The sequence below is a fragment of the Streptomyces sp. NPDC090088 genome (assembly GCF_044747345.1).
Taxonomy (GTDB): domain Bacteria; phylum Actinomycetota; class Actinomycetes; order Streptomycetales; family Streptomycetaceae; genus Streptomyces.
Genome location: NZ_JBIVDZ010000008.1, coordinates 56016 through 112728 on the forward strand (window position 1 = coordinate 56016; position 56713 = coordinate 112728).

Sequence of the window (56713 nt, forward strand, 5' to 3'; positions counted from 1 at the left end):
CCGTTGCGGCCTGCCGCACACGCGTCTCTCCACGCCGTGACCGCCATGGTGCCCTAGGCGGCTCAGTCCCGCGCGGCTTCCTCCACCACCACACCGGCGCCCTGCCACCGGACCCGCACACCAGGACCCCCGTGCCACCGAACGGTCAACTCCCCTTCTCCTTCGGCACACACCGTCACCGTCTCCCCCAGCGGTACCGCGTCCACCGCACCCGTGAGCCGGCTCAGCGCCACGAACAGGGTCGGCCCCTCTCCCGTGGCGCCGGTGAGCGTGTCGTCGAGGCCCACGGCGGGCAGCAGTTCGGCCCGCAGGCCCTCCCGGGCGGCCCACCCGGTCACCCGTACCGACGTCCCGGGCTCGGCGCCCGCCACGAGGAAGGCCCGCACCTCCACGGCCCCGTGCGCGAGGACGACCGCGGTCACCCGGGCGGCGCCCGCACCGGCCGTGTGCCGCGAGGCCGCCCAGCCCTCCCCCACGCCCAGCGGCTCGATCCCGGTCCGGCCCGGATCACCGCCGACGATCACACTGTTGTCGTACGACGCCGAGGGCCGCGTCACGGTCGAGTAGCCGAGCCGGGTGTAGTACGGGTCGTAACGGACGTCCTCGCTGCCGTGGTTGTGCAGCCGGACCACGCCGTCCGCACGGGTGGACTGGAGCAGCCAGTTGGCGGGGGCGATCGGCGTGACCGCGTCCGTGCGCTCCGCCGGGCCCGGTTCCTCCGTCGCCGTCCACACGTCGTGGTCCGCGGGGAGCAGCAGGCCGAGGAAGCCCTTGCTCGCCCAGTAGGGGGAGGCGGGGCCCGAATAGCCTTGCAGGACCGCGGAGTCGGGGCCGTGCCAGCCGAGGGTCAGCAGGCCGTGTCCGTCGACCGCGCCCCGGTCGAGGAAGTACTTCAGGGCGCCGGATGCCAGCCGCCGGGTCTCGCCGGGGGCGAGGGGGGTGCGGCCGGTGAGCGCGCCGAGCCAGAGGGGGGCCGTGGTCGCGAAGCGGTAGGTCAGGGAGCGGCCCTGGTGCAGCGGAGCGCCGTCGCCGCCGAACAGGCGGGCGTAGTCGGCGAGATGGCGTTCCAGGCGGCCGCCGTAGAGGTCCAGCAGCTCCGTGTCGTCGGCGAGCCAGGCGTGCAGCACCGGGTAGAGGTGCATCGCCCAGCCGTTGTAGTAGTCGAACTTGCGGCCGTCGCCGTCGGTGTACCAGCCGTCGCCGACGTACCAGTCCTCGACGCGGGCCAGGCCGCGGTCGACCGCCTTGTTGGCGGCCTCCGGCTCGTGGCCGATCTCGGCGAGGAAGCCGCCGACCGTGACCGGGAACAACTCCCAGTTGCAGGGCCAGGGTTCGGCGGTGAGCGCGTCGCCGAGCCAGGCCGCGGCGCGCTGGCGTACGGCGTCGTCGAGCCGGTCCCAGAGCAGCGGGCGGGTCAGGCGCAGGGCGAGGGCGATCGAGGCGGCCTCGACGAGCGGCTGGCTTCGGTCCCCGATACGCGGCCAGACGCCCGACACCCCGGCGGCGAGGCCGTCCGCGTAGCGCTGGAGCGCGGTCTCGTCGCGGCGGAAGGCGGCGAGGAGCAGGGTGCGGGCGTAGCCCTCCAGGCCGTCGGAGAGCCGGCCGGACCAGCTCTCGTGGTCGCCGGGGAGGTGGTAGAGGGCGCGGTCCTCGGTGGCGTACGGCTCCACGGCGGCGAGCAGGGAGTCGGCCGCGGCCTCCCAGTGGGCCCGGGTGTAGCCGGTGACCGGGCTGGGACGGCGGTCCTCGGGAGGCAGCTGCATCGGTGCTCTTTCTCGCTCGAACCAGAACTCGAACCGAACCTCGTACCGGTTGAACCTGGGGCGCCCCGGTTCCGGTCGGGACGCCCCAGGGGCTCAGCGCGCCCGCACGGTGCCCCGGGGCACCAGGTGCTGGGCGAGCAGTTCGTCACGCACCAGGCCCGCGTAGACGGTGGCGCCGTACGCGGAGGTGTGCGTGTTGTCCTTCTTCTCGTTGTACAGGTACAGCGCCTTGGAGCCCTCCACGCCGAGGGACTCGACCAGCGCCTTGGTCTTCGCCGTGAGGTCGATCAGCGGAACGTCCTCGGCGGCGGCGACCGAGCGGATCACCTCAGGATGATTGACGCCGAGCCCGTTGACCAGAAGGGCGATGTCATTGTTCAGCGTGCCGTCGGAGTTGAACCAGCGGCGCACGATCGGCGTGACCAGCACCGGCCGCCCGCCCTTCTCTCGTACGCCCGCCACGAGGGTCTCCAGATTCGCCCGGTAGGTGGCCTCGTCCGTGGTCTTGTCGTTGTGCGCCAGCTGGATGAGGACCAGGTCGCCCGGGTGGATCAACGGCTGGACAGTACCCCAGAGCTGGGGGTTCTGGAGGTAGGTCACCGTACTTTCGCCGGAGTCGGCGTAGTTGGCGACGGCGACGCCCTTGCGCAGGAACTGCGGGAGCTGCTGGCCCCAGCCGGAGTAGGGGTCGGCGGGCTGGTCGCAGACGGTGGAGTCGCCGACGAGGAAGAGCCGGCGGGTGTGCCGGGCGGCAGGGGTGACCCTGATGCCGGCGAGGGCGGGGGACGGGCCGCCGACCGCCAGGTCGAGGCCGGGGGTTCCGTCGGGGCCGGTCGGCTCGCCCTCGGGGGTGCGGACGTTCACGGTGAAGGAGCGGGTGATCCGCTGCCCCGCCGCGGTGGCCGTCTCCGCGAGCAGCGAGCGCCGGGTCTCCCCGCCGATGCTCGTGACCGCCGCGCTGTCGCCGCCGAGCCGGACCGTCACGTCGTAGTTCCCCGGCGGGACGTCGAAGTGGCAGGCGGTGGCGGTGCAGTTCTCGATGCCCAGGGGCGGCTGCCGGTCGTGGGCGTGGGCGGCGGGAGCGGCCGTCAGGCAGGTGCCGAGGACGACCGCCGCGAGCGCGGCGACACGTACTGGGTTGAAACGTCTCACCCGGGACTCCTCCGTCGTGGCGACATGGCCTGGCGAGGACCGTACCCGCACCCGCAAGCGCTTTCTAGACCTTGGACCGGTTTCACAAGATTGCCAACTCCATGCGACCGAAAGCCCTTTCGCGAAATCGATTCAACTGTCACCCTCACAGTCACCCGCACCCCCGCCCCACCGAAGGAGGCACCCCCATGTCCGGAATCAACGGGAGACCGCTCGGACGCCGCACCTTCGTCCTCGGCAGCGCGGCCGCAGCCGGTGGCGCGGCCCTCGCCGGACCGCTCGCCGAGAGCGCGTCGGCCGCGAGCTTCGGCTGGTCGGACGACGGCTCCAACTACGTCGTGGACACCGGCGCCAGCCTGGTCTTCAAGGTCAGCAAGACCAATGGCGACCTGACCTCGCTGGTCTACAAGGGCACCGAGTACCAGGGCTACGGCGGCAAGAACTCGCACGTCGAGTCGGGCCTCGGCACCTCCACGGTGACCATCGCCCAGTCCGGCACCACGATCCTGATCTCGGTGACGTACGGCACGCTGAAGCACTACTACGCGGCCCGCAGCGGCGAGAACAACGTCTACCTGTGGACCAACAAGGCCGACTCGTCCGTCACCGCCACCCGGTACATCGTGCGCGTCAAGGCCGGCCTGTTCCTCAACGACGAGCCGGACTCGTACACCTACGCGCCCACCGTCATCGAGTCCGCCGACGTCTTCGAGAAGTCCGACGGCCAGACCCGCGCCAAGCACTACTCGAAGCTGCGGGTGATGGACTACAACTACGTCGGCTGGACGACCGGCAGCGTCGGCCTGTGGGTCGTGCGCAGCAACCACGAGAAGGCCTCCGGCGGCCCGTTCTACCGCTCGCTGCTGCGCCATCAGAGCGCCGACGGCGGCGGCCTGTACGAGATCCTCTACTACGGCGAGAACCAGACCGAGTCCGAGCGCTACGGCCTCCAGGGCCCGTACGTCATCGCCCTCACCGACGGCGGCGCGCCCTCCTCCTCGCTGTACGCGGGCACCCTCACCACCTCCTGGGCGGACTCGCTCGGCATCTCCGGGTACGTCTCCACGAGCGGCCGGGGACGGGTCGCGGGCGTCGGCATCTCCGGGCGGGACACGGCGTACGCGTACACGGTGGGGCTCGCCAACTCGGCCGCCCAGTACTGGGGTTCGGCGCGCTCCTCGGACGGCTACTTCTCGGTCGCGGGGGTGCTGCCGGGCACGTACACCCTCACCGTCTTCAAGGGCGAACTGGCCGTCTACACCGGCTCGGTGACCGTGACGGCGGGTGCCACGACCACCCTCAACACGATCGCGATCGCGTCCTCCAACGACCCGAGCAACGCCTCGGCGATCTGGCGGATCAACAACTGGGACGGCACGCCGAGCGGGTTCAAGAACGCCGACCTGATGACGTACGCGCATCCCTCGGACGTCCGGGCCGCGTCCTGGACCGGGAACGTGGTGATCGGCAGCGGCACCGAGACCTCGGCCTTCCCCTGCTACCTGTGGAAGGACGTGAACAGCGGGATCATCGTGTACTTCAAGCTGACGGCCGCGCAGGCCGCCGCCGCGCACACGCTCAGGATCGGGGTGACGACGGCCTACGCGAACGGCCGGCCGCAGGTCGTCGTCAACGACGCCTGGACCTCCGCCGTGCCCTCGCCGCCCACCCAGCCGAGCACCCGGTCGCTGACCGTGGGCTCCTACCGGGGCAACAACAACACGTTCACCTACAGCGTCCCGGCGTCCGCCTGGCTGACGGACACCAGCGCCTACAACACGCTGAAGATCTACGTGGCGAGCGGTTCGGGGACGACGTCCTTCCTCAGCGCCGGCACCTCGATCGACGCGATCGACCTGCTGGCCTGAGACCCGGCAACCCTCCGGTGCCGGGCGGCGACTTGGAGGCATGACCGCTTCCCACGAGCAGCAGCCCCCCACCCCCGCCCGGCGCCGCACCGCTGCGCTCGCCGCCGGCACCGCGGCGGCCCTCGGGCTCGCCGCGGTGTCCCTGGCCGGGCCCGCCAGCGCCGCGTCCACCCTCACCGTCGCCAAGGACGGCTCAGGGATGTACACCACCGTCCAGGCGGCGGTGAACGCGGCCGCCGCCGGTGACACGGTCTCCATCGCGAAGGGCACGTACCAGGAGATCGTCAACGTCCCGGTGGCCAAGACCGGGCTGACCCTGAAGGGCGCCACCGGCAACGCCGAGGACGTCGTCATCACCTTCGACCGGGCCGCCGGTTACACCGACGCGAGCGGCAACAAGTTCGGCACGCTGGGCAGTTCGGTGGCGACCTTCTCCGCGAACAACCTCACCGTGACCGGGCTGACCGTCCGGAACACGTTCGACAAGGACGCCCACCCGGAGATCACCGACACCCAGGCCGTCGCCGTGACCGCGCAGGGCGACCGGCAGACCTTCCGCAACGACCGGTTCGTCAGCCGCCAGGACACCGTGCTGAACTGGGCGCCGTCCGCCACCGGCCAGTACCGCCAGTACATCTATTCGTCCTTCGTCACCGGGGACGTGGACTTCGTCTTCGGCAACGCGACCGCCGTCTACGACCGCGTGAACATCCAGCTGCGCGACTCGGGTGCGGCCGCGGGCGGCCTGAACGGTTTCCTCTCCGCGCCCAACACCAGCTCCGCGAAGACGTACGGGATCCTGGTCACCGGCAGCACCGTCAGCAGCTCCGCGGCGGCGAACACCTACTACCTGGGCCGCCCCTGGCACCCGACGTCCGACGCGGTCGGCCAGCTGGTGATCCGGCAGACCTCCCTGCCGGCGGCCGTGAAGACCGCCGGACCGTGGACCGACATGAGCGGCTACTCCTGGAAGAACGCCCGGTTCTTCGAGTACCGGAACACCGGGGCCGGTGCCGCCGTGAACTCCGACCGCCCGCAGCTCACCGACTCCCAGGCCGCGAACTACACGGCCCAGAAGTACCTGGCGGGCACGGACGGCTGGAATCCCGTCGGCTGACCGGTGACCGACCGCTCCTCAGCTGCCGCGCGTCCACTGCTGGTTGGTGCCGCTGTTGCAGGTGTACGTGATGATGGCGGCCGAGTTGGCGGTGGACGCCCCGTTCACGTCCAGGCACTCACCGGTCGTCCGGGCCTTGATGTTGACGTAGGAGCCGGAGGTGACCACCGACCACTGCTGGGTGGTGGCGCCGGTGCAGTCCTCCTGGGTGACGTCGGTGGAGTTCTCCTGGAGGCAGAGCGAGCTGCCGCGGCCCATCAGCTCGTAGTAGCCGGTGCCGAGGTCCTTGAACCACCACTTCTGGTTGGTGCCGCTGTTGCAGGTGTACTGACTGATCGCGATGCCTTCCCAGAGGGACTGGTTGGGGACGTCGGCGCACTTGCTGCTGTGCCGGGCGATCAGGGTGTTGTACGTGGCGCTGGTGCCGCTGACCGTGCCGGCGGCGGTGTCGACGGAGACCTCCGGGTACCAGGACATCGACATCGAGGTGTCGGTCGGGAAGGTCAACGGCAGCCACACGTAACGGGAGTCGTTGACGGTGCCGCCGAAGGAGTTGCCCCAACGGTCGCCCATGTAGAGGTACGAGGTGCCCGAAGTGCCGCTGACCGGCAGGACGTAGGCGGTCTGGGAGTTGTACGCCGTGGAGTCGCCGACGTTGCTCCAGGAGGTCCAGGGGCCGGAGAGCGAGGTCGCGGTGGCGTACTCCTGCTGGTTGGCGCTCCAGCCGGTGGCGCCCGAGGTCAGCATGAAGTAGACGCCGTTGCGCTTGAAGAGGGCCGGGGCCTCGCGGTGCCCGCCCGCCCACGGGTTGGCGACCAGGCTGTCGATCGCGGTGTAGTCGGAGGTGAGCTTGTAGATGTGAAGGTCGTAGTTCTCGTTGGCCGCCGAGACCATGTAGGCGGTGCCGTCCGTGTCGACGAAGGTCGTGATGTCCCGGGACATGTACTGGCCGAGCGGCTGGAAGCTGCCCTGGTAGGTGTAGTTCCCGTCGACGGTGTCGGAGACGGCGACGGCGGCCTTGGCCTCGCTGTAGTCGACGCCGTTCTCCTTGTGCATCCACATCACGAACTTGCCGGTGGAGGCGTTGTAGATGACCTTCGGGCGCTCGATGTAGGCGGTGGACAGCTCGGAGGCGGAGGACTGGGTGAGGACGTGGTTGCGGAACTCCCAGGTCTTCAGGTCGGTGGAGCGGTAGGCGTCCACGTACTTGAAGGTGTTGTCGGAGTTGCGGTCCTCGCCGAACCAGTAGTAGTAGGAGCCGACCTTGATGACCCCGCCGCCGTGGGCGTGCACGATGTTCCCCGAGGTGTCGGTGAACTGGGTGCCGTTGGTGACGGTCTGGGAGGCGGCCGCGGCGGGCCCCGCGGTGGCCAGGGCGCCGACCACCGCCAGACAGAGGGCCAGCAGGACCGCGTACGCACGTCTCATCTCACACGCTCCTTGGGGGGAAAGGACTGTCGTTCGGGATTCCGAACGACAGGTGGTATGACGAACGTTGTGATCGCCGAAAAGGTAAGGGTGTGTTACCCGTGGGTCAACGGGTCTGACGAGACATGAGGGAAAGCGATTTCCAGGAGATCGCCGCCGGGGCCTGTTTTTCTGTTATCGAGGACCACCCGTCCCCGTCTCCCCTCACGTGCGCACCCCTCTCCACACCACCGCAGCGGTCGCCGGCGCCCTCGCCGCGCTGCTGGCCTCCGCTCCCCCGGCCCTCGCCGCCGGTCCCCGGGACATCACCGCAGACGTGCTGGCCGGCCGGGACGTCACCCTCACCGGCGACACCGTCGTCGTCGTACCGTCCGGCATCACGACCTACGACGGCGTCCTGCGCGGCGAGGGCACGCTCACCGTGCGGGGCGGCGGCACCCTGATCCTCACCAAGGACGGCGACTTCACCCTGCCGAAGGCACGGCAACGGCAGATCGTCCGCACCCAGGGCGGCAACCACCCGTATACGACCGTCACCCGCCCCGACCCGCCCGCGATCACCGTCGAGCGCGGTACGACCCTCCAGTACGGCACCGGCGGCGGCACCGGACTGCTCGGCCACTTCCCGTACGACACGCCCGGCTACCAGCTGAACCAGCTCAACATCCGCGTCGACGGCACGCTGCGGCTCTCCCTGACCCGCACCTTCAACATCGGCACGATCAGCGGCTCCGGCCTGGTCACCCAGCCCCGCGGCATGTGGGGCACCCTGGACCTGGCGGGCACCCACCCCTTCTCCGGGGTCATCGACAACGGCACCGGGATGGCGGTCGGCCGCCCCGAGTACCCGGTCGCGCTGCCCGCCGCCCGCGCGATCCTCAACCAGGGCTCCTGGATCATCGACACCCCGCTGTACCAGACGGTCACCCTGCGCCAGAACTTCTACCAGCGGGAGTACGGCAGCGACGTCAACGTCCACTCGCGGCCCGGCAGCAAGGTGGTCCTCACCGGGCAGTACAGCTACAGCGACCGGGGCGGCGACACCGACCCGTCGCTCAGCGACCCCTCGCTCAACTGGAAGGCGATTCCCCACCAGTTGAACAAGCGCGGCACCAACATCGAGGGCGCCGACGTGCACTGGGGCGACGGCACCACCCACCGCGTCTTCATGCCGGGCACGAAGGACACCGTCTACATCAACCTGCACGCCGCGAGCGGCCGGCGGTCCCGGCTCACCTTCGACTACGACGGCCCGGTGACGCTGGGCGCCCCGATCGGCGGCGGCCGCTACCACGACACGCTCGCCGCGCCCGGCGCCGGGGACATCGTCGTCGCGGGGACCCGCGGGAACGACGTGACCTTCGCGGCCGCCCAGGACTACGACGGCTCGACGACGGTCGAGAAGGGCGCCGTGCTCCGGCTGGGCTCGGGCGCGCGGGGCGGCGACGGCTCCCTGCTGACCGGCACGCCGGCCCGCCGGATCGTGAACGACGGCACGCTGTACGTCCGCAACACGTCGACCCCCGTGACCCTGTCCCACCTCGGCGGCTCCGGGGCACTGGTCCAGTCGGGCCCGGCGCGGACCACGCTCACCGGAAGCTCGGTCGCGTACACGGGAACGACGACCGTCACCGGCGGCACCCTGGCCCTGCGCTCCGGAGCGACGCTCGCCCACAGCAAGGCGATCCGGCTCGCCTCGGCGGGCGCGAGGCTGGACGTGGGCACGGCGGGCCTCCGGGTCGCCACCAGCCTCTCGGGCAAGGGCACGGTGCGGGGCGCGGTGACCAACGACAGCCTGGTGGCGAGCGGGTTGACCGTGCGGGGGGACTACACCCAGCACCGGCGCGGCGAACTGGTGCTGCGGAAGGCGCCGTTGAAGGTGACCGGCCGCCTCGCCCTGGCCGGCGCCCTCGACCTGTCCGACGCCGGCACGGCCCCGGCCCGCCGCATCACGGTGATCGACCACACCGGCTCGGCCCGCACCACCGGCGCCTTCGACGGCCTGCCCGAGGGCACCGAGGTGAAACTGGCCGACACCGTCTACCGGATCACCTACCGGGGCGGCGACGGCAACGACGTCGTCCTGAACGCGCGGCCGGCCAAGGCCACCACGAAGAGCGACGACCTCGCCGGCTCCCCCGCCACCGCTCCGCCGACCGTGACCACCCGCTCCGCCGCCGACTCCTCCGCGGCCTTCGGCTGGTGGCCGTACGCCCTCGCCCTCGGCCTCCTCGGCGGCCTGATGGTCCCGGCGGGCCTGCGCACCCAGAAGAAGGGGCGGCGCAGGGGCGGACGGCACGCGGGATGATGACGCCGGACCCGGCGCACACCTCCGAGGAAGGCGGCTCGACATGGCCTACGGATATATCGGCTCGATGAGGACCCGGCCCGGCAGACGCGACGACGTGGTCGCGATCCTGCTCTCCGCGGCCGGGAACCTCCGCGCACTCGGCTGCCGCAGCTACGTGGTGGGCCTGGCCGCCGACAATCCGGACACGATCGTGGTCACCGAGGTCTGGGAGTCGAAGGAACACCACGACGCGTCGCTGCGGCTGCCCGACGCCAAGGAGGCGATCGCGGCCGCCATGCCCCTGCTGACCGGCGAGTTCACGAGCCGCGAACTGACCGTCGCGGGTGGCTTGGGCGCCGACGGCTGACGGATCACGGCGGCAGTCGGCGGGTGGTTGAGCGGGGGATTCAGCGGGTGGGGCGGTGCGGGGTTCCGGGCGTGTCCTGGGCCGGTTCGTCGGTGATCTTCGCCGTGCCGCCCACGCTGATCTCCGGGCCGTCCGATCCGGAACGTACGACCGCCGTGATCGTCGCCGGGATGCCGAGCGCGTCGCCCATGTCGGCGGTGACTCCGGGGAGTCCCTCGCGGGCCAGGTGGGCGGCGAGGCAGGCCGTGCTGTTGGCGTTGGCGATGTCCTCGGGGACGCCGATCGACGGGGCGAACATCCGGGCCGCGACGCGGCCGTCCGGTGCGGGGGCGGAGTAGAGGTAGCAGCCGAGCAGGGCCCGCCGGTCGCAGGCGGCACGCAGGCGGTCCGGGTCCGGGGTCAGCGCGGCGAGGGCGGACCGGGTAGGCAGCGGGAGCAGCAGGCGGTGGCGTCCGAGCGAGGCGATGACGGCCCCGGGGGTGTCGGCGGCGAGGCCCAGCGCGGCCAGGACGTCCTCGTGTTCGCCGTCGCGGGGCGCGCGCAGGGCGACCGGTCCCGGGACGAACCAGGCCTCCAGCCCGCCGTTCGGGTGGCGGACCGCCCGGCCCCGGAGTGCGCCCGCCCGGGTCCGCAGGGTGACCTCGCGGGTGCCGGTGCGGTCGGCCAGGACGGCCAGCGCGGCGACCGTCCCGTGGCCGCAGCCGGGGAGTTCGCCCTCGCCGGTGAAGAAGCGCAGGGAGATCTCGGCGGTGCCCGCGTCGGCCGAGGCCGGGCGGGTCGAGAGGAACACGGCGTGCGAGGTGCCGGCCCGGACGGGTACCTCGCGGCGCTGTTCGTCGGTGAGGGGGCCGTCGTCCAGGACCGCGGTGGGGCTGCCACCGCGGCCGTCGCGCAGACAGGCCCGGACGAGGGTGACGTTCACGGCGGCGAGCGTAGTCGACTAGCGTCATGTCATGACCAGCAACAGCTTCCCCAGCCTCGCCGACGCCCTCGCGGCCGGGACGGTCGTCCTCGACGGCGGCATGTCCAACCAGCTGGCGTCCGCCGGGCACGACCTGAGCGACGAGCTGTGGTCGGCACGGCTGCTGGCCGACCGGCCCGACGCGGTCGCCGACGCGCATCTCGCGTACTTCAGGGCGGGCGCGGACGTCGCGATCACCGCGAGCTACCAGGCCACGTTCGAGGGCTTCGCCCAGCGCGGGATCGGACCCGGGGAGGCGGCCCGGCTGCTCGCGGTGAGCGTGGAGCTGGGGCGGGACGCGGTGCGGCGGGCGCGGGACGAGGGGATCGTACGGCCGTTGTGGGTGGCCGCGTCGGTCGGGCCGTACGGGGCGATGCTCGCGGACGGCTCCGAGTACCGGGGGCGGTACGGGGTGAGCGTCGACGCGCTGGAGCGGTTCCACCGGCCGCGGATCGAGGTGCTGGCCGGGGCGGGTCCCGACGTGCTCGCGCTGGAGACCGTGCCCGACGCGGACGAGGCGGCGGCGCTGCTGCGGGCGGTGCGGGGGCTGGGGGTGCCGGCCTGGCTGTCGTACAGCGTGGCGGGCGGGCGGACCCGGGCGGGGCAGCCCCTGGAGGAGGCGTTCGCCCTGGCCGCCGACGTGGACGAGGTGATCGCCGTGGGCGTGAACTGCTGTGCGCCGCAGGACGTGGAGTCCGCGGTGGAGACGGCGGCGCGGGTGACCGGGAAGCCGGTGGTCGTCTATCCCAACAGCGGTGAGGTGTGGGACGCGGAGGTCCGGGCGTGGACGGGGCGGTCGACGTTCACGGCGGAGCAGGTCGCCGGGTGGCGGAAGGCGGGGGCCCGGTTGATCGGGGGGTGCTGTCGGGTGGGGCCGGAGGGGATTGCCGGGATCGCGCGGGTGGTGTGAGGTCGCCTGTTCGCCGTGGGGGTTCTGTGCGTGGGCGACTGACTGTCGTCTTGGGTTGCTCGCGCAGTTCCCCGCGCCCCTTTCGGGGCGCTAGTGTCCCGTTGGGAACCGGTTGGCGGGGGTGGGGTTGACCAGGAAGAGCGGCGAAGCCGGGCGGAGCACCATCCGTGATGTCGCCGCCCGTGCCGGGGTGTCCGCGTCCACCGTGTCGCGGGTGCTGGCCGGTGACTACCCCGTCAGTGCCGCCACGCGGACGCGCGTCCTGCGGGCCGTGCGGGAGCTGGACTACGTGGCCGACGCGCGGGCGAAGGCGGTGGCCGGGGCCGGGACGCCGACGCTCGCCTTCGTGCTGGAGGACATCACCGGCCCCTCGTTCGCGCACATGGCGCACGGGGTGGAGCGGGAGGCGGCTCGGCTGGGGCATCTGAGTCTGGTGTGCAGCACGGACGGTGATGTGCGGCGTGAGCTGGAGTTCATCGAGATGATGCGGGCGCAGCGGGCCGCGGCCGTGATCCTGGTCGGCGGGGCGGCGGACACGCCCGAGTACCGGGAGCGGACCCGGCGCATCGCGGACTCGCTGGCCTCGGCGGGGTCCCGGCTGGTGCTGTGCGGGCGGCCGCCGCTCGGGCCCGGCGCGCCGGTGACGGTCATCGAGTACGACAACGAGGGCGGGGCCTACGCCCTGGTCTCCCATGTGCTCGCGCAGGGCCATCGGCGGGTGCTGTTCCTGGGCGGGAAGCCGGACCACACGACGGCGCTGGGGCGGGAGCGGGGATACGCGGCCGCACACCGGGCCAGGGGGCTGGAGCCCGACCCCGCGCTGCTGCTGCACGGGGACTTCACCCGGGACTCGGGGCACCGCCTGATGCGGCAGGCGCTCGCTCGGGAGCTGGAGTTCAGCGCCGTGGTCGCCGCCACCGACATGGTCGCGGCGGGGGCGCTGACCGCGCTGCACGAGGCCGGGCTGGCGGTGCCGGGGGACGTGTCGCTGGCCGGGTACGACGACATTCCGTTCGCCCGTGATCTGCACCCGGCCCTGACCACCGTGCACGTGCCCTACGAGGAGCTGGGGCGGCTCGCCGTGCGCACCGCGCTCGGGCACGGCGGGGAGTCGGCCGACGAGCACCTGCTGCTAGGGACGCATGTCGTCGTACGGGACTCGGTGGCGGCGCACGGCGGCCATTGAACGGCGCAACCGGCGTACGGCGAGGGCGAGTTCGGCCGACCGGTCGGGGTGGGGCGGCCGGGGCTCCGCGGCCGTCCAGAGCGCGAGGTCGGTGTCCCGGAGGCCGGGTACCGTGCGGGGCTCGCCGTCGCCGATGACACGGACCGGGTGGGTGTCGTCCCAGGGCCGCCAGCCGGGGTCGCCGGTCGTCGCGAAGCGGACCCACGCGCCGTGCATGGCGTCGGCCAGGTCCTGCGGGGCGTCCTCGCCGGCCAGCCGGGCGGAGTCGGGCCGGTCCCCGGTGTCGAAGACGAAGCCCAGCTCCAGGGCGTGGCAGGCGCCGAGACCGGGCCGGCCGGAGGGCCAGGCGAACTCGTAGAGGTACGACGAGCCGGGGCGGGCCTCGGCCAGGCGGCGCAGCGGCAGGCGGAGCAGGTGGTCGGTGACCATCTGGCCGACGATCTCGGCGGGTCCCGCCTCCGGGTACCGGGCGCGGTAGCCGCGCGGCACCTCGTGGCCGACGTGGCAGCGGGCCATGGCACCGGCGAAGGCGACCGGGCCGAGCCGGTCGACGTGGTCGTGGAGACCGCCGGGGACCAGCCAGAGCCGGTACTCGTCGCGGGTCCAGCCCATGAGGAGGTCGACACCCCTGGCCGCCTCGCCGTCGAGGAGGGCTGCCATCGGGTCGCGCGGGACGAGGTCGCCGTCGACGACGATGCCGAAGGCGGGGCCGCCGAGCACCGGGCTGCTCAGCCGGCCCACCTCGGCCTGGGTGCGCAGCAGCAGTTCACGGTCGGCCTCGGCGAACGCCTGGGCGGTCGCGGGGATCTTCAGCCGGTTCGCCATCCGGCGGACCATGCGCCGTACCTTGTCCCGCTCCGCGGCCTCGGGCGGGCCGCTCTGCAGCACGGCCCGGCGGATCAGGCCCTGGGCCTGGGGTGCGGCGAGCAGCGCGCCGGCGCTGATGGCGCCGGCGGACTGGCCGCAGAGGGTGACCCGGTCCGGGTCGCCGCCGAACGCGGCGATCGCCTCGTGGACCCAGCGCAGGGCGGCGAGTTGGTCGCGCAGGCCGGGGTTGGCCGGGGTGTCCGGGAACAGTCCGTAGCCCTCCACCCCCAGCCGGTAGTTCACCGAGACGAGGACCACCCCGTCACGCGCGAACGCGTGTCCGTCGTACACCGGTACGGCCGAGGATCCCCTGGTCAGGGCTCCGCCGTGCAGCCAGACCAGGACCGGGAGCCGGGCACCGGGGCCCGGCTCCGGGGTCCACACGTTGAGGTTGAGGCAGTCGTCACCGGGGATCACCGGGTCGGACAGGTACTGCGCGAACGCCTCCGAGTACGGCGGTTTGGGCGCCGTCGGCCCGAAGGCGCCCGCGTCCCGGACGCCGTCCCAGGGTTCGGGCGGCACGGGCGGGCGGAACCGGTGTTCCCCGAAGGGCGGGGCGGCGTACGGAATGCCGCGGAACACGGCGACGCCGTCCTCCCACCTGCCGCGCACCGCCCCGTACGGGGTGTCGGCCACAGGGTCCGTCGGGTCTGTCCGGTCTGCCGTCATCCGCCACCAGCTCCTCCCGCCGCGCGTACCGGTACGCCGGTACGACAAGAGCACCACATCCGCTCCCGGTATTCCGGCACGCACGGCGTTCGGACGGACGTTCGGGGCTACTTGGCGTACATCAGGGTGCCGAGGCCGAGCTGGTCGTAGCCGCCGCTGGTGGAGCCGTAGTCACCGCCGCCGCCCTCGGGGGCGACGAGGTCGTAGTACATGGCGGAGATGTACTTGTCGTCGAGGCCGATACGCCGGTTGTAGTGGAAGTGGAGCATCGCCCACACGGGGCGGAGCTGGCCGCGGGAGGAGTCGGAGATCACGGTCTGGGAGGACTGGGCGCAGCTCTGCCCGGTGCCCCAGGTGTAGGTGGTGTACGGCACGTCCTGGCCGAGGTTGTACTTGGCGACGTACTGGGCGGCCTTCATGAACCGCCGGTCGTCGTACGAGTACAGGTCGTCGCCCTGGTTCCAGGCCATCTCGCAGATCGCGCCCATCTGGCCCATGCCCATGACGGTGTGGCCCTGGTCGCGGCCCGACTCCTGCCACTGACCGAGGCCGTAGCCGCCGGAGTCGGTGTAGAGATACGGCACCGCGTGCGCGAGGGACCCGTTGCCCGCGCCGGACTTGAAGTACGTGACGGCCTGGTCGTACTTGGCCGCGTCGTCGGTGAGGATCCCGATGGCCATGACCGAGGCCATGTTGCACAGGTCCCAGTTGGCCCAGTAGTTGGTGATGCAGGCGTCGTTGTGGTTGGTCAGGAAGCTGTTGTTGAGCGGGTAGAAGATGTCGACCATCATCGCCTGGAACGCGGCGAGGTCGAACCCGGCGTAGCCGCGCATGAGTTCGGCGGCCTGGCAGAACTCCCAGCCGTAGATCCCGGCGGCGAGGAACCGGTCGGCGTTCCCGGTGAGCGTGGTCAGCGTGGACGACCAGGCGTTGAGGATCCTCACGGCGGTGTCGCCGTTGGCGGCGGTGCCGGCGACCTTCCAGCGCAGGGCGTTCTGGTAGGCGGCGGCGATGTCGTTGTAGAGGATGCCGTAGTTCTCGCCGGTCCCGCCGCGGATGATGGTGGCCTGCGGGTTGGGCGTCCAGGTGGACGCGGAGTGGGAGTTGGCGGTCAGCCGGTTCCAGCCGGACAGCCAGGGGTCGGTGCCGGCGGCGACCCGCACCTTGGCGCGGTTGATGTCACCGGCGTTGTGCAGCATGCCGGGGTGGGTGAAGGTGGCCGGGGCCGCGTCGGCCACCCTGGGGGCGGTGACCGTTGCGGCGACGGCGAGCGCGGCGGCGGACTTCAGGACACCGCGGCGGCTCAATCCGCTGGTGCCTGACTGGGGTGGTACGCGGCGGCTCATCGCGTGACTTCTCCTTCGGTGGGGGGAGTTCAGGTGAGTCGGACGCTCACCTCTTCGAACTGCGCGGTACCGAGGGCCTGCGGGGTGCGGGAGCACACCACCAGGCCCACGTAACAGGGGGCGTCACCGAAGGTGGGGATCGCGCCCGTGGCGAGCGCGGTCCAGGTGACGCCGTCATCGGCGGAGACGGCGGCGGCGAAGGCGGTCCCGGTGCGCTTCAGCCGCAGCAGCAGGGGCAGTTGGACGGTGGTGGTGCCGGTGAAGGCGGAGGCGCCGGCGACGGTCGGGCGCAGCATCAGCTGGGCGGTGGTGCCTCCGGTGACGACGACCCCGGCCGCCTGGTCGAAGGGCGAGAGCGACTTGGCCATCAGCAGTCCGACCCGGTCGGCGGTGGCACCGGAGCGGGAGGCCAGGCGGGCGGTGAGTTCGCAGTCGCCGGTGACCTGCCGTCGTACGAACTGGCCCGTCATGCCCTGTGAGTTGACGTTGAGGTCGACGCCCGCGCCGCGCACGGTGAAGGTGCCGTCGGCGTACGCCGCGTCGCCGGGGGTGAGGACGGCGACGACTCCGAGGGTGCCGTAGGCGCTCCGGTCGAGGATCACGTCGCCGAGGTCGCCGTTGGTCCAGGGGCCGGGCAGGGTGGGGGCGGTGATCGCCGTCGGCTCGGCGGTGGCGGCCGTGACGGCGGGCATCGGCGCGCTCGCCGCAGCCGAACGCGGGCCCCGCCCGGCGCAGTTGGTCTTGGACACGGCGTAGTGGTACGTCGTCCCGGACGCACCGCTCCCGTCCGTGTACCGGACCCGGGTGCCGAAACCGACCGCGCCCACGTCCCGGGCGAGGGTCCGGTACGGCCCCTGGGCGTCGGTGGCGCGCAGGACGGTGTAGCGGGCCGACGGGTCCGGGTCGGTCCAGGTCAGCTCGGTCCCGTCGGTGGCCGTCCCCGCCGTCAGGTCGGTGACCCTGCGGGCCGGGCGCGGTACCCGCCACACCGCGCCGCCGCCCCGGGGGACGACGCTGACGTTGTCGAAGGCGCCGGTGCCGGTCTCGGCGTAGTCCTGGTCGACGCCGAGGGAGGAGGTGAGGAGGAGCCCGGCGTATGTCACGTGTGACATGTCACATACCGCAGTGCCCACCTCGGTCCACCGCACCCCGTCCCCCGAGACCGCCCCCGCGACCCGGTCCCCCTCCCTGCTCACCCGCACCCAGTAGGGCGCCCGCAGCCGGTACCCGTCCCCGGCCCCCTCCACGTACGGGGCGGTCAGCGGGGTCGCCGACGCGGGCAGCGCGCCCAGGTCGGAGATCGGGAAGCCGGCGCCCGAGGTGATCGTCTGCTGCTGGCTCGGCGGCACCGGGGTGCTGCCGGTCGAGGAGATCCCGGCGCCGGCCGACGGCCGTACGCTCCACACCCCGCTCCAGGTCGCCAGCGGCAGCCCCTGGATCAGCATCGAGGCATGCGCGTCCGACGGGTCGAGCGAGGCCCTGAGGGTGACGCCGATCTTGGCGTACTGCGAGCTGAGCGGCCAGACGACCCGGGCGGTGACCGTGCCGTCGCCGTGCAGCGGCAGCCACACGCAGCGGTACGTGTCCGCGGTGCCGCTCGCCTCCAGCACGAACCGTTCGCCGTCGAAGCGCGCCGAGCCCGGCGTGCGGACAACACCCAGGTCCTGCGTCCGCCAGGGCTCCGGGAGCCCCGCGGTCGCCACGGCCACGGCCGAAGTTCCGCTCTCCCCCGTGGGGTTGGCGGCGAGGACCGTGTAGTAGTAGGTCCGCCCGGGCCGCGCCCGACCGTCCGTGTACGACGGCTCCGCCGCCTCGGCCAGCGGTTCATAGGGGCCGTCGGGGTGTCCGGCGCGCCGTACCTCGTAACGTGTCGCGCCGACGGACGGCAGCCAGGACACCGTCACCGTGCGTTCGGCGCCGTCGGCCGTGACGCCCGCCGGAGGGGCGGGCACGCCCGGGGCGGGGGCCGTGGCACCGGCGTAGGCGAAGGTGCCCCAGCTCGGCAGGTCGTCGTTGCTGCCCTCGACGACCCGGGTGCCGCCGGTGCCCCGGAAGACGGCGGCCCGCGTGTACGGCGTGTCCAGGCCGCGCACGCCCGCGTAGTGGGCGTAGTACATCTCGTAGATCGGGGGCAGGGTGCCGCGTGAGATCGCCGACACCGCCGTCTTGAGGTACTTGCCGGTGCGGTCGAGGTCCGGGGTGAAGGGGACGTCGCCGCCGAGGTTGTAGCGGGCCGCGTACTCGGCGCCCGCGAGGATGCGGTCGCCGTCGAAGCCCCAGAGGTCGACGCCCTGGTTCCAGGCGACCTGGGCCGCGTCGCCCATCAGGCCCACCGCGAGCTGTTCGTGGCCCTGGTCGCGGCCGGACTCCTGGCCCTGGCCGGCGTCGGTGACGATCCGGTGGCGGACGCTGCCGTTGCCCGCGCCGGCGGCGGCGAAGCGCAGGGCGTCCTCGAAGAGGGTGCGTTCCTCGCAGAACACCCCGATGGCGAGGATGGTCTGAAGGGCCGTCAGGTCCCAGTTTCCGTTGGCGTAGAGCATGTAGCCGGAGACGGCCGGATACCAGACGTCGAGGAAGGACGCCGCGCAGCGGGCGATGCCGGCGTCGCTCCAGCCGTCGTAGCCGGTGTGCCGCAGGAGTTCGGCGGCGTTGGCGAACTTGAAGCCCTGCAGGCCCGCGCCGAGCGGGCCGTCGGCGCCGGTGACGATCGTGAGCGAGGCCGACCAGGCGTCGAGGATGTCGCGGGCCTTGTCGGCGTGGGCGCGGTCGCCGGTGACGGCCCACAGGAGGGCGTTCTGGTAGGCGGCGGCCGAGTCGGCGACGGCCTGGTTCTGGAAGTTCGACGGGCCGCGGCCCCAGGAGGTGATCTGGCCGGTGTTCTGGACGGTGTACGACGCCTGGGAGCGGGCGTGGGCGGCCAGGGCGAGGTAGCCGTCGTACACGGGCGACTGCCTGCTCTCGACGGCGGATCGCATCCGGGCCAGATCGGCGGACGTGTGCAGGATGCCCGGGTGGGTGAAGGTGAAGCCCTGGGGGTCGCCGTCCGCCCTCGCCGCGGGCACGAACAGGGTGTTCGTGCCCGCGGCGAGCAGCAGCGCGCCGGAGGACTTCAGCAGGCCGCGGCGGCTGAGCGGGGTCACTGGGCGGCCGCCTCCGCCTCGGCGGTGGTGAGGAACCTCAGGTTCGTGACGTGCTCGTTGGAGAACCACTGGATGGCGTCGGTGGTGTAGTACCAGCTCGGCTTCTTCATCGAGTCGGCGATGACGACGCCGTTGATGACGAGGTTCTCGAAGGTGACGTTGTTGATGGCGTGGTCGGCGTCGTAGCCGAGGAGGAGCGAGGGGTTGGCGTGGGTGCCGGTGTAGCTGAGGTTCTTGACGTAGACGTTCTCGATGCCGCGGCCGACCGAGGTGTTGTACTTCGTGTTGTACATGACCTTCATGTAGATGACCTGGCCCCAGCGGAAGTCCTCGATCCGTACGTCCTCGATGCGGACGTTGCTGATGAGGTTGGAGTCGCCAGGGTTGAGGGCGATGCAGCCCTGGTAGTTCATCTGGGGTTCGCGGTGGTCGAGGATGTCGATGTTGCGGATGACCAGGTTGTCGATGGTCTCCGGGGCGTCGGTGTTGCCGTGCGTGCCGATGTTGACCGGGTGGGCGACGTCGGCCCACAGGGAGCAGTTCTGCACGGTGATGTTCCGGGTGTCGCCGTAGTAGTCCCAGCGGTGGGCGTAGATGGCGATGCAGTCGTCGGAGTTGCGCAGGAAGCAGCCGTCGATGAGGACGTCGCTGGAGGAGAAGACGTCGATGCCGTCGCCGTTGCCCCTGGAGCTGAAGCCGCGGACCTTCCTGATGTGCACGTTCTGGGCCTCGCCGAGGGTGGCGATGTAGCCCCCGGGGTTCATGATGATGACGTCTTCCACCCGGATGTTCCTGCTGCCCTCGCAGAGCACGCCTCCGCCCGGGCCTGCCCAGATCATGCCGTGGCCCCGGAGGGCGGCCTTCTCCACGTCCTTGAAGTAGACGGTCGCCTTGAGGACGGCGCCGCCGGCCAGGTAGACGGTCTTGCCGCTGGGGACGGTGAGGATCCCGCCGGTGACGGTCTGCACGCCGGGTCCGAAGTAGATGACGTCGGGGTCGTCGGCGGCCGGGGCGTGGTGCTCGACGCGGTTGGTGAGGACGTGCAGGCAGTCGAAGATCTCGTCGTTGATCTGGACGACCAGGTCCTTCGGCTCGTCGAGGGTGAACCGCAGGGTGTCGCCGAGGAGTTCGGGCGTGATGCCGTACGAGTCCGGTCTCACCCGGGCCTTGGTGGTACCGCCCTTGAGGTAGGTCACCTCGACCTCGACGGAGCACTGGAAGTCGAAGTACACCATCGAGGAGTTGTAGACCTTGCCGGAGCCGGTGCTGGCGTTGATCTCCTCGAACTGCGGCCGGTAGACGTCCAGCGTCTGCCAGTCGCCGTCGGGGGCGGTGCGCACCCGCACCTGGAAGCTGGTGTTGGTCGGCACGGCGGACGGGCGGGGGTAGGTGACCAGCCTGGGCGCGGTTCCGCCGCCCTCGGCGTGGGCGGCGGTGGCGGCCGGCCCGCCGGACAGGCCGGCGGCGAGCGCGGTGGCTCCGGCGGCCCGCAGGGCGGTACGGCGGGAGAAGGGCGCGTTCATCGGTGACTCCTTGCGGTGAACGGGTCGGCGGGCTGGGCTACTTGAGACCGGACGTCGACATGCCGGCGACGAAGCCGCGCTGGGCGACGAGGAAGACCAGCAGGATCGGGACGACGTACATGACGGAGGCGGCGGCCTGCAGATGGGTGACCGGCTGGCCGGCCTCGGTGACGTAGGTGGTCATGACGGCGACGGCGAGCGTGGTGCGGTCGGTGGAGAGCAGCAGTTGGGGGGCGATGTAGTCGCCCCAGGTCCAGGTGAAGGCGATCACGAAGCTCGCGGCGAGGACCGGCCAGGACTGGGGCAGGAAGATCCGCCAGAAGATCCCGGCGTAGCCGCAGCCGTCGACGATCGCGGCCTCCTCCAGTTCCCGGGGCAGTCCGGCGAAGAACTGCCGGAAGAGGAAGACGAGATAGGGGGTGGCGGCCAGGCCCCACAGCACCCAGGGCCAGTAGGTGTCGACCATGCCGAGCTTCGCGAAGATCAGGTAGGTCGGGAGCAGGGTGACCATCTGGGGCAGCATCATCGAGCCGAGCAGGATGCCGAACAGCGTCTTCTTGCCGGGCGCGGACAGCCGGGCGAAGCCGAAGCCGACCCAGGCGGAGCTCAGCGTCACGAGGGTCGCGTAGAGGGTGGCGATGATCAGGGAGTTGCGGGCGTAGCCGAGGAAGTCGATCAGACGGTAGGCGTCGGCGAAGTTGTGCCACTGGATGTGGGCGGGCAGCCAGTGGACGGGGGACGCGGCGAGTTCGGCGGGGGTCTTGAGGCCGGTGAGGACGAGCCAGCCGAAGGGGCCGAGGAAGAGGCCGGTGATCACCACCAGGACGGTGTAGAGGACGAGACGGCGGCCGTGGATGCGCGTCCGCGGACCGGGAAGGGTGGCGGTCACTTCTTCGCCTCCGGGTCGACGTTGTAGAACACCACGCCGGACGTGGTTTTGAAGATGACGGCGGTCACCAGCAGGATCAGCACGAAGAGCACCCACAGCAGCGCCGAGGCGTAGCCGTAGCGGCCGAGCGCGAAGTACTCGGCGAAGACGTGCATCATGTAGAGGTAGTTGGACTGCGGGATGGCGGTGACGCCCGCGGTGGTGCCGTCGGGGGCCAGCAGCAGCGGCATGATGGTCTGCACCGAGGCGATCACGCCGGTCACGGTCTGAAAGAGCAGGACCGGTGACAGCAGCGGCACGGTGATGCTGCGGAAGGACCGCCAGGCGCTCGCGCCGTCGATCCGGGCGGCTTCGAGGAGTTCCCGGGGGATGTCCTGGAGTCCCGCCAGGGAGATGATCATGATGTTTCCGGCGGCCCAGAGCACGGTCATCAGCAGGACGTAGCGGGCGTAGGGGTCGGAGAGCCAGTTGAGGGCGTCGAGGCCGAGGCCGGTCAGTACGCCGTTCGCGGCGCCGGAGTTCTGGTCGAAGAGCCATTTGAAGGCGAGTCCCGCGCCCACCGGGGGTACCACGGCCGGCAGGTAGAGCAGCGTCCGGAACAACCCGCGTGCCTTCAGCGGCCGGTTGACCAGGACCGCGAGACCGAGCCCGGCGACGATCGACAGCGGGACCGAGGTGGCGGCGAACAGACCGGTCCGGCCGAGCGCCTGCCAGGTGACCGAATCGCCCAGCAGCTCGCGGTAGTTGGCGAGGCCGACGAACCGCCAGCGTGGCGAGAGGCCGTCGAAGGTGGTGAGGCTGAGCCACAGGGCGTAGCCCATGGGGACGATGGTCAGCAGCAGGAAGCCGATGATCCAGGGCGCGGTGAAGAGATAGAACGCGCGGTGCCGTCGCGTGGTCATGGAGGAGCGGGGGCGCTCCGCCGGCCGTGTCCGGCCGGCCGCCGCGGCGGTCCCGCCCCGCACCGCGGGTATCTGCCCGATGCTCATCCCACCTGCTCCTTCCCGCGCTTGAGCTGCTCGTTCATGGTCGAGTTCAGGCGCCGGGCGAGGGTGTCCACGGACATCTCGCCGCGCATCGCGGCCGGGGCGGCCTGGTTGAAGAGGGCGTCGAGGGCGTCCGTCCGGGCGTACGGCGTGAAGGAGATCACCGAGAAGTGCTTCAGTTCGGCCTGCTGTACCTTCAGCACGTCTTCCTGGTAGCTCTCCTGATGAGGCATCAGGGTGCGGAGCGACTTGAGCGTGGGGATCCCCCAGCCGCCGGACGCGCGTGCCCTCGCCGGGGCCTCGCCGAAGAACCACTCGAAGACCCGCCAGGCCGCGTCCTTGTTCCTGGCCTTCCTCGGCATCCACATCCCGGTGGCGCCCTGGCAGGAGCTGATGCGCGGTCCGCCGGCGAAGACCGGGGCCGGTGCCAGCCGGGAGACGGCGGCGAGCTTCTTGTCGGTGTTGATCAGACCGCCCAGCCAGTAGCCCGAGTTGGACATCGCCATCCGGCGGGCCTGGTAGGTGGGTCCGTCCCAGCCGTTCGGGTCGGGCTGGATCAGGCTCGGGCCGGCCTTGGCCCGGCACAGCTCGATGTACCAGTCCAGTGCCTTGCGGGCCTCGGGGGCGGTGAAGTCGACCCTGGAGAAGTCGGCGCTGAACAGGCTGCCGCCGGCCGAGGCCGTGAGACCGGACAGCAGGGTGGAGGCACCGAGGCCGTTGTAGCTGCCGCCGAACACGGTCGTCTGGCCCTTGCTGGTCCGGGTCAGCCGCTTCGCCTTGTCCAGCCACTCCTCGAAGGTGACCGGTTCGGTCTCCGGCGGGGGGTCGACGCCCGCGCTGTCGAACAGGGCGGTGTCGTACCAGTACATGGAGTCCTGGGAGAAGTCCTTGGCCATGCCGTAGCGCGGGCCCTTGCCCTGGGTGCGGCCGTCGTAGCGCCACAGGTCGTTGACCGGATCGAGGTCGTCGGCCTTGAGGACGCCGCTGCCCGCGAAGTAGGGGTCGAGGTTCTCGGCCACCCCTCGTGCCGCGAGATACGGCGTGTCGACGGCGCCGACACCGCGCACCAGGTCGGGCGGGTTGCCGCTGGTCATCATCGCGATCAGCTTGGTGATGTCGTACCGCACCGTGTTGATGCGGATCCCGAGTTCCTTGTGGGCCTGCGCGAGGAGGTCGGTGCTGATGTCGTCGGCCTTGGTCATCAGGGTGACGGTCTCGCCCGGGCCGCCGACGCTTCCGGACACCGGAAGGGCACAGCCGCCGAGTGCGGCCGTGGCCGCCGCGGTGCCGCCGAGCGCGAGAAACCGGCGCCGGCTGACCGGAGCACGGGCGTGCGTCTGCATGGACTTCCCACTCTCTTCACGGAGGTGACGAGGCATCGACTGGTAAGCAACCGGTTGCTATGGGCGGTGAGGGGAGCTTCAACCCGTGGGAGGGCACCGTCAAGGGGCGTGACGAACTTTCGAAAACCCTTCGCCCGCAACCGGTTGCCCTTGCGCACCGGTTGCTGTTCACGGGCCGTTCGATCGACCGCACGTCGAAAGATTCCGACTCATACCCCTTGCTGGGAGCGGCCGAGCCGTCCTACGGTCTCGTGGAAACCGGTTTCTAAGGCACTGCCGAGCCGCCGCCCTCCTCCCGAGAGCGCCCACCTCCGAAGGAACACGGTCACATGAACTCCACCAGGTTGGTCCGCGCCGCGATCGCGGGTCTCGCGCTGACAGGTCTGCTCACCGCCTGCGGCGGATCGGGCTCCGGCTCCGACGGCTCCGACGCGGCCTCAGGACCGGTCACCCTGCCCTTCTGGGGCTGGGCGAACGGCCAGGAGGCCGTGGTGAAGGCGTTCAACACCGCCCACAAGGACGTGCAGCTGAAGTACACGAAGGTCACCGACCAGCTGACCATGCAGAAGCAGCTCACCAACGCGGTGAAGGCGGGCAACGCGCCCTGCCTGGTGCAGAACACCGCCGAGTACGTGACGAGCTGGGTCGCGCAGGGCGCCCTCGCCGACATCACGAAGTACGTCGGCACGGCCAAGGCCAGGTTCAACTCCGGCTCCTGGTCTGCCTCGCAGGTCCAGGGCAAGCTGTACGGCGTCCCCACCAGCTCCTCGCCGAACTTCACGATCTACCGCACCGACGTCTTCCAGAAGTACGGCCTCAAGGCACCGACCACCTGGGACGAGTTCATCGCCGCCGGCAAGGTGCTCAAGAAGCACGGTGTCAAGATCACCAACTACGCCGGTGAGGACCCCAGCACCCTGGAGGTCCTCGCCATGCAGGCGGGCGCCCACTGGTACGCGATCGACGGCGACTCCTGGAAGGTGGACTTCCAGGACGCGGGCACCCTCAAGGCCGCCGCCGTGATCCAGCAGATCATCGACAACGACCTCGACTCGAAGCTGTCGTTCGCCGACTACGCGGCCGTGCAGCGCAATTACGACAACGGCGGCACGGTGACCCGCCAGATCTCCACCTGGCAGATGGCCGGCATGGTGCAGAACTTCACCAAGTCCTTCGGCAAGTGGGCCCTCGCCCCCTGGCCCGCCTTCGTCGGCGAGGCCGCCAAGACCCCGGCCGGCACCAACCTCACCGGCAGCGTCAACCTCGTCACCAAGCAGTGCGCGCATCAACAGCAGGCCGCCGAGGCCGCGTTGTGGATGTCCACCGACGCCGGCGCGGTGAAGACGATGGCCAGCCCGACCACCGGCAACGGCGTGATGCCCGCGCTCGCCGACAGCAGCGCCTACGTCGACGAGGCGATCTCGCAGAAGCTGCTCGGGGCGAACTACGACCCGGCCAAGAAGGTCGTCACCGACAGCCTGGACACGGTCACCACCGACTGGACCTTCGGCCCCGACTGGACCGCCATGTTCACCGAGTTGCAGAGCGGCTGGGCGAAGGTGGTCAGCAAGCAGCAGAAGGTCACCGACCTCCTCGCCCACATGCAGCAGTGGACGGTCGCCGACCTGAAGTCCCGCGGCATCAGCGTCAAGGGCTGAGGCGGCACGGATGGTCCGCTCCCAGCGCTGGAAGGGCGCCGCCTTCACGGTGCCCTTCCAGCTAGGTTTCGTCTTCCTCTACCTCGTCCCGATCGGGTACGCCGTCCACCAGTCGCTGTACCGCTCCCAGTCCTCCGGCCTCGGTCTCGGCGGCACCACGGACCGGTTCGCCGGTCTCGCCAACTACCGCGCGGGCCTCACGGACCCGGCGTTCCTCGACTCCGTGCTCCGCGTGCTCCTCTTCGCGTGCGTACAGATCCCGGTGATGCTGCTGGTCAGCCTGCTCCTGGCGCTCTTCCTGGACGCGCTGGCGTCCCGGGCGGCGGGCCGCTTCCGGGTGCTGCTCCTTGTGCCGTACATGATCCCCGGCGTGGTCGCGGCGATCGTCTGGATCAACCTCTACAGCCCCGACGTCGGTCCCCTCACCCCCCTGGGCAAGGTCTTCGGCCTCGACTGGAACTTCTTCTCCCCGTCGATGGTGTGGCCGTCCATCGGCAACCTGCTCACCTGGCACGGCATCGGCTACAACATGGTGATCATCTACGCGGCCCTGCAGGGCGTCCCGCGCGAACTCTTCGAGGCGGCACGGCTGGACGGCGCCTCGGAACGCCGTATCGCGCTGAGCATCAAGGTGCCCTACGTCCGGGGCGCGCTGGTCCTCACCGGCATGCTGTCGATCATCCAGATGCTCCAGATCTTCAACGAGCCGGCCCTGTTCCGCAACGTCACACCCCAGACGGTGAGCGACAGCTTCACCCCGATCATGGTGATCTACAACCAGGCCTTCAACGCGGGCAACTACCACTACGCGGCGGCCCTTTCGGTCCTGCTGGCCCTGATCCTCGGCATCGCCTCCTTCCTCTTCTACCGGCTCACCGCGAAGGAGACCGACTGATGGCGCTCACCGAGGAACGCACGAGCACCCACCACGTCCGGCGCATCGGCAAGCCCGACCCCGCGGCCCGTTCACGAGGCGGCCAGCGCTTCCTCCTCGTCGGCCTGGCCCTGGCCGGCGCGTACAGCCTCTTCCCGGTCTGGTGGCTGATCGTCGCCGCGACGAAGGACCGCACCGCCCTGTACCAGAGCAACGGCCTCTGGTTCTCCGGCTGGCATCTCTGGGCCAATCTGCGCCAGCTCTTCACCTACGAGAACGGCATCTTCCTGCGCTGGACCGCCAACTCCTTCCTCTACGCCGGAGTCGGCTCCCTCGGCGGCACCCTGATCGCCCTCGCCACCGGCTACGGCCTGGCCCGCTTCCAGTTCCCCGGCCGCGACCTCGTCTTCGCCTGCGTGGTCGGCTCCTTCCTGATCCCGATCGCCCTGCTCACCCTGCCGCTGTACCTGCTGTTCTCCGAGATCGGCCTGGTGGACACCCCCTGGGCCATGCTGATCCCCTGCCTGATCAACCCGTTCAGCGTCTACCTGGCGAAGGTGTACACCGAGGCGACGGTCCCGTACGAACTCCTCGAAGCGGCCCGCATAGACGGCGCCGGCGAGCTGCGCATCTTCTTCTCGATCGTCCTGCGCATGATGACGACGGGCGGTGCGACGGTCTTCCTCCTGGCCTTCGTCAACACCTGGAACGCCTTCTTCCTGCCTCTCACGGTCCTGCGCGGCGAGGAGAACTGGACCCTCAACCTCGGCCTGTACAACTGGTCCGGCAAGCGCCTGGAATCCGGCGTCGACCTGACCAGCCTGGTCCTGACCGGCGCCCTGCTCTCCATCGTCCCGATGGCCGTCATGATGATCGCGATGCGCCGCTACTGGCGGACCGGTGTCACCCTGGGAGCCCTCAAGTGACCGTGCTCCACAACCCGGTGATCCGCGGCTTCGCCCCCGACCCCTCGCTGGTCCGCGTCGGCGACTGGTACTACCTGGCGACCAGTTCCTTCGAGTGGTTCCCGACGATCCCGATCCACCGCTCCCGCGACCTGGCCCACTGGGAGTACGCGGGCCAGGTCGAGGGCGCGGCGCCCGGCGACTCCCTCGCGGGCGTCCCCGACTCGGGCGGCATCTGGGCCCCGTCGCTCAGCTGGGACGGCGAACGCCTCTGGGTGACCTACGCGATCGTCCGCTCGGTCGGCACCCCGTACTTCGACCTGGACACCTACGTCAGTACGGCCCCGGACGTCTCCGGCCCGTGGACTCCCCCGCGCCGCGTCCCGAGCCACGGTTTCGACCCCGCCCTCTTCCACGAGAACGGCCGCCTCTGGCTCCTCAACCTCCAGAACGACCACCGCCCCGGCGGCCGCCGCTTCGCCGGCATCACCGCCACGCAGCTGGACCGGGAGACACTCACGGCCGTCGGCCCGCCCCGACTCCTGCTCCAGCACGACCGGTTGATCGAGGGCCCGAAGCTGCTGAAGCGGGACGGCTGGTACGTCCTGGTCCTCGCGGAGGGCGGAACGGGGTTCGAGCACGGGGTACGGGTGGCGCGCAGCAGAAACCTGACCGGCCCGTACGAACTCGACGAACGCCCGCTGCTCACGTCGAGGGACGACCCCGACTGGCCCTTGCAGAAGGCGGGGCACGCGGAGTTGGTCCAAACCCCGCAGGGCGACTGGTACCTGAGTCACCTGACGGCACGCCCGCTACGAACCCCGGAGGGCCCGAGGTGCCCCCTCGGCCGCGAGACCGCGATCCAGGCGGTGACCTGGGACACGGAGGGCTGGCCGAGACTCCGCCACGGAGACACCAGACCGGCGGTGACGGTCAAGGTGCCTGCCGGGCAACGCCCTGCTTCTAGGGGCGCGGGGCTGCATTCGATATGCGGCTGCCGCCGCGTGGGCGCGACCAGTCCCCACCCACCCGCAGACAACCACACACCGCCCTACTACACCCTCCGCTCCCCCATCGCCCCCTCCTGGATCGACCCCACCACCCGCCCCGGCTGGCTCCGCCTCCGCGGCCACCACGGCCCCGACTCCCTCTGGTCCCACCACCTCCTCGCCCGCCGCATCACCGAACACCGCACCGAAGCCCGGGTCACCCTCCAGGCGACCCCCACCACCTTCACCCAGGCCGCCGGCCTCCTCCTCTGGTACAACACCTCGGCCTACTACGCCCTGGACCTCACCTGGACGGAACCGGAGGGAGAGCCCCAGCACGGCCAGCAATGGGGGAGCACCGGCCGGACCGTTCTCACCCTGACCGCACGCGACGAGAACGGAACCCACCGCCTGGCCGAGACGGAAGTCGACACGGCCACCCCCCTCACCCTCGGCGTCACCATCGACCGCGCGGACGCCCGGTTCTGGCACCTCACCGGCGGCACCCGCTCCCCCGTCGGCCCGCCCCTCGACTTCTCCCGCCTCTCCGACGACCACGGCCCCCGCCTCCGTTTCACCGGCGCAATGGCCGCGATTCACGTCGTAGACCTCGTCGACGCCTCTTTCACCGCGGATTTCACGGATTTCCAAGTCATCTGCACCCCCGACTGATCCGCCCGCCTCTGTTCGAAGTTTCGAAAGTCCCGCCGCCAGTGATCCCGCGAATTCCCAGGTCTTCACGCCGTGTTGACGCGCACCTATCGTAGGAAGCGCTTACTGCACGGCTTGCGCACAGACCGCGGAAGCAGCGTTGGTCGCAACTTTCGTTACTTTCGTTGGCCCAAGGGCGGGCCGGAGAGGCGGGTTCCCCATGGTCCGTGCGGGAGGTACGAGCGTGGCGGCGGCCGGTCCGACGCTGGCGGTGGTGGCCCGCGAAGCGGGTGTCTCCGTGCCGACCGCGTCGAAGGTGGTGAACGGCCGTGAGGACGTGGCCCCCGAGACCCGCCGCCGGGTCACCGAGGCCCTGGAACGGCTCGGTTACGTCCGCAGGCCGCGTTTCGACGCGGCGAAGGCGCCCGCCCTGATCGACCTGGTCGTGCACTCCCTGGACAGCTCGTGGTCGGGCGCGGTGCTGCACGGGGTGGAGGAGGCGGCGCACGAGGCAGGCCTGGAGGTCGTCGTGTCGGCGGGGCTGACCCGGACCCGGACGGGCGGTCCGGAGCGGGGCTGGCTGGACAAGCTCACCGCGCGGGGGTCCTCCGGGGTGCTGTTCAACCTGGCCGAGCTGACCCAGGCGCAGTACGCCTGGCTGGACCACCACCGCATCCCGTACGTGCTGATCGACCCCGTCCACGAGCCCCCGGCCGGTGTGGTCTCCGTCGGGGCGGCGAACTGGCAGGGCGGGGTCACCGCGACCGAGCACCTGCTCGCCCTCGGCCATGAGCGGATCGCGGTGATCGCCGGCAACCGGCGCCGGATGTGCAGCGGTGCCCGGGTGGCCGGCTACCGCTCGGCGCTCGCCTCGGCCGGGCTGCGGCACCGCGCCGAGTACGTCCGGCACGCGGGCTTCGACGAGGGCACGGCCCGGCACCGTATGCACGAGCTGCTCGATCTGCCGGAGCCGCCGACCGCGGTGTTCGTCTGCTCGGACCGGATGGCGCTCGGGGCGTACGCGGCGCTGGCCGAACGCGGGCTGCGGGTGCCGCACGACATCAGTGTGGTCGGTTTCGACGATCTGCCCGAGGCCCGCTGGGGCACCCCGGCGCTGACGACGGTCCGCCAGCCGCTGTCCGAGATGGCGGCGACCGCGCTGCGGCTGCTGGTGCGGCTGATGCACGGGGACCGTCCGGAGGGCACCCGGACGGAGTTGTCGACGCGGCTGGTGGAACGGGCGAGCACGGCTCCGCCGCCCGCTCGTTCGGCCCTACGCGGGTGACCGCGCTTCCCTCAAGATCGTTTACCGGGCATGAAACTCACCCTGCGCACGGTGGCCGCCTGCGCGCTCGCCGCGGCCGCCCTGACGACGACGGCCCTGGGCACCGCCCACGCCACGACCCGCACCATCGCCCCGTCCCGGCAGCACGCCACGGTGGCCGCGCCGCTCGACGAGCACGACCCGAAGGAGGACGTGGAACTGGACGAGAACGGCCGCCCGGACCTGAACGAGGACTGAGCGCGCGCAGCCCCGCGCCCGTCATGGGCGCGGGGCTGTGCCGGCGGGTCGCTCAGTCGTCGTCGTCCTGGCGCGGCTCGCCGAGCAGCGCCTGGATCGCGTCCACGGCGCTGCCGTCGTGGTCGCTGCCGGCGTCGCCTCTCCCGGTCTGGACGTTCGCCGTGCGGTCCACCTCCAGGATGGAGTCCGCGTGGGAGTTGTCGATCACGGTGATCAGACTGCCGGCCGCGTGGACGGGTGCCGCGGCCGCGCCGAGGAGCGCCGCCGTGACGGCCGCGGCGGTCCGCAGCCGTGTCACACGCCCACGCCCTCGGGCTCGTCGAGCCGTTCGCGGGCGATGTTGCGCTCCAGCAGGGTCGTGGACGCCTTGACGCCGACCCCGCTCGCCGCGTCCACCTCGGGCAGCCTGCCGTCGGCGGCCTTCAGGTCGCCGAGCGCCGAGTTCATCGCCTCGTGCGCCGCGAACAGACACGGCGTGGAGTAGATCGCGACGTCGACGCCGAGGTCGTCCAGTTCGGTCAGCGAGAGCCTCGGCGACTTGCCGCCGGCGATCTGGTTGAACAGCAGCGGCTTGTCGCCGACGACCTTGCGGATGCGGCGGATCCACTCCTCGCTGCGCACCCCGTCGACGAGGATCACGTCGGCGTCGGTGGCGGCGAGCCGCTCCGCGCGGTGCAGGATGTCGTGCTCGTCGGTGGCGTCCGTACGGGCCACGACGACCAGGTCGTTGCGGGTCTCCAGGACCTTCTCCAGCTTGTCCAGATACTCCTCCAGGGGCAGTACCTGTTTGCCGTCGGCGTGCCCGCAGCGGCGCGGCCGCTTCTGGTCCTCCAGGATCACCCCGGAGGCGCCGATCCGTTCCAGGCCCTCCACGACATGGCAGGCGACCTCTGGGTCGACGTACCCGTCGTCGATGTCGACGAGCAGATGGTGGTGCGGGAACGCGCCCCGCAGCCGCTGGACGAAGGCCACCATGTCGGGCCAGGCGATGAATCCGATGTCCGGCAGGCCGTAGTACGAGGCGGCGAATCCGAAGCCGGAGACGAACATCCCGTCGTAGTGCTTGGCCGCGATCGACGCCGAGTACATGTCGTACACGCCGATCAGCGGGGTGGTTCCCGGCCCGGCGATCTGCTCGCGCAGCTTCTTCCCGTAAGTCAAGGTCCGGCTCCTCCTGTGGGTGGGTGGCGCGAAGGCACGAGCGGCCTCCGCGTCTCGACAGCCCTTTGCCAAGACAAGAGCATCTCTAGATACGCACGTGACTATCTCCGTGCGCGACCTTTACTCACCCCAATGGCCGAGCGGGTTCACCGGAGAAACGTCACTGGCCGGGCCGTGCGGCCCAGGTGATGCCCCCGTGCAGATGGGCCAGGAAGGCCGGATCCCGGTAGGCCTCCGGGGCGTGCCCGAGAGCCGTGTAGAACACCCGTCCGGCCCCCTGCTCACGGCACCAGGCCAGCGGGTGGTCGTCCCCCATGCCACCACCGTCGTACGACGACTCGTCGGCGCTCAGCAGCACCCGCGCCCGGCCGCGCGGGCTGTCGCGGAAGTCGTACCACTCGTCGGTGAAGTCCCAGACGGCGGGCAGGTGCCGGGTCGCCGGATGGCCGTCGTCCTCGACCAGCGCTTTGCCTGGCTGGTACTCCGGGTGGCGGTCGAAGCGGGCGCCGAGGAGTTCGCCGTAGTACGGCCAGTCGTACTCGGTGCAGGCCGCCGCGTGCACGCCGGCGAAGCCGCCGCCCGCCTCCACGTAGGCGGCCAGCCGCGCGCGCCCGGCCGGGGTCAGGATCTCGCCGCTGGTGGAGAGGAAGACGACGGCCGCGTATCCGTCCAGCGGCTGTTCGAGGGCGGCCGGATCCTCCGTGGCGTCGACCTCGAAATCGCCGAACTCCCGTACGGCGGCGATGCCGTCCGGGATGGAGTCGTGGCGGTAGCCGGTGGTGCGGGTGTGCAGGAGCAGTCGAAGGGCCATGACCGCATGGTCGCCCAGGGACCGCCGCGGCTCAAAGGCCGGGTGTGGGCACGCTGTTGTCGGGCACGCCGTCCCCGCCCGGGGACAGGTCGCCGCGCTGCACCGGAACGTCGTCGGTGAAGGCCGGGTCGGGCGTCGGCAGCAGGGTGTCGAGTTCGGCGGCGGTGGGGCGGTGGACCGCGCGCAGCGCCTTCTTCAGCACGGTGCCGGAGACGCCGCCCTCGCCTTCGAGCCACACCACGCAGTCCTTCTCGGTCACCTCGTACTGGTACCGGCCGGCGTAGCGCGCGTGGTCGGTGTAGAGGTGGATGACGGCACCGGTGCGGTCCGCGTAGGAGGCGGAGAAGCCTTCGTCGCCCTGGACGCCGACGGACTGCTGGGCGAGGGTGAAGCCGGCGGCCTCGGTGACGTACACCATCTTCGGGTTGATGCCCAACGCCGCTGCCTTGGAGGCGAGTTCGCCGGGATCGGCGGGCGCACCGGAGTCGCCGGCGCCTGCCTTCTGCGTTCCGCAGCCGGTGAGCAGGGCGGCGGCGAGGAGCAGGGGCGGCAGGACGCGCACGGCACGGATCATGCGCCCATCGTGCCGCACAGGCGTTCCACAGACACCGGGTTTTCCGGCCGCCGCGCCGCCTGTACGGACGCCCGCCCGTCCCTTCGCCGTCGACGGACTCACCACCGCCCGGACGGTGACCTGGGCGATCAGTCCGCCGGACCTGGACGCGGCGGTCAGGGGCGGCGGCGCGGGTGGGCGACTACGGCCCCGGCACCCCGCAGCCGATGAGCCGCCGCCGGCCTCCGGTCCGCCCGTCACCCCGCTGCTCGCGCTGGCCGCCACCGCCCCCCGCCCTGACCTCGGGGCCGGTGGCGCTCCCCTTCACCGCCGGCACCCCGAACCGAGGCGTGTCCGATTCGTTCAAGACCGGCGGCGGGCTCTCCGCCTACGGTGACGCCATGACTCCGCGATTCGCCGTGATCGGCCTCGTCACCTCCGACCTGGCCGCGTCCCTCGCCTTCTACCGCCGCCTCGGCCTGGCCTTCCCGCCCGACGCCGAGGAACAGCCGCACGTCGAGGCCGAGTTGCCCGGCGGCCTCACCCTCGCCATCGACACCGAGGAGACGATCCGCTCCTTCCACCCGGCCTGGCAGCCGCCCGCCGGCGGGGGCCGCGTGTCGCTCGCCTTCCGCTGCGGTTCGCCCGCCGAGGTGGACACCGTGTACGAGGACCTGGTCGGCGCCGGACACCACGGCGAGCTCAAGCCCTGGGACGCCTTCTGGGGCCAGCGCTACGCGACGGTGCACGACCCCGACGGCAACGGCGTCGACCTGTTCGCCCCGCTACCGAAGTAGCCCGGTCAGCGGCGCTCCCGCCAGGTCCCGCACCTCGCGGGAGAGATGGGCCTGATCCGCGTACCCGGCCCGGACGGCCGTCTCCGCGAGCGGCACCCCGGCCCTGGCGAGCGCGAGCGCCCGCTGCATCCGGAGCACCCGGGCGAGCGTCTTGGGTCCGTACCCGAAGGACACCAGGGACCGGCGGTGCAACTGCCGGGCGCCGATGCCGAGTTCGTCGGCGGTGGCCGCCACCGCACGCCCCGCGTCCAGCGCCTCGACGAGCCGTGACAGCAACGGGTCGCGGGGCACGGCCCGGTCGAGCGCGATCTGTTCGAGCGCGGCGCCGGGATCGTCGGCGCCGTCGACGCGGGCGGTCAGCCGCCGTACGGCGGAGGCCGCCCACAGGTCGCTCAACTCGACCCGCCGGTCGCGGAGTTCGTGAGCCGGGACCCCGAGGAAATCGGGCGCGGCCCCCGGCGGGAAGCGCAGGCCCGTCCACACACCCGTGCCGCCCTCCGTGACAAAGGCATGTGTGTCGGGCCCGGCGACCAGCAGCCGCCCCTCGTTCCAGAGCAGGTCCATGCACCCGTCGGGCAGCACCCGCCCCGGCCCGGCGCCGGACGGATCATTCGTCCAGACGACCGCACCGGCGAGCCGAGAAGCCCGTTCCCTGTACACACACGCCAGCGTAGACGCGCCCCGTCAGGGGCGCGGGGAACTGCGCGAGCACCCCCCACGACCGTCAGCCGCCGACGCACCCCTACCCCGCCCGATGCTCCTGCGGACTCACCCCGTACACCCTCTTGAACGCGCTCGACAGCGCGAACGCGCTCCCGTACCCGACCCGCCGCGCGATCGTCTCCAGTGTGTCGTCGGTGTCCCGCAGCGCGTCCGCCGCCAGGGCCAGCCGCCAGCCGGTCAGGTACGTCATCGGCGGCTCGCCCACCAGTTCGGTGAACCGCCGGGCCAGGGCCGCCCGCGACACGCCCGCCTTGGCCGCGAGGGCGGCGACCGTCCAGGGGTGGGCGGGGTCGTCCTGGAGCAGCCGCAGCACCCGGCCGACCACCGGGTCCGCCAGCGCCCGGTACCAGCCGGGCGCCTCCCCCTCCGGCCGGGCGAACCACGCCCGCAGCGCGGCGATGACCAGTAGGTCGAGGAGCCGGTCGAGGACCACCTCCTGGCCCGGCTCGTCGCGGACGATCTCCGCCATCAGCAGCGGGGTGAGCGGGCACTCCCAGACGTCGGCGGTGAGCGTCAGCAGCGGCGGCAGCGCGTCCAGCAGCCGTCCGCTGATCTCGCCCCGCATCAGATACGTGCCGATGAACACCACCGTGCCGCCGTCCAGGCTGCCGCCCCAGGTGCGGACGCCCAGGTCCATGGAGCCGTTCAGCGGCCGCCCGTCCGGAGAGGCGCACTCCGCGCCGGGCAGGATCAGCGCCTGCGGGACCGTACCGGGATCGTCGGCGCAGGTGTACGGGTCGGGGCCGCGCGCGATGGCGAGGTCGCCGGCCCGCAGCCGTACCGGGTCCCCGGTGTCGGGCAGGATCCAGGCGTCGCCGCGGACCATGAGCATCACGGTGAGCGGGGCGCGGTCCTCGACCCGCACGCCCCACGGCGGGTCGAAACAGGCACGGATCATGAAGGCGCCCCGGGCGCGGGGGCCCTCCAGCAAGCCCGCGAGAGCGTCCATGGGGCCAGCGTAGACGCGCGCTTATGGGAACGAGCCGTTCGGCGATGGGCGGTGGTCGCGGTACGGCGGTTGACTGGCTGACATGACCTCCAAGGCGCGGGACACGCGGGACATGACGGTGGTGGTGACCGGTGCGACCGGTCGTACGGGGAGCCGGGTCGCCGACGCGGCGCGGGCGGCGGGACTGACCGTGCGGCCGGCCTCGCGGGCGCAGGGCTTCGACTGGCGGGACCGGTCGACGTGGGCGGAGACGCTGCGCGGCGCGGACGCCGCGTACCTGGTGTTCCCCACGGACGTCGGCTCACCGGAGGCGACCCGCGCGGTGGGACTGCTGGCCCACGAGGCGGTCGCGCTCGGGGTGCGGCGGCTGGTGCTGCTCTCCTCCCGGGGCGAGGAGCGGGCGCGGCCGACGGAGGAGGCGCTGCGCGAGTCGGGGGCGGACTGGACGGTCGTACGGGCCGCGTGGTTCGCGCAGAACTTCAGCGAGGGTCCGCTGGTGGCGGAGTTGCGGGAGAGCGGGGAGCTGGTGTTCCCGGGCGGCGCGGTGCGGGAGCCGTTCATCGACCTGCGGGATGTCGCGGAGGTGGTGGTGGCGGCTCTGACGGACGGCGAGCGGTACGCCGGCCGGGCGCTGACCGTCTCGGGGCCGCGGCTGCTCACCTTCGGCGAGGCGGTCGCGGAGATCGCGGCGGCCACCGGGCGGGAGCTGTCCTACCGGGCGGTGACGGCACGTGAGTACGGCGCGAACCTCGCCGCCTTCGGGGTGCCGGAGCCGGAGGTCGAGTTCCTGGTGGAGCTGTTCGAGTCCCTGCTGGACGGCCGGAACGCGTATCTCTCGGACGGGGTGCGGGAGGTGCTGGGCCGGGAGCCCCGGGACTTCGGGGACTTCGTCCGGGAGACGGCGGCGACGGGCGTGTGGAAGCCCTGACCGCTCAGCGGCTCTCCGGCTTGGGCTTGTGCGGCGGGTGGCTGCTCTTCACATGGGTGCGCAGCCGGGCCGTGACGTCCTCGGGGGGCAGGAAGCGGGACCAGCGCTCCGGGAACTCGGAGGGCATGTCGGGGTCGTCGGGGTCGGGGTCCACCTCGCGGGCCGCGGCGGCGCGGGCGACGTACTCGGCGACCTGGACCTCGCGCAGCCGCTCGTTGGCGGCGCGGGCCGCGGCGGTCGCGGCGGCCGGCCAGACCCGGTCGATCGCGGCGTTCACCGCGGCGCCGACCAGCACGGCGAAGGCCGACACACCGATCCACAGGAGCACGGCGACGGACGCGGCGAGCGAGCCGTAGATCGTCGCGCCCTCGATGGTGTTGGTCAGGTAGATGCGCAGCAGGAAGCTGCCGAGGACCCACATGCCCAGGGCGACCAGAGCGCCGGGCACGTCCTCGATCCACGGTGAGCGGACCGGTACGGAGACGTGGTACAGCGTGGTCAGGAAGACGATGGACAGGACGATCACGACCGGCCAGTACAGGACCTGGACGAGCGTCTCCGACCAGGGCACGATCCCGACCACCGCGTCCGGTCCCGCCACCATCAGCGGCAGCGCCACCGAGCCGATCAGCAGCGCGGCGATGAAGAGCAGGAAGGAGACGATCCGGGTCTTCACGATGCCCCGGACGCCGTCGAGGCCGTACATCACGGTGATGGTGTCGATGAAGACGTTCACCGCGCGGGAGCCCGACCACAGGGCGAACAGGAAGCCGATGGAGATGACGTCGGGGCGGCCGCCCTTCATCACGTCGTGCAGGATCGGCTCCGCGATCTCCTTCACGCCCTTGTCGGACAGGACGGTGCGGGAGGCCTCCAGGAGGTTGCTCTCCAGGCTGGCGATGGTGTCGGCGCCGGTCCAGTCGTCGACGTAGCCGAGCAGTCCGATGAGGCTGAGCAGCAGCGGCGGGACCGACAGCAGGGTGAAGAAGGCGGCCTCGGCGGCCAGGCCGAGGATGCGGTACTCCATGCAGGAGTTGACGGTGTCCTTGAGCAGCAGCCAGGCCGTCCGGCGCTTGGAGACGTTCCGGTAGAGGGCTCTGGCCCGATGGAGCCGGCCGGAGGGCGGCTCGGGGGTATCGCTTGCTGGCTGCACGCCCTAACGGTATCCGCCGTCCGGGGCGCTACTCATCTTCCGGGGCCCTGATCGTGATCTTCCGCGAACAGCGGATCACGCGACGCGGCCGGCGGTGCCGCTGTGTCAGGCTGGAGACCACCGCCGTCGCCCCGGGTAGGTTCGCAGACATGGCAGGCACCACCACCCACACCGTGACCAACCAGCCTCCCCCGCTCGTCGGATACGACCTCTTCGGCGCCGACCACGCCCTCGTCGAGGCCGTCGGGCGGCACACCGCCCCCGAACTGCTGGACGAGGTGCGCGCCGAGTTGTCGGGGATCGGCGTCTCGGCCGGTTCGGCGCAGGTGCAGGAGTGGGCGGCGCAGGCGAACGAGCACCCGCCGCGGCTGCGCACCCACGATCGCTACGGGCACCGGATCGACGAGGCCGAGTTCCATCCGGCCTGGCACCGGCTGCTCGGCAAGGGTGTGGGCGCGGGCCTGACCACGGGCTGGGTACGGCCGTCCGGGCACGTCCGGCGGGCGGCCGCCTTCCTGGTCTGGACCCAGGCCGAGGCCGGCACCTGCTGCCCGCTGTCGATGACGAACGCGGCGGTGCCCGTGCTGCGCACCGACCCCGAGCTGGCCGCCGTGTGGGAGCCGCTGCTGACGTCCGTGATCTACGACCGTGAGCTGCGGCCCGCCGCCCGGAAGGCCGGCGCCCTCTTCGGCATGGGCATGACGGAGAAGCAGGGCGGCAGCGACGTACGCGCGAACACGACCGCCGCGGTGCCGCTCGCCGAGTCCGGGACGTACGCCCTCACCGGACACAAGTGGTTCTGCTCGGCACCGATGTCGGACGGCTTCCTGGTGCTGGCCCAGGCGCCCGCCGGGCTCACCTGCTTCCTCGTCCCCCGGGTGCTGGCGGACGGCACCCGCAACGTCTTCCGCCTGCAGCGGCTCAAGGACAAGCTCGGCAACCGGTCGAACGCGTCGAGCGAGGTCGAGTTCGACGGGACCTGGGCGCGGCGGGTGGGTGAGGAGGGGCGCGGGGTGCCCACCATCATCGAGATGGTCGCCGCGACCCGGCTGGACTGCGTGCTCGGCTCGGCGGGCCTGATGCGGCAGGCGGTGGCCCAGGCCGTGCACCACGCCACCCATCGCGAGGCGTTCGGCGGCCGGCTGGCCGACAAGCCGCTGATGCGCAACGTACTGGCCGACCTCGCGATCGAGTCGGAGGCCGCGACCACCCTCGCGCTCCGGCTGGCCGCCGCCTACGACGACGGCAGCGAGGCCGAACGGGCGTTCCTGCGACTGGCGTTGCCCGCCGCCAAGTACTGGGTGACCAAGCGCTGTGCTCCGCTGACCGTCGAGGCCGCCGAATGCCTCGGCGGCAACGGCTACGTGGAGGAGTCGGGCCTGCCCCGGCTGGTCCGCGAGTCCCCGCTCAACTCGGTCTGGGAGGGTGCCGGGAACATCCAGGCCCTCGACGTCCTGCGCGCCCTGCACCGCGAACCCGGCGCCCTCGACGCCTACCTCCAGGAGATCGGCCGCGCCCACGGCGCCGACCACCGCCTCGACCGCGCCGTCAAGGACCTCTTCTCCGAACTCGCCGACCTGGAGGGCATGGAGGCACGGGCCAGACGCCTCGTGGAACGCCTGGCAACGGTCCTCCAGGGCTCCCTGCTGGTCCGCTTCGCCCCGCCCGAGGTCGCCGACGCCTTCTGCGCCTCCCGCCTGGGCAACGACTGGGGCTCCACTTTCGGCACGCTGCCCTCAAGCCTGGACCTGACCGCCGTAGTGGATCGAGCAAGGGCACTCTGACCCACCTAGGGGCGCGGGGCTGTATTGGATCTGCGGCTACCGCCGCGTGGGCGCGACCAGCCGCACACAACCGTCAGCCGCCGACGCACCGCCACCACGCACGCTCTTCCGCGCACGGCCAACGCGCCGCAGGCAGGGGTGGTGCTGCGCCGACACGGCACCACCCCCGCCCCCTCGGCCCATATCAGGCCACTGACGCCGTGGCGTCGGTTCAATTTTCGGCCACCCCCGGCTCGTTCACCAGGGTTGCAAGGGGTTGCAACATCTCGGTGTCTGTGTGCGGACTGTGTGCCTCCGGCATCGGAAAACGGCAGTATGAGACACGGAGCCGGACCGGAAACCGCCGCCCGGACGGCTTGACAGCGACTCATCGATGCCTTTTTCGAGGCGTATCCGGGAGGACCTCCGTGGGGAACCCGCCGATGGACGTGGCGCGACTCGCCGCGAAGAACGCGGCACAGGCGGCGCGGGTACTGAGCGAGGTGCGCGAGGCCAGACTCGCCGGGAACCGTGGGCGGGTCCCGCCGCGGCCCGTGATCGAACAGTCCTGGGGGCGGATGCTGCGCAGCGGTGTCGACCCCGACCACGACTTCCGCACCGGGCTGCTGTCCGCCGACGAAGTCCGGCGCAGGCGTGAGGAGTCACCGCTCAGGGACGTACTGCCGGTGCTGCGCGAGGGGTTGCTTTCGGTCGCGGACGTCGCCCAGCACATCATGGTGGTGGCGGACGCCGACGGCCGGGTGCTGTGGCGGGAGGGTTCCTCGCCGGTGCTGCGCAAGGCGGACGGGCTGGGCTTCGAACTCGGCGCCGACTGGCGCGAAGACGTCGTCGGCACCAACGGGGTCGGCACCCCGGCGGTGGTGCGCCGGCCCGTGCAGGTCTTCGCCGCCGAGCACTTCGTCCGCTCGCACGCCTCGTGGACCTGCTCCGGCGCCCCGATCACCGACCCCCGGGACGGCGCCCTGCTCGGTGTGGTGGACGTCAGCGGCCCGCTGGAGACCATGCATCCGGCCACCCTGGCCTGGGTGAACTCGGTGGCCAAGCTCGCCGAGGCGCGGTTGCGGGAGCTGCATCTGGACACGCTGGAGCGGCTGCGGGCGGTCGCCGCGCCGGTGCTGGCCCGCCTGGGCGGGCGGGCCCTGGTGGTGGACGCCGACGGCTGGACGGCGGCGGTGACCGGGATGCCGTGTCCGCGGCGGCTCGCACTGCCCAAGTCCCTGTCGCCGGGCCGCCGCCTGCTGCCCTCGCTCGGACTGTGCGCGGTGGAGCCGCTGGCCGGGGGCTGGCTGCTGCGGGCGGTGGACGAGCCGGTGCCGGTGGGCGGGGGCCGGCTCGTGCTGGACCTGACCCGGCCGCGCCGGTCCTCGGTGACGGTCGGCGGCGGCGCGGGCTCCTGGTCGCGCGAACTGAGTCCGCGGCACGCCGAGTTGCTGTACCTGCTGGCGGTGCGGCGCGCCGGGCGCAGTGCGGCCGGGCTGGCCGAGGACGTGTTCGGGGACGCCTCACGGACCGTGACCGTGCGGGCCGAGATGTCCAGGATCCGGCGGTATCTCGGGGCGTTGCTCGAACACCGGCCGTACCGCTTCCGGGAGGACGCGGAGATCGAGGTGCTGTTCCCGGACGACCCGCGCGACCTGCTGCCGTACTCGACCGCCCCGGCGGTGACGGCGGGCCGGACACCGGGCCGGCGGCCTGGATGAGCGTCGCCTTACCCTGGGCTTATTTAACGCATCCGGTGCATCAAGGGAGGTATCTTCCGCATATTTACGGGGTCTTCGAGGTACGGCGGCCCGGACTGCCGTAGCATCCCGGTACGGGCCTCCCCACCTGCTCCTCGGTCAACGTACGGACCATCAGGCGCAGTTGGCCCGCCTCGGGAGGAGACATGAAGCATCGCGGCAGACACCGGCGACGCAGGCGGGGCGCGGCACTGCGCGCCGCCCTGGCCGGGACCGCACTCGCGCTCACCGCGACTGCCACGATCGTCAGCGCCTCGCAGGCCACGGTCGCAGACAACCCCGGCGCACTGAAGCCGCTGGTCTCCACGACCGACAGCGCGCGGCTGCAGTTGCAGGAGCACCTCGTACCGCGCCGCTCGCTGGACCGGCTGGCCACCGCGATGGGCGGCACGATCGGGGTCGCCGACGTCCTGGCCACCGCCGACCACACCCTGCGCGAGGCGGCCGACTGCGACTCCGACGACCGGGACTCGCTGCCGGTCACCCCGGCGGCCGGCGAGGCGTACTGCTGGGACCCGGCCGACACCCTCACCGACGACTGGCGGCCGGCGTCGGTGACCACCTCCTCCGACGCCGACGACGACGGCCTGTGGGGCGCCAACCGGGTCGTCCTGGCCGGCTGGACGCACAGCACCGACACCGGCCCCGCCGCCTCCCGGGGCCTGGCCCGGGTCGCCGTGATCAACACGAACGACCCGGCGCACCCCTCCTACTCCTGGGTCCTGCTGACCGTGCCCAGCGCCGACGGCAGCACCTACCGGGGCCTGGCCTCGCAGATCTCCGGCATGGCCTGGTACGAGGACAAGCTCCTGGTCACCACCGTCCAGGGCAGCACCGACGCGCTCTACGTGTACGACCTGAACCGCATCCAGCGGACCTCGGTGCTGGCCGACGCGATCGGCCGGGTGCGGGGCGGCTGGTCGGCCGACGGCTTCCGGTACGTGATGCCCGCCGTGGGCTCGTACAGCTTCACCGCCGGAGCCTGCTCCGCGAGCGGCGCGCCCTGTCCGAGCGCGCTCTCCGTGGACCGGGGGACGGCCCCGGACAGTCTGGTCCTCGGCGAGTGGACCTCCGCGGACAGCGACCGGCCGGCCCGGCTGTGGCGGTACGCGTTCGACGAGGCCCCGCAGCGGGACGGTCTGCTCGCCACGGACACCTTCGGCCGGGCCGACGCCGTCGAGGCGTACCGGACCGGGGCCTCCGAGATCCGGGGCGTGCTGTCGTACCGCCCGCCGGGCGCGACCGACTCCCTGTGGTATGTCGGCCACCTCCCCGGTGCCATGGACGGGCACGGCGGCCTGTGGCGGCAGGACACGAAGGGCGCGCAGGCGGCGCGCTGCGGCTCGGACGACTCGCACCGCTGCTGGGCCGAGGGCACCGGCTCGCTCTCCTACGCCCCGGACACGGGCGAGGTGTGGTCGGTCACAGACCGCATGCTGTTCTCGGTGCCGCTGCGCTCGATCGACGCGTCGCTCGGATAACAGCCGTCGACACGTCCGGGGCCGGGATGATTGCCTGGCCCCATGAGCACCATCGCCGTGACCACCTGGTCCCTGGAGCAGACGTCCCCCACCGACCTCCGCCCCGCCGCCGCCCCCGACGGCGACGCGGTCCGGATCGTCCGCTCCACGGTCCCCTCCCCCGAGTTCAGCCGCTTCCTGTACGCCTCGGTGGGCGGTGACATCCGCTGGACCGACCGGCTGGGCTGGAGCCACGCCCGCTGGGAGCAGCACCTGGAGCGGCCGGGTGTGGAGACCTGGGTCGCCTACGACCGGGGCACCCCGGCGGGCTACGTCGAGCTCGAACCGCAGGACGACGGGGTCGTGGAGATCGTCTACTTCGGTCTGCTCCCGGCGTTCCGGGGCCGCCGGATCGGCGGCCACCTGCTCTCGTACGGCGCCGCCCGTGCCTGGGACCTCGCCGAGCGGTGGCCCGAACGGCCGCAGACGAAGCGGGTGTGGGTGCACACCTGCAGCCTGGACGGCGAGCACGCGATGGCGAACTACCAGCGTCGCGGCTTCCGGCTCTTCGACACGAAGACCGAGGAGGAACCGGACGTAACGGCGCCGGGGCCCTGGCCGGGGGCGCATCCGGACACCCGGCCGTAAACACGCCCCGGGCGTGACGCACGACACCTTGTCTCACCATTCAGAATAGATCCGTCCGAATCGCGGACAATGGTGGACTGCCCGGAGATCCGCGTGACACGCTTCCGTCATGTCTGGAACTGGAATTGCCTTGGTGAGTCGGCGGCACGTCGACCTCGGCCGCATGTCCAGCGCCATCTGTCCGGCGGGCTGAGAGCACAGCACCGCCGCGCTTTCCTGTCCAGACCTTCCGTCGCGCAATGTTGCGCACGTATGCCCGCATGCGCCCGCACGCGCAGGTCAGAGCCGCTTCCCCGCCTGTCCCGAAGGACGTATCAACCATGGCCGCCACCCCGCAGAACCCTGCCGCCTCCGCGCCCCGCCGCAAGGTGAGCCGTCACCGCGGTGAGGGTCAGTGGGCTATGGGGCACTACACCCCGCTCAACGGGAACGAGCAGTTCAAGAAGGACGACGACGGTCTCAATGTGCGGACACGCATTGAGACGATCTACTCCAAGCGCGGCTTCGACTCGATCGACCCCAACGACCTGCGCGGCCGTATGCGCTGGTGGGGGCTGTACACCCAGCGCAAGCCCGGCATCGACGGCGGCAAGACCGCCATCCTGGAGCCGGAGGAGCTGGACGACAAGTACTTCATGCTGCGGGTGCGGATCGACGGCGGCCGCCTCACCACCCAGCAGCTGCGGGTGATCGGCGAGATCTCGCAGGAGTTCGCCCGGGGCAGCGCGGACATCACCGACCGGCAGAACATCCAGCTGCACTGGATCCGCATCGAGGACGTTCCGGAGATCTGGAACCGTCTTGAGGCCGTCGGGCTGTCCACCACCGAGGCGTGCGGCGACTGCCCTCGTGTCGTGATCGGCTCGCCGGTCGCCGGTATCGCCGAGGACGAGATCATCGACGGCACCTGGGCCATCGACGAGATCGAGCGGCGGTACATCGGCAGCAAGGAGTTCTCCAACCTGCCCCGCAAGTTCAAGTCCGCGATCTCCGGCTCGCCGCTGCTGGACGTGGTGCACGAGATCAACGACATCGCCTTCGTCGGCGTGGACCACCCCGAGCACGGCCCCGGCTTCGACCTGTGGGTCGGCGGCGGCCTCTCCACCAACCCGAAGATCGGTGTCCGGCTCGGCGCCTGGGTGCCGCTGGCGGAGGTCCCGGACGTCTGGGCCGGCGTGATCGGCATCTTCCGGGACTACGGCTACCGCCGGCTGCGCACCCGCGCCCGCCTGAAGTTCCTCGTCGCCGACTGGGGCCCGGAGAAGTTCCGCCAGGTGCTGGAGGACGAGTACCTCAAGCGCCCGCTCGTCGACGGCCCCGCGCCGGCCCAGCCGCTGCAGCGCTGGCGCGACCACGTCGGTGTGCACCGGCAGCAGGACGGCAACTTCTACGTCGGCTTCGCCCCGCGCGTCGGCCGGGTGGACGGCGCCACCCTTGCGAAGATCGCGGACCTCGCCGAGGCGCACGGCTCGGGCCGGGTGCGCACCACCGTCGAGCAGAAGATGATCATCCTCGATGTCACGGAGGCCCAGGTCGAGTCGCTGGTCGAGGCCCTGGCGGCGCTGGACCTGACCGCCCGGCCGTCCTCCTTCCGGCGCGGCACCATGGCGTGCACCGGCATCGAGTACTGCAAGCTCGCCATCGTCGAGACCAAGCAGCGCGGCAGCTCGCTCATCGACGAGCTGGAGCGCCGCCTGCCGGACTTCGACGAGCCGCTCACCATCAACCTCAACGGCTGCCCCAACGCCTGCGCCCGTATCCAGGTCGCGGACATCGGTCTCAAGGGCCAGCTGGTCCTGAACGACGCGGGCGAGCAGGTCGAGGGCTACCAGGTGCACCTGGGCGGCGCCCTGGGCCTGGAGGCCGGTTTCGGCCGCAAGGTCCGCGGTCTCAAGGTGACCTCGGAGGAGCTGCCCGACTACGTCGAGCGCGTGCTCAAGCGTTTCCAGGCCGAGCGCGAGGCCGGCGAGCGGTTCGCCGCCTGGGCGTCCCGTGCCAGCGAGGAGGCCCTCTCATGAGCGAGCGGGCCGCCCCCTTCTACTGCCCCTACTGCGGTGACGAGGACCTTCGGCCGAGTGAAGCTCTCGAAGGCAGTCACGGTGCCTGGGAATGCGCGGCCTGCAACCGCGCATTCCAGCTGAAGTTCCTCGGGCTGCTCGCCCGGGGGCTGAAGCATTCCGAAGCCGGAGGGGAACAGATATGACCACCGCGCAGGAAGAGCGCACGAGCGAGGAGTTGAAGGCGCTGGCCGAGCAGGCCGGCCGCGAGCTCGAAGACGCCTCCGCCCTGGAGATCCTCCAGTGGGCGGTGGACACCTTCGGCAAGGGCTTCTGTGTGACCTCCTCGATGGAGGACGCGGTGGTGGCCCATCTGGCGTCGCGTGTCCAGAAGGGCGTGGACGTCGTCTTCCTCGACACCGGCTACCACTTCCCGGAGACCATCGGCACCCGGGACGCGGTCGAGGCCGTGATGGACGTCAACGTCATCACGCTCACCCCGCGCCAGACGGTCGCCGAGCAGGACGCCGAGTACGGCCCGAAGCTGCACGACCGCGACCCCGACCTGTGCTGCAAGCTCCGCAAGGTCCAGCCGCTGGAGCGGGGCCTGACCAAGTACGCGGCCTGGGCGACCGGGCTGCGCCGCGACGAGTCCCCGACCCGGGCGAACACCCCGGTGGTCGGCTGGGACGAGAAGCGGCAGAAGGTCAAGATCTCCCCGATCGCCCGCTGGACCCAGGACGACGTGGACGACTACGTCGCCGAGCACGGCGTACTCACCAACCCGCTGCTGATGGACGGCTACGCCTCCGTCGGCTGCGCCCCCTGCACCCGCCGGGTCCTCGACGGCGAGGACGCGCGCGCCGGCCGCTGGGCCGGGCGGGCCAAGACCGAGTGCGGGCTGCACGAATGACGACCACCGCGCCTTCGACGAACTCTACGAATCAGGAGAACACCGTGACGACCGGAGCCACCGTCTGGCTCACGGGTCTGCCGAGCGCCGGCAAGACCACCATCGCGTACGAGCTGGCGGGCCGGCTGCGCGACGAGGGCCACCAGGTCGAGGTGCTCGACGGCGACGAGATCCGCGAGTTCATCTCGGCGGGCCTCGGCTTCAGCCGCGAGGACCGGCACACCAACGTGCAGCGCATCGGCTTCGTCGCCGAGCTGCTGGCGCGCAACGGCGTCAAGGCGCTCGTCCCGGTGATCGCCCCCTACGCGGACAGCCGCGACGCGGTGCGGGGGCGCCACGGCGAGAACGGCACCGCGTATGTCGAGGTGCACGTGGCGACCCCGGTCGACGTCTGCTCCGTACGCGATGTGAAGGGTCTGTACGCCAAGCAGGCCGCCGGTGAGCTGACCGGGCTGACCGGGGTCGACGACCCGTACGAGGAGCCCGAGACGCCCGACCTGCGGATCGAGTCGCAGCACCAGACCGTCGCGGAGTCCGCGGCGGCCGTGCACGCGCTGCTGAGCGAGAAGGGACTGGCATGACGACGACCGTGGCGGCTCACGGGGAGGGCACGGGCACCCCGTACGCCCTGTCCCACCTGGACGCGCTGGAGTCCGAGGCGGTCCACATCTTCCGCGAGGTGGCGGGCGAGTTCGAGCGGCCGGTGATCCTGTTCTCCGGCGGCAAGGACTCCATCGTCATGCTGCACCTGGCGCTCAAGGCGTTCGCCCCGGCGGCGATCCCCTTCTCGCTGCTGCACGTCGACACCGGGCACAACTTCTCCGAGGTCCTGGAGTACCGGGACCGCACGGTGGAGCGGCACGGGCTGCGGCTGCACGTCGCCTCCGTGCAGGACTACATCGACCGCGGCGTGCTGCGCGAGCGCCCGGACGGCGTCCGCAACCCGCTGCAGACCCTCCCCCTGACCGAGAAGATCCAGAGCGAGAAGTTCGACGCGGTCTTCGGCGGCGGCCGCCGGGACGAGGAGAAGGCCCGCGCCAAGGAGCGGGTGTTCTCGCTGCGCGACGAGTTCTCCCAGTGGGACCCGCGCCGCCAGCGCCCCGAGCTGTGGAACCTGTACAACGGCCGGCACGCGCCCGGCGAGCACGTCCGCGTCTTCCCGCTCTCCAACTGGACCGAGCTGGACGTCTGGCAGTACATCGCCCGCGAGGGCATCGAGCTGCCGGAGATCTACTTCGCGCACGAGCGTGAGGTGTTCCGGCGCAACGGCATGTGGCTGACCGCCGGTGAGTGGGGCGGCCCGAAGGACGGCGAGAGCGTCGAGAAGCGCCAGGTGCGCTACCGGACCGTCGGTGACATGTCCTGCACCGGTGCCGTCGACTCCGACGCCGGCACGCTGGACGCCGTGATCGCCGAGATCGCCGCCTCCCGGCTCACCGAGCGCGGCGCCACGCGTGCCGACGACAAGCTCTCCGAGGCCGCGATGGAAGACCGCAAGCGCGAGGGGTACTTCTAACCATGACCACCAGCACCACGGAACTCGGCCTCACCGAGACCACCCTGCTGCGGTTCGCGACCGCGGGCTCCGTCGACGACGGCAAGTCCACCCTGGTCGGGCGGCTGCTGCACGACTCCAAGTCGGTCCTCACCGACCAGCTGGAGGCCGTCGAGCGCGCCTCCGCCTCGCGCGGCCAGGACGCCCCCGACCTCGCCCTGCTGACCGACGGGCTGCGCGCCGAGCGCGAGCAGGGCATCACCATCGACGTGGCCTACCGCTACTTCGCCACCCCGAAGCGCCGGTTCATCCTCGCCGACACCCCCGGGCATGTGCAGTACACCCGGAACATGGTCACCGGCGCCTCCACCGCCGAACTGACCGTGGTCCTGGTCGACGCCCGCAACGGCGTCGTCGAGCAGACCCGCCGGCACGCCGCGATCGCCGCCCTGCTGCGCGTCCCGCACGTGGTGCTCGCCGTCAACAAGATGGACCTGGTCGGCTACCAGGAGTCGATCTTCGCCGGGATCGCCGAGGAGTTCACGGCGTACGCCACCGAGCTGGGCGTCCCGGAGGTCACCGCGATCCCGATCTCGGCGCTCGTCGGCGACAACGTCGTGGAGCCGTCCGCGAACATGGACTGGTACGGCGGCCCGACCGTCCTGGAGCACCTGGAGACCGTACCGGTCAGCCACGACCTGGCGCACTGCCACGCGCGGCTGCCCGTGCAGTACGTGATCCGCCCGCAGACCGCCGAGCACCCCGACTACCGGGGCTACGCAGGCCAGATCGCGGCCGGCACCTTCCACGTCGGCGAGGCGGTCACGGTCCTGCCGTCCGGCCGTACGACGACGATCTCGGGCATCGACCTGCTCGGCAGGCCGGTCGACACGGCGTGGACCACCCAGTCGGTGACCCTGCTGCTCACCGACGACATCGACGTCTCGCGCGGCGACCTGATCGTGCCGACGAAGGACGCCCCGGCGACCACCCAGGACGTCGAAGCGACCGTCTGCCACGTCGCCGACCAGCCGCTGACCGTCGGCCACCGGGTCCTGCTCAAGCACGGCACCCGCACGGTCAAGGCGGTCGTCAAGGACATCCCGTCCCGCCTGACGCTCGACGACCTGTCCCTGCACCCGCACCCGGGACAGCTCGTCGCCAACGACATCGGCCGGGTCAAGATCCGTACCGCCGAGCCGCTGCCGGTCGACTCCTACGCCGACTCGCGCCGCACCGGCTCGTTCATCCTGATCGACCCCGCCGACGGCACCACGCTCACCGCGGGCATGGTCGGCGAGTCGTTCGCCTCCCCCGAGCCGGTCAAGGACGAGACCGAAGACGACGGCTGGGACTTCTGACATGACGATGACCGACGTCTACTCGACGTTCGCGAAGGAGGGCGGCCGCGTCGGCAGCGGCGCCCTCGGCAGCGGGCAGGGCGGGGTGGCCCGATGTGCGTGCTGACGTACGCGCACTGCCTGCGCGCCCTGGCCCCCCACCCGCCGTCCCGGATGCGACGAAGACCTGCCGACCTCCCGGCCACGACCTGAGAGACCGTGACCGCCGGGCCAACGAGAGGAAAGCCTCCCGTGCCTGCCAACCGCTCCCAGCTCCTCCGTCGCGGCATAGCCGCGATCGCCGCACTTCCCCTGCTCACGCTCGCCGCCTGCGGGTACGGGTCGGACTCCGACAAGAGCGACACCACCAAGGTCGCAGCCGGGGCCAAGAAGATCGACGGGCTCGACACCGTCAAGATCGGCTACTTCGGCAACCTGACCCACGCGACCGCGCTGGTCGGCAACCAGAAGGGCTTCTTCCAGAAGGAGCTCGGCGCCACCAAGGCGAAGTACGCGATCTTCAACGCGGGGCCCTCCGAGATCGAGGCGCTCAACTCCGGGTCCATCGACATCGGCTGGATCGGTCCCTCCCCGGCGATCAACGGCTACACCAAGTCCAACGGCACCGACCTGAAGATCATCAGCGGTTCGGCGTCGGGTGGCGTGAAGCTGGTCGTCAACCCGAAGAAGATCAAGTCCCTCAAGGACGTCAAGGGCAAGAAGATCGCGACGCCTCAGCTGGGCAACACGCAGGACGTGGCGTTCCTCAACTGGATCGCCGACCAGGGCTGGAAGGTCGACGCGCAGAGCGGCAAGGGTGACGTCACGGTCGTCCGCACCGACAACAAGATCACCCCGGACGCGTTCAAGGCCGGTTCCATCGACGGCGCCTGGGTGCCGGAGCCGACCGCGTCCAAGCTGGTCGCCGAGGGCGGCAAGGTGCTGCTCGACGAGTCCACGCTGTGGCCCGACAAGAAGTTCGTGATCACGAACATCATCGTGTCGCAGAAGTTCCTCAAGGAGCACCCGAAGGTCGTCGAGGCGGTCCTGAAGGGCTCGGTCGCGACCAACAAGTGGATCAACGCCAACCCGGACGCGGCGAAGACCTCGGCCAACAAGCAGCTGGCGATCGACTCCGGCAAGGCGCTGCCCGACGACGTCCTGAACTCGGCCTGGTCCTCCATCCAGTTCACCGACGACCCGCTGGCCTCCACCCTCAACACCGAGGCCCAGCACGCCGTCAAGGCCGGTCTGCTCACCGACCCGCTGCTGAAGAACATCTACGACCTGACGATCCTCAACAAGGTCCTCAAGGCCGAGGGCGCCAGCACGGTCGACGCCGCCGGTCTCGGCACCAGCTGACCCCGTCCCGACGCGTTCCCAGGAGGTGACGACCATGGCCACGACCACGACGCTCGCCAAGGCCGGCGAGTCGGTCGAGTACGCGGCACGCCTAGAGCATGTCTCGAAGTCCTTCGCGACCCCGGGCGGGCAGCAGCTGGTCCTGGACGACATCAGCCTCGATGTCGCTCCGGGCGAGTTCGTCACCCTCCTGGGGGCCTCGGGCTGCGGCAAGTCCACGCTGCTGAACCTGGTGGCGGGGCTCGACCGGCCCACCGCGGGCTCCATCGCGACGGACGGGCGGCCCGCCCTGATGTTCCAGGAGCACGCCCTGTTCCCGTGGCTCACCGCGGGCAAGAACATCGAACTCGCCCTGAAGCTCAGGGGGGTTCCGAAGCCGGAGCGGCGCGGCAGGGCCGAGGAGCTGCTCGAACTGGTCCGGCTGAAGGGCGCGTACGGCAAGCGCGTCCACGAGCTGTCCGGCGGTATGCGCCAGCGGGCCGCGCTGGCCCGCGCGCTCGCCCAGGAGAGCAGGCTGCTCCTGATGGACGAGCCGTTCTCGGCCCTGGACGCCATCACGCGGGACGTGCTGCACGACGAGCTGACCCGGATCTGGGAGGAGACGGGACTGTCCGTCCTCTTCGTCACGCACAACGTGCGCGAGGCGGTACGGCTCGCCCAGCGGGTGATCCTGCTGTCGTCCCGGCCGGGCCGGATAGCCCGCGAGTGGGAGGTCGGAATACCGCAGCCGCGCCGCATCGAGGACGCGCCGGTGGCCGAACTGTCCCTTGAGATCACCGATGTACTGCGTGGGGAGATCCGCCGTCATGGCCAGCACTGAGACGACATCGGCCAAGGACGCCGGAAGCGTCGAGGCCGGCCTCGACGCCCTGGAGACCACGGCCACCAGCCGCCCCACCTTCCGCCAGACCTTCACCAGCAAGATCCTGCCCCCGATCGTCGCGCTCGCCGTGGTCCTCGTGGTCTGGACGCTGCTCGTACCGGTCGTCGACGACCCGTCCAAGCTGCCCTCGCCGACCGCAGTGGGCGACACGTTCAAGGACGCCTGGCTCAAGGGCGACCTGCTCGGCTACATCTGGACCAGCGTCAGCCGCGGCCTGCTCGGCTTCCTCTTCGCGCTGGTCATCGGCACCCCGCTGGGGCTGCTGGTGGCGCGGGTGAAGTTCGTGCGCGCGGCCATCGGCCCGATCCTGTCCGGCCTCCAGTCGCTGCCGTCCGTGGCCTGGGTGCCGCCGGCCGTGATCTGGCTCGGCCTGAACAACTCCATGATGTACGCCGTGATCCTGCTCGGCGCGGTCCCCTCCATCGCCAACGGTCTCGTCTCCGGCGTCGACCAGGTGCCCCCGCTGTTCCTGCGGGCCGGGCGCACCATGGGCGCGACCGGCGTCAAGGGCATCTGGCACGTCGTGCTGCCGGCGGCGCTGCCCGGTTATGTGGCGGGCCTGAAGCAGGGCTGGGCGTTCTCCTGGCGGTCGCTGATGGCGGCGGAGATCATCGCGAGCTTCCCCGACCTCGGGGTGGGCCTCGGCCAGCTCCTGGAGAACGCGCGCACCGCCAGCGACATGGCCATGGTGTTCGAGGCGATCATCCTGATCCTGTTCGTCGGTATCGCGATCGACCTGCTCATCTTCAGCCCGCTGGAGCGCTGGGTGCTGCGCAGTCGCGGTCTGCTGGTGAAGAGCTGAGGCACATGCGTACGAAGCCCGTTCTCCTCGTCATCGCCCACGGCAGCCGCGATCCGCGGCACGCGGCGACCGTCCACGCCCTGGTGCGCCGGGTACGGTCGCTGCGGCCCGGGCTGCGCGTGGAGACGGGCTTCCTGGACTTCAACATCCCGTCGGTGCACGGGGTGCTGGAGTCGCTCGCGGCGGAGGGCGTCCGGGACGTCGTAGCCCTCCCCCTGCTGCTGACGCGCGCCTTCCACGCCAAGGCGGACATCCCGGCGGTCCTGCGGGACGCGCCGGCGCGGCTGCGCATCCGCCAGGCGGAGGTCCTGGGCCCGTCCCCACTGCTCCTGTCGGCCCTGGAACGGCGCCTGTACGAGGCGGGGCTGTCCCCCGCCGACAAGTCCTCGACCGGGGTCGTACTGGCGGCGGCGGGGTCCAGCGACCCGGAGGCGATCGCGGTGATCGCGGAAACCGCGCGGGAGTGGCGGCGCACCGGCTGGTGCGCGGTGCGGCCCGCGTTCGCCTCCGCGGCCCTCCCTCGCACCGAGGACGCGGTACGGGAGCTGCGGGAGCTGGGCTGTGCCCGGGTGGCCGTGGCGCCGTACGTCCTCGCCCCCGGCTTCCTGCCCGACCGGATAGCCCGGGGCGCGGCGGAGGCGGATGTGCTGGCGGAGGTACTGGGCCCGGCGCCGGAGGTGGCCCGGGTGCTGCTGGAGCGGTACGACGCGGCGCGGCGGCCGGCGCTGGCAGCCGTGGGGGCCTGAGGACGAATCGGGGTTCGCGGTCCGGCGCTCCCCTGTGGCGTCGGACCGCGAACAGCCGGCCTACGGCGGGGCTCTCGCGAGGTTCCCTGCCGTGGCCGGCTCTTACTACTGCGTCGAGTGCGGCGAAGGTGTCACACCTGGGGCTTTACCGGTTCACGTTCCCAACGACTTGTCCTTATTGGGTAGTTGATCGGGTGGACGCGGTGACCGTGGCGGCGGGGCCGACGCCGGCCGCGGTGACCGCGGCGACGGTCACGGTGTAGGCCGTGCCGGGAGTCAGCCCGCCGATCACCCGGAACATGCCCTTGGCCGAGGGCTGGGTGACCAGCACGTCCCGTCCGGTGACGTCGATCGGGGCACGGCCGTCGGAGACGGTCACCCGGTAGCCGGTCACCCTGGCGTCGCCGGTGCCGGTCGGCGGGGTCCAGGCGAGGGTGGCCGCGGTGGCCGATGTGCGGAGCCTGGGGGCGGTCGGTGCGGCCGGGAGGGTGGTCGCGGCGGTCGGGGCCAGCGGCGCCGAGGCGAGCGAGGGGGCGCTCTCGCCCTGGGCGTTGCGGGCGCTGACCGCGACGGTGACGGGGCCGCCCGCGGGGACGCCGAGGTGTACGAGGGCGGTCCGCTTGAACTCGGGCGCGGAGACGCTCTGTTCGGCGACCTGGTGGCCTGTCGCGTCGTAGGCCCGGGCGGTGTAGCCGGTCACCGGTGAACCGCCGTCCGCGAAGGCCGGGTTGAAGGTCACCCACAGCGCGTCGGCGCCGGCCGTGGCGGTCCCGACCCGGGTGGGTGCCTCGGGGACGGAGAGGGCGCCGGTCCTGCGGTCGAGGAGGTACCGGTAGGCGGGCTCCAGTCCCGCGCTGCCGAGGATGTCCGGCGGTACGTCGGACAGTCCCGTCATGATCGTGTTCCCGGTGGTGACCAGTCCCTTGTTGTCGCCGTCGGCGGTGCCCTCCTCCCACCAGTTGCCCTTGACCAGGGTCGGGTCGTTGTTGCCGAGGGCGTCGCGGTAGTCGGTGTGCCGGGAGGCGACGTTGGCGTAGGAGGCGTTGTAGAGGACGTTGCCCTCGACGGTCTCGTAGGTGCAGCCGTTGTCGGTGTAGACGTTCTTGCCCAGGCCCCACTGGTCGTGGATGACGTTCCCGGTGACCTTCTCGCCGTCCGCCATGGAGGTGCCGGTCAGGCCCTGGGTGTAGATGCCGCCGCCGTCGTCGAGCATCTGCATGTAGTCGAAGATCAGGTTGTTCCGTACGGCGTTGTCGTGGCTCGGGTTCGGAGTGGCCGCGTCGCCGATCTTGTCGGGCCAGCCGCCCCAGCCCAGGGAGACGGCCGAGTAGCCGACGTGGTCGATCTGGTTGTGGGCGATGGTGTCGTGCTCGGTGTAGCCGTTGAGGATCGCGACCCCGCCGTGGTACTCGCGGGGCAGCCCGTAGAGGTGGTTGTCCGTCACCTGGACGCCGGAGGCCGGGGTCTGCCCGTCCACTCCGCCGATCTCGACGCCGTTGCCCGAGATGTCGGTGAAGACGCTGCCGCTGACCGTGGAGTCCGCCGACCCCGCCCCCAACTCCAGTCCGGACGCGCCGAGATGGGCGAAGACGTCGTCGGCGAACTCGATGCGCCGCCCGTACGTGAAGGTCACGTTGCCCGGCATCTTCGTCCAGGAGGCGAACGGGCAGGTGCCGCCCGCCACGTACTGGCACAGGCCCTGGGTGGCCCAGCCCTTGTCCCCGGTGATGGTGTAGCCGGCCTGGATCTCGGAGAAGCCCTCGGGGGTGGACGGGGTCAGCCAGGTGGCGTACCCGAACTCGATGCCGCGGAAGGCGATGTCGTGCACGGGCGCGTCCGCCGTGCCCCGCCCCTCGACGAGCTTCTCGGCCGCGGCGGCCTCGACGTCGGCGCCGGCCAGGTGTTCGCCCTTGCGGGGCAGGTAGTAGACCCGGTGGGCGCTCCGGTCGAGGTACCACTCCCCGGGCTGGTCGAGGAGTTCATAGGCGTTCTCGACGTACGACGGTTTGCCGCCGTTGGTGAGTCTGCCCGGGCCGACCATGCTGACGGTGCGGCCGGGGATGTCGGGGAATTCCACCCGCTTGTTGGAGTTGTCCCAGCAGGGCTGGGTCATGGTGATCGTGGTGCCCTCGGCGGCGGCGACGCGGCAGCGCGGCTCGGTCCACTGGCCGAGTCCGTTGCGCTCGATGTTCCAGAGGGCCTCACCGCTGGTGTACACGAACTCGGCGTCGGCGGGGTGCTTCCAGTGGGCGATCGTGTCGGAGGAAGCGGTGTAGCCGGCGGCGGTCTGGGTGAGCGTCACCGGAACGGCTCCGCGGGCCCGTTGCGCCCGCACCCCGTCCACGTACAACTGCCGTGTGTCGCCGAGCCCTTGGGGCGCGGGCGCGGACCACAGCCCGGCCCGGCCCGGCACCCGCTGCCAGCCGGTGACCCGGCGGCCGCCGCTGATCAGGGTGTCGTCGCCACTGCCCTGCCAGATCACCCGGTGGCCGCCCGCGCCGGAGTCGCGGGCGTCGAGGACGAGGGGCTTCGTGCGGCGGTAGGTGCCCGGGGCGAGGTGCACGGTGAGGTCGGCGCTCAGGTGGGCCACCCGGGCCCGGACCAGGTCGCGGGCGCGGTCCAGGGTGCGGACGGGGTGGCGGGCGGTGCCGGCGGCGTGGTCGTCGCCGGCGGGTGAGACGTAGACGTCGGAGGAGGCCGCGGCCCCGGCCGCCGGGGCCGGGCTGGCGAGACCCGGGGTGCCGAGGGCGAGAACGGTGGCGGCGAGGGTGACGAGGGCGGCTCTTCGGTGCGCGGGCATATACCCCTCCCGTGGGATCAGCCGGTACCCAACGCCCGGAAAGGTAGGAGCATTTGGATGCCCGAGTCAATGAAGGGGACCGAAATACCGGAAGCGATCCGGCCAACTCCCTTGATTCATCGGATCGGTACGACCCCTTGACCTTGCCCCCGGGACAAGGCCGAGGATCCGGGCATGGACACCTACCTGAAGCAGACGCCGTACAGCGATCCGGGCGGCCTCGACGTCGGGGACCTGCCCCGTGATCCGCGCGCGCTCACCCGGATCGTCCGCGGGCTGATCGTCCACCGGGCGGAGGGCGGGCGGCTCGGCCACGACATCCCCGAGGAGCGGCTGCGCCACGACGGCGAGTCCCGCTACGTCCGGGAGATCCTGCGCCTGCTGCGCGAGCGCAAGGAGGCCCCGCTGACCGAACCCCGCTCCTTCGACCAGCGGTTCGTCGGGACCTGCCGGGACTTCTCCCTGCTGCTGTGCGCGCTGCTGCGGGCGACCGGGACACCGGCCCGTATCCGGGGCGGCTACGCCACCTACTTCGTCGAGGGCTTCCACGACGACCACTGGGTGACCGAGTACCGGGCGCCCGACGGCGGCCGGCGGCTGGCGGACGCGCAGGTGTCCGCCGGCTTCTACGACGTGCCCTTCGACCCGCTGGACGTGCCCCGGGACCGGTTCGTGGTGGCGGGGCAGGCGTGGCGGGCCTGCCGGGCGGGCGAGGCCGACCCCGGGACGTTCGGGGTGTGGTCCGAACCCGGGCTGCGGGGCCTGTGGCTGGTGCGCCGCAACGTGGTCCTGGACCTCGCCGCCCGGCACGGCACCGAACCGCTGCCCTGGGACGGCTGGGGCCGCCTCGCCGCTCTGGAGGACGGCGCGCCCACGGAGGAGGAGCTGGCGCTGGTCGACGCCGTGGCGGCCGCGGACGACCCCGGCGAGCTGCGCCGCCTGGCCCGGGACCCGCGGCTCGCCGTACCGCGCGAGATCCGGTCGCAGGCCCCCTTCCTCGGCCTGCGGACGGTCACGCTCCCCGCGCCGTGAGCTCCACCAGCTTGACGACCGTGTTCCAGTTCCGGGTGGTGGCGATCAGCCCCTTGTTGATCCGGGGCCGGGCCAGCGCCTCCGCCAGCTTGGAGCGGCCCAGGCCGTCCGGGGCGTACAGGTACAGCGCGCGGTCGCCGAGCCGGAACTCCTCGGGGAGGTGGGCGGCGGGGTCCATGTCCGCGAAGCGTTCCGGACCGACCGGCGCCGAGAAGTAGGTGACGTGCAGCTGC

General features: G+C 71.5%; 51 protein-coding genes (2 of these 51 only partly in view). 30 read left to right on the top strand and 21 right to left on the bottom strand.

Features of this window, described 5'->3' with window-relative positions; all coding sequences use genetic code 11:
• The 3 genes from ACIPSJ_RS34340 to ACIPSJ_RS34350 all read right to left on the bottom strand — a co-directional run.
• Positions 1–19 carry the 5' portion of a hypothetical protein gene (locus ACIPSJ_RS34340; RefSeq protein ID WP_401351618.1) on the bottom strand. The gene continues 149 nt to the left of window position 1, outside the view, so 19 of the gene's 168 nt are visible here — the first part of the coding sequence; it begins with the start codon at positions 17–19; the stop codon falls past the left edge of the window.
• Between the two features lie 43 nt (positions 20–62).
• Entirely contained in the window at positions 63–1763 is a 1701-nt protein-coding gene (locus tag ACIPSJ_RS34345) for a DUF2264 domain-containing protein (RefSeq protein ID WP_401351620.1), read from the bottom strand.
• Positions 1764–1856: 93 nt separating this feature from the next.
• Positions 1857–2915, bottom strand: a complete 1059-nt coding sequence (locus ACIPSJ_RS34350) for a rhamnogalacturonan acetylesterase (RefSeq protein WP_401351621.1) — start codon at positions 2913–2915, stop codon at positions 1857–1859.
• A 188-nt stretch (positions 2916–3103) separates the two neighbouring features.
• Here ACIPSJ_RS34350 and ACIPSJ_RS34355 point away from each other — a divergent pair, with 188 nt between their 5' ends.
• Together ACIPSJ_RS34355 and ACIPSJ_RS34360 are read left to right on the top strand one after the other, a co-directional pair.
• A complete protein-coding gene (locus ACIPSJ_RS34355; RefSeq protein ID WP_401351623.1) occupies positions 3104–4783 on the top strand; it encodes a rhamnogalacturonan lyase B N-terminal domain-containing protein in 1680 nt (559 codons plus the stop codon).
• 40 nt (positions 4784–4823) lie between these two features.
• A complete protein-coding gene (locus ACIPSJ_RS34360; protein WP_401351624.1) occupies positions 4824–5900 on the top strand; it encodes a pectinesterase family protein in 1077 nt (358 codons plus the stop codon).
• Between the two features lie 18 nt (positions 5901–5918).
• On the opposite strand, the gene ACIPSJ_RS34365 is transcribed toward ACIPSJ_RS34360, so the two are convergent.
• Positions 5919–7328, bottom strand: coding sequence for an RICIN domain-containing protein (locus tag ACIPSJ_RS34365; protein ID WP_359219126.1), 1410 nt, complete (start codon positions 7326–7328; stop codon positions 5919–5921).
• A 208-nt stretch (positions 7329–7536) separates the two neighbouring features.
• On the opposite strand from ACIPSJ_RS34365, the gene ACIPSJ_RS34370 reads away from it, so the two are divergent.
• Both ACIPSJ_RS34370 and ACIPSJ_RS34375 read left to right on the top strand, forming a co-directional pair.
• Complete coding sequence (locus ACIPSJ_RS34370; RefSeq protein ID WP_401351625.1) at positions 7537–9636, top strand: autotransporter; 2100 nt, start codon at positions 7537–7539, stop codon at positions 9634–9636.
• Positions 9637–9679: 43 nt separating this feature from the next.
• Entirely contained in the window at positions 9680–9985 is a 306-nt protein-coding gene (locus tag ACIPSJ_RS34375) for a putative quinol monooxygenase (RefSeq protein WP_401351627.1), read from the top strand.
• A 40-nt stretch (positions 9986–10025) separates the two neighbouring features.
• Here the strand turns inward: ACIPSJ_RS34375 and ACIPSJ_RS34380 are convergent, their stop codons facing one another.
• On the bottom strand, positions 10026–10907 hold the full coding sequence (locus ACIPSJ_RS34380; RefSeq protein ID WP_401351629.1) for a PhzF family phenazine biosynthesis protein: 882 nt from the start codon (positions 10905–10907) through the stop codon (positions 10026–10028).
• Positions 10908–10938: 31 nt separating this feature from the next.
• Between ACIPSJ_RS34380 and mmuM the strand changes: the two genes are divergently transcribed.
• A complete protein-coding gene (mmuM, locus tag ACIPSJ_RS34385) occupies positions 10939–11856 on the top strand; it encodes a homocysteine S-methyltransferase (RefSeq protein ID WP_401351631.1) in 918 nt (305 codons plus the stop codon).
• Between the two features lie 127 nt (positions 11857–11983).
• Complete coding sequence (locus ACIPSJ_RS34390; RefSeq protein ID WP_401351633.1) at positions 11984–13042, top strand: LacI family DNA-binding transcriptional regulator; 1059 nt, start codon at positions 11984–11986, stop codon at positions 13040–13042.
• Here ACIPSJ_RS34390 and ACIPSJ_RS34395 read toward each other — a convergent pair.
• From ACIPSJ_RS34395 to ACIPSJ_RS34425, 7 genes are all read right to left on the bottom strand, one after another.
• The gene (locus tag ACIPSJ_RS34395; protein WP_401351634.1) at positions 12989–14578 is read right to left on the bottom strand and encodes a carboxylesterase/lipase family protein; all 1590 of its coding nucleotides are present in this window, start codon (positions 14576–14578) and stop codon (positions 12989–12991) included. The genes ACIPSJ_RS34390 and ACIPSJ_RS34395 overlap by 54 nt on opposite strands.
• 107 nt (positions 14579–14685) lie before the next feature.
• Positions 14686–15924 carry an alginate lyase family protein gene (locus tag ACIPSJ_RS34400; RefSeq protein ID WP_401351636.1) on the bottom strand — a complete coding sequence of 413 codons (1239 nt, stop codon included), beginning with the start codon at positions 15922–15924 and terminating at the stop codon, positions 14686–14688.
• 29 nt (positions 15925–15953) lie between these two features.
• Positions 15954–19064, bottom strand: coding sequence for an alginate lyase family protein (locus ACIPSJ_RS34405; protein WP_401351638.1), 3111 nt, complete (start codon positions 19062–19064; stop codon positions 15954–15956).
• Entirely contained in the window at positions 19061–20587 is a 1527-nt protein-coding gene (locus tag ACIPSJ_RS34410) for a glycosyl hydrolase family 28 protein (RefSeq protein WP_401351640.1), read from the bottom strand. The genes ACIPSJ_RS34405 and ACIPSJ_RS34410 overlap by 4 nt, the downstream gene beginning before the upstream one ends.
• Positions 20588–20624: 37 nt before the next feature.
• Entirely contained in the window at positions 20625–21476 is an 852-nt protein-coding gene (locus ACIPSJ_RS34415) for a carbohydrate ABC transporter permease (RefSeq protein WP_401351642.1), read from the bottom strand.
• Positions 21473–22465, bottom strand: a complete 993-nt coding sequence (locus tag ACIPSJ_RS34420; protein WP_401351644.1) for a carbohydrate ABC transporter permease — start codon at positions 22463–22465, stop codon at positions 21473–21475. The genes ACIPSJ_RS34415 and ACIPSJ_RS34420 overlap by 4 nt, the downstream gene beginning before the upstream one ends.
• Positions 22462–23805 carry an extracellular solute-binding protein gene (locus tag ACIPSJ_RS34425; protein ID WP_401351646.1) on the bottom strand — a complete coding sequence of 448 codons (1344 nt, stop codon included), beginning with the start codon at positions 23803–23805 and terminating at the stop codon, positions 22462–22464. Before ACIPSJ_RS34425 ends, ACIPSJ_RS34420 begins: the two co-directional genes overlap by 4 nt.
• Before the next feature lie 329 nt (positions 23806–24134).
• Between ACIPSJ_RS34425 and ACIPSJ_RS34430 the strand changes: the two genes are divergently transcribed.
• The 6 genes from ACIPSJ_RS34430 to ACIPSJ_RS34455 all read left to right on the top strand — a co-directional run bounded on the left by ACIPSJ_RS34430 (position 24135) and on the right by ACIPSJ_RS34455 (position 30404).
• Positions 24135–25463 carry an ABC transporter substrate-binding protein gene (locus ACIPSJ_RS34430; protein WP_401351647.1) on the top strand — a complete coding sequence of 443 codons (1329 nt, stop codon included), beginning with the start codon at positions 24135–24137 and terminating at the stop codon, positions 25461–25463.
• Between the two features lie 10 nt (positions 25464–25473).
• A complete protein-coding gene (locus tag ACIPSJ_RS34435) occupies positions 25474–26358 on the top strand; it encodes a sugar ABC transporter permease (protein ID WP_359219098.1) in 885 nt (294 codons plus the stop codon).
• Positions 26358–27263: a carbohydrate ABC transporter permease gene (locus ACIPSJ_RS34440; RefSeq protein ID WP_359219096.1), complete on the top strand. Its 906-nt coding sequence runs from the start codon at positions 26358–26360 to the stop codon at positions 27261–27263. The genes ACIPSJ_RS34435 and ACIPSJ_RS34440 overlap by 1 nt, the downstream gene beginning before the upstream one ends.
• Positions 27260–28903, top strand: coding sequence for a family 43 glycosylhydrolase (locus tag ACIPSJ_RS34445; protein WP_401351649.1), 1644 nt, complete (start codon positions 27260–27262; stop codon positions 28901–28903). Before ACIPSJ_RS34440 ends, ACIPSJ_RS34445 begins: the two co-directional genes overlap by 4 nt.
• Before the next feature lie 199 nt (positions 28904–29102).
• A complete protein-coding gene (locus ACIPSJ_RS34450) occupies positions 29103–30167 on the top strand; it encodes a substrate-binding domain-containing protein (protein WP_359219092.1) in 1065 nt (354 codons plus the stop codon).
• Between the two features lie 30 nt (positions 30168–30197).
• Entirely contained in the window at positions 30198–30404 is a 207-nt protein-coding gene (locus ACIPSJ_RS34455; RefSeq protein ID WP_359219090.1) for a hypothetical protein, read from the top strand.
• Positions 30405–30456: 52 nt separating this feature from the next.
• Here ACIPSJ_RS34455 and ACIPSJ_RS34460 read toward each other — a convergent pair whose 3' ends face one another.
• From ACIPSJ_RS34460 to ACIPSJ_RS34475, 4 genes are all read right to left on the bottom strand, one after another.
• Positions 30457–30702, bottom strand: coding sequence for a hypothetical protein (locus tag ACIPSJ_RS34460; RefSeq protein ID WP_401351650.1), 246 nt, complete (start codon positions 30700–30702; stop codon positions 30457–30459).
• Positions 30699–31565 carry an isocitrate lyase/PEP mutase family protein gene (locus ACIPSJ_RS34465; RefSeq protein WP_359219086.1) on the bottom strand — a complete coding sequence of 289 codons (867 nt, stop codon included), beginning with the start codon at positions 31563–31565 and terminating at the stop codon, positions 30699–30701. The genes ACIPSJ_RS34460 and ACIPSJ_RS34465 overlap by 4 nt, the downstream gene beginning before the upstream one ends.
• Positions 31566–31725: 160 nt before the next feature.
• Positions 31726–32376: a ThuA domain-containing protein gene (locus ACIPSJ_RS34470; protein ID WP_359219084.1), complete on the bottom strand. Its 651-nt coding sequence runs from the start codon at positions 32374–32376 to the stop codon at positions 31726–31728.
• A gap of 31 nt (positions 32377–32407) precedes the next feature.
• A complete protein-coding gene (locus tag ACIPSJ_RS34475) occupies positions 32408–32950 on the bottom strand; it encodes a membrane lipoprotein (protein ID WP_401351652.1) in 543 nt (180 codons plus the stop codon).
• 380 nt (positions 32951–33330) lie between these two features.
• Between ACIPSJ_RS34475 and ACIPSJ_RS34480 the strand changes: the two genes are divergently transcribed.
• Positions 33331–33726: a VOC family protein gene (locus ACIPSJ_RS34480; protein WP_359219254.1), complete on the top strand. Its 396-nt coding sequence runs from the start codon at positions 33331–33333 to the stop codon at positions 33724–33726.
• On the opposite strand, the gene ACIPSJ_RS34485 is transcribed toward ACIPSJ_RS34480, so the two are convergent.
• Positions 33715–34386 carry a helix-turn-helix domain-containing protein gene (locus ACIPSJ_RS34485; RefSeq protein WP_401351654.1) on the bottom strand — a complete coding sequence of 224 codons (672 nt, stop codon included), beginning with the start codon at positions 34384–34386 and terminating at the stop codon, positions 33715–33717. The genes ACIPSJ_RS34480 and ACIPSJ_RS34485 overlap by 12 nt on opposite strands.
• 82 nt (positions 34387–34468) lie before the next feature.
• On the bottom strand, positions 34469–35398 hold the full coding sequence (locus ACIPSJ_RS34490; protein ID WP_359219078.1) for an AraC family transcriptional regulator: 930 nt from the start codon (positions 35396–35398) through the stop codon (positions 34469–34471).
• A gap of 82 nt (positions 35399–35480) precedes the next feature.
• Here ACIPSJ_RS34490 and ACIPSJ_RS34495 point away from each other — a divergent pair, with 82 nt between their 5' ends.
• Positions 35481–36326, top strand: coding sequence for an NAD(P)H-binding protein (locus ACIPSJ_RS34495; protein WP_401351656.1), 846 nt, complete (start codon positions 35481–35483; stop codon positions 36324–36326).
• A gap of 4 nt (positions 36327–36330) precedes the next feature.
• Here ACIPSJ_RS34495 and ACIPSJ_RS34500 read toward each other — a convergent pair whose 3' ends face one another.
• Positions 36331–37479, bottom strand: coding sequence for a YihY/virulence factor BrkB family protein (locus ACIPSJ_RS34500; RefSeq protein ID WP_359219074.1), 1149 nt, complete (start codon positions 37477–37479; stop codon positions 36331–36333).
• A gap of 149 nt (positions 37480–37628) precedes the next feature.
• On the opposite strand from ACIPSJ_RS34500, the gene ACIPSJ_RS34505 reads away from it, so the two are divergent.
• The 15 genes from ACIPSJ_RS34505 to ACIPSJ_RS34575 all read left to right on the top strand — a co-directional run bounded on the left by ACIPSJ_RS34505 (position 37629) and on the right by ACIPSJ_RS34575 (position 52648).
• The gene (locus ACIPSJ_RS34505; protein ID WP_401351658.1) at positions 37629–39263 is read left to right on the top strand and encodes an acyl-CoA dehydrogenase family protein; all 1635 of its coding nucleotides are present in this window, start codon (positions 37629–37631) and stop codon (positions 39261–39263) included.
• A 422-nt stretch (positions 39264–39685) separates the two neighbouring features.
• A complete protein-coding gene (locus ACIPSJ_RS34510; protein ID WP_359219070.1) occupies positions 39686–40963 on the top strand; it encodes a GAF domain-containing protein in 1278 nt (425 codons plus the stop codon).
• Positions 40964–41148: 185 nt separating this feature from the next.
• Complete coding sequence (locus ACIPSJ_RS34515) at positions 41149–42483, top strand: hypothetical protein (protein ID WP_359219068.1); 1335 nt, start codon at positions 41149–41151, stop codon at positions 42481–42483.
• Between the two features lie 42 nt (positions 42484–42525).
• Positions 42526–43110 (top strand): GNAT family N-acetyltransferase, encoded by a 585-nt coding sequence (locus ACIPSJ_RS34520; RefSeq protein ID WP_359219066.1) that lies wholly within the window; start codon positions 42526–42528, stop codon positions 43108–43110.
• A gap of 109 nt (positions 43111–43219) precedes the next feature.
• Positions 43220–43303 (top strand): putative leader peptide, encoded by an 84-nt coding sequence (locus ACIPSJ_RS34525; protein WP_309500612.1) that lies wholly within the window; start codon positions 43220–43222, stop codon positions 43301–43303.
• Between the two features lie 127 nt (positions 43304–43430).
• A complete protein-coding gene (locus ACIPSJ_RS34530; RefSeq protein ID WP_401351662.1) occupies positions 43431–45128 on the top strand; it encodes a nitrite/sulfite reductase in 1698 nt (565 codons plus the stop codon).
• The gene (locus tag ACIPSJ_RS34535; protein ID WP_352223108.1) at positions 45125–45313 is read left to right on the top strand and encodes a hypothetical protein; all 189 of its coding nucleotides are present in this window, start codon (positions 45125–45127) and stop codon (positions 45311–45313) included. Before ACIPSJ_RS34530 ends, ACIPSJ_RS34535 begins: the two co-directional genes overlap by 4 nt.
• Positions 45310–46020, top strand: coding sequence for a phosphoadenylyl-sulfate reductase (locus ACIPSJ_RS34540; RefSeq protein WP_401351665.1), 711 nt, complete (start codon positions 45310–45312; stop codon positions 46018–46020). Before ACIPSJ_RS34535 ends, ACIPSJ_RS34540 begins: the two co-directional genes overlap by 4 nt.
• Before the next feature lie 44 nt (positions 46021–46064).
• Entirely contained in the window at positions 46065–46601 is a 537-nt protein-coding gene (gene cysC / locus ACIPSJ_RS34545; protein WP_355707668.1) for an adenylyl-sulfate kinase, read from the top strand.
• On the top strand, positions 46598–47536 hold the full coding sequence (gene cysD, locus ACIPSJ_RS34550; protein WP_401351668.1) for a sulfate adenylyltransferase subunit CysD: 939 nt from the start codon (positions 46598–46600) through the stop codon (positions 47534–47536). Before cysC ends, cysD begins: the two co-directional genes overlap by 4 nt.
• Before the next feature lie 2 nt (positions 47537–47538).
• On the top strand, positions 47539–48876 hold the full coding sequence (locus ACIPSJ_RS34555) for a GTP-binding protein (RefSeq protein ID WP_359224530.1): 1338 nt from the start codon (positions 47539–47541) through the stop codon (positions 48874–48876).
• Between the two features lie 231 nt (positions 48877–49107).
• The gene (locus ACIPSJ_RS34560) at positions 49108–50217 is read left to right on the top strand and encodes an aliphatic sulfonate ABC transporter substrate-binding protein (RefSeq protein ID WP_401351671.1); all 1110 of its coding nucleotides are present in this window, start codon (positions 49108–49110) and stop codon (positions 50215–50217) included.
• Positions 50218–50251: 34 nt separating this feature from the next.
• A complete protein-coding gene (locus tag ACIPSJ_RS34565) occupies positions 50252–51037 on the top strand; it encodes an ABC transporter ATP-binding protein (protein WP_359224534.1) in 786 nt (261 codons plus the stop codon).
• Entirely contained in the window at positions 51024–51902 is an 879-nt protein-coding gene (locus ACIPSJ_RS34570) for an ABC transporter permease (RefSeq protein ID WP_401351674.1), read from the top strand. The genes ACIPSJ_RS34565 and ACIPSJ_RS34570 overlap by 14 nt, the downstream gene beginning before the upstream one ends.
• 5 nt (positions 51903–51907) lie before the next feature.
• The gene (locus tag ACIPSJ_RS34575) at positions 51908–52648 is read left to right on the top strand and encodes a sirohydrochlorin chelatase (RefSeq protein ID WP_401351677.1); all 741 of its coding nucleotides are present in this window, start codon (positions 51908–51910) and stop codon (positions 52646–52648) included.
• A 175-nt stretch (positions 52649–52823) separates the two neighbouring features.
• Here the strand turns inward: ACIPSJ_RS34575 and ACIPSJ_RS34580 are convergent, their stop codons facing one another.
• On the bottom strand, positions 52824–55448 hold the full coding sequence (locus ACIPSJ_RS34580) for a fibronectin type III domain-containing protein (protein ID WP_401351680.1): 2625 nt from the start codon (positions 55446–55448) through the stop codon (positions 52824–52826).
• Between the two features lie 174 nt (positions 55449–55622).
• On the opposite strand from ACIPSJ_RS34580, the gene ACIPSJ_RS34585 reads away from it, so the two are divergent.
• Complete coding sequence (locus tag ACIPSJ_RS34585) at positions 55623–56480, top strand: transglutaminase-like domain-containing protein (RefSeq protein WP_401351683.1); 858 nt, start codon at positions 55623–55625, stop codon at positions 56478–56480.
• Here ACIPSJ_RS34585 and ACIPSJ_RS34590 read toward each other — a convergent pair.
• Positions 56461–56713, bottom strand: partial view of a DUF1697 domain-containing protein gene (locus ACIPSJ_RS34590; RefSeq protein WP_359224546.1) — the 3' portion only. It continues 299 nt past the right edge of the window; the window shows 253 of its 552 coding nt (coding positions 300–552); its start codon lies off the right edge, out of view; its stop codon occupies positions 56461–56463. The two genes, ACIPSJ_RS34585 and ACIPSJ_RS34590, sit on opposite strands and share 20 nt — an antisense overlap.

Coding starts and splice junctions, on each gene's coding strand:
- ACIPSJ_RS34345 (WP_401351620.1), bottom strand. CDS start 1,763: ATGCAGCTGCCTCCCGAGGACCGCCGTCCCAGCCCGGTCACCGGCTAC.
- ACIPSJ_RS34355 (WP_401351623.1), top strand. CDS start 3,104: ATGTCCGGAATCAACGGGAGACCGCTCGGACGCCGCACCTTCGTCCTC.
- ACIPSJ_RS34360 (WP_401351624.1), top strand. CDS start 4,824: ATGACCGCTTCCCACGAGCAGCAGCCCCCCACCCCCGCCCGGCGCCGC.
- ACIPSJ_RS34365 (WP_359219126.1), bottom strand. CDS start 7,328: ATGAGACGTGCGTACGCGGTCCTGCTGGCCCTCTGTCTGGCGGTGGTC.
- ACIPSJ_RS34375 (WP_401351627.1), top strand. CDS start 9,680: ATGGCCTACGGATATATCGGCTCGATGAGGACCCGGCCCGGCAGACGC.
- mmuM (WP_401351631.1), top strand. CDS start 10,939: ATGACCAGCAACAGCTTCCCCAGCCTCGCCGACGCCCTCGCGGCCGGG.
- ACIPSJ_RS34395 (WP_401351634.1), bottom strand. CDS start 14,578: ATGACGGCAGACCGGACAGACCCGACGGACCCTGTGGCCGACACCCCG.
- ACIPSJ_RS34400 (WP_401351636.1), bottom strand. CDS start 15,924: ATGAGCCGCCGCGTACCACCCCAGTCAGGCACCAGCGGATTGAGCCGC.
- ACIPSJ_RS34410 (WP_401351640.1), bottom strand. CDS start 20,587: ATGAACGCGCCCTTCTCCCGCCGTACCGCCCTGCGGGCCGCCGGAGCC.
- ACIPSJ_RS34420 (WP_401351644.1), bottom strand. CDS start 22,465: ATGAGCATCGGGCAGATACCCGCGGTGCGGGGCGGGACCGCCGCGGCG.
- ACIPSJ_RS34425 (WP_401351646.1), bottom strand. CDS start 23,805: ATGCAGACGCACGCCCGTGCTCCGGTCAGCCGGCGCCGGTTTCTCGCG.
- ACIPSJ_RS34430 (WP_401351647.1), top strand. CDS start 24,135: ATGAACTCCACCAGGTTGGTCCGCGCCGCGATCGCGGGTCTCGCGCTG.
- ACIPSJ_RS34435 (WP_359219098.1), top strand. CDS start 25,474: ATGGTCCGCTCCCAGCGCTGGAAGGGCGCCGCCTTCACGGTGCCCTTC.
- ACIPSJ_RS34440 (WP_359219096.1), top strand. CDS start 26,358: ATGGCGCTCACCGAGGAACGCACGAGCACCCACCACGTCCGGCGCATC.
- ACIPSJ_RS34450 (WP_359219092.1), top strand. CDS start 29,103: ATGGTCCGTGCGGGAGGTACGAGCGTGGCGGCGGCCGGTCCGACGCTG.
- ACIPSJ_RS34455 (WP_359219090.1), top strand. CDS start 30,198: ATGAAACTCACCCTGCGCACGGTGGCCGCCTGCGCGCTCGCCGCGGCC.
- ACIPSJ_RS34470 (WP_359219084.1), bottom strand. CDS start 32,376: ATGGCCCTTCGACTGCTCCTGCACACCCGCACCACCGGCTACCGCCAC.
- ACIPSJ_RS34475 (WP_401351652.1), bottom strand. CDS start 32,950: ATGATCCGTGCCGTGCGCGTCCTGCCGCCCCTGCTCCTCGCCGCCGCC.
- ACIPSJ_RS34480 (WP_359219254.1), top strand. CDS start 33,331: ATGACTCCGCGATTCGCCGTGATCGGCCTCGTCACCTCCGACCTGGCC.
- ACIPSJ_RS34490 (WP_359219078.1), bottom strand. CDS start 35,398: ATGGACGCTCTCGCGGGCTTGCTGGAGGGCCCCCGCGCCCGGGGCGCC.
- ACIPSJ_RS34495 (WP_401351656.1), top strand. CDS start 35,481: ATGACCTCCAAGGCGCGGGACACGCGGGACATGACGGTGGTGGTGACC.
- ACIPSJ_RS34505 (WP_401351658.1), top strand. CDS start 37,629: ATGGCAGGCACCACCACCCACACCGTGACCAACCAGCCTCCCCCGCTC.
- ACIPSJ_RS34510 (WP_359219070.1), top strand. CDS start 39,686: ATGGACGTGGCGCGACTCGCCGCGAAGAACGCGGCACAGGCGGCGCGG.
- ACIPSJ_RS34515 (WP_359219068.1), top strand. CDS start 41,149: ATGAAGCATCGCGGCAGACACCGGCGACGCAGGCGGGGCGCGGCACTG.
- ACIPSJ_RS34520 (WP_359219066.1), top strand. CDS start 42,526: ATGAGCACCATCGCCGTGACCACCTGGTCCCTGGAGCAGACGTCCCCC.
- ACIPSJ_RS34525 (WP_309500612.1), top strand. CDS start 43,220: ATGTCTGGAACTGGAATTGCCTTGGTGAGTCGGCGGCACGTCGACCTC.
- ACIPSJ_RS34530 (WP_401351662.1), top strand. CDS start 43,431: ATGGCCGCCACCCCGCAGAACCCTGCCGCCTCCGCGCCCCGCCGCAAG.
- ACIPSJ_RS34535 (WP_352223108.1), top strand. CDS start 45,125: ATGAGCGAGCGGGCCGCCCCCTTCTACTGCCCCTACTGCGGTGACGAG.
- ACIPSJ_RS34540 (WP_401351665.1), top strand. CDS start 45,310: ATGACCACCGCGCAGGAAGAGCGCACGAGCGAGGAGTTGAAGGCGCTG.
- cysD (WP_401351668.1), top strand. CDS start 46,598: ATGACGACGACCGTGGCGGCTCACGGGGAGGGCACGGGCACCCCGTAC.
- ACIPSJ_RS34555 (WP_359224530.1), top strand. CDS start 47,539: ATGACCACCAGCACCACGGAACTCGGCCTCACCGAGACCACCCTGCTG.
- ACIPSJ_RS34565 (WP_359224534.1), top strand. CDS start 50,252: ATGGCCACGACCACGACGCTCGCCAAGGCCGGCGAGTCGGTCGAGTAC.
- ACIPSJ_RS34570 (WP_401351674.1), top strand. CDS start 51,024: ATGGCCAGCACTGAGACGACATCGGCCAAGGACGCCGGAAGCGTCGAG.
- ACIPSJ_RS34575 (WP_401351677.1), top strand. CDS start 51,908: ATGCGTACGAAGCCCGTTCTCCTCGTCATCGCCCACGGCAGCCGCGAT.
- ACIPSJ_RS34580 (WP_401351680.1), bottom strand. CDS start 55,448: ATGCCCGCGCACCGAAGAGCCGCCCTCGTCACCCTCGCCGCCACCGTT.
- ACIPSJ_RS34585 (WP_401351683.1), top strand. CDS start 55,623: ATGGACACCTACCTGAAGCAGACGCCGTACAGCGATCCGGGCGGCCTC.